Genomic DNA, 57,671 nt, shown 5'->3' with positions numbered 1-57,671 from the left:
CTCGGAGGATTTCAAAACGGGTCACCTTGGTGACGTGCACCGTGCCCAACCGGCCCTGACCGAAGCACTGAAATTGCAGGAACAGGCCGCCAAGGTCGGCTTTGACTGGTCCGAACCGGAGCCGATCCTCGACAAGATCGAGGAAGAGATCGCCGAATTCCGCGCCGCGCTTGCTTCGGGCGACAAGGCGAAGATCGCAGACGAGTTGGGTGACCTCATTTTTGCAGCGGTCAATATCGGCCGCCACGTCGGCGCCGACCCCGAAATGGCGCTACGCGGCACCAACACCAAGTTTCGCCGGCGTTTCGCCCATATCGAAAGAAAACTCGATGAAAACAGCGAAGCGCTGGAAGCAGCCAGCCTTGAACGCATGGAAGACCTTTGGCAGGACGCCAAGCAGCACGAACGCAAGTAGAACTCAGGAGATCGGAGCGCCCTGCACCCGGTTGCGCCCGTCGGCCTTGGCCTGATAGAGACTCCGATCTGCCGCCGAGATGAGTTCGACAAGGCTCTGTCCGTGAAGCGGGGCCGTCGCAACACCTATGCTGATTGATACAGGCAATACACCGCCTGCCCTAACGTTGTCGACGACGTTGCGTCGAACCCGCTCGGCAGTTTCCAGCGCTTCAGCATGGCTGGCGCGCGCAACGAGCATGATGAACTCTTCTCCGCCAAAACGGTAGATCCTGTCTCCCGCGCGGACGCTTCCCCTCAGGCTTTCGGCGATCATCTTCAAGACATTGTCGCCTTCGAGATGGCCGAAGCGGTCGTTGACATCCTTGAAATGATCGGCATCGATGACCAGCAAACTGAGGGCTTCGTTGTTGCGTGTCGCCGTCTTCAGCATCTCGATCCCGTCCTGCTCAAGCCGTGCGCGGTCCTGCAGTCCAGTCAGCGTGTCGAGCCCGGTTCGAGAAAGAAGTTCGTCATACTTCTCGCGGTAGGTCAGGTCGTTGTAGAGATCGCGGATCCCGATCCGGACGGGCATCTTCCACTGTTGCCGCGCCACGATAAGATAGATACCGGTCAGCACAGAATAGAATGCCGCCATACCAATCTTGCCGATCAATCCGCTCCAGAACACCGACGGTGGTGCGCCGGTATAGAAATGCAGCACACCGAAGAAGCCGAGCTGGTCGAATGTCAAGGTCAACGCTCCGGCAATGAACATCCTCGGCACCAAGCCCCGGCCGATCACCCGCCCAAGCCGTTCATATATAAGTATGATACCGATGGAATCGATGTAGAGCAGCGCGGTGCCCCAGACCATCAGCACGCCCATCTCACCCATGAAATCGTCGCCCGGCAGTGGCCTTCCGTCGACCCCCGTACCGAACTGCAGGTTCAAAGTGTAGGCAAGCAGCAGGCAGGCAAGGTTGCCGATCAGTAACCCGTAGATCAATTGCCGGACAGTCGCTGCGTCCTCTTTCGTATAAAGCAGCAGCGTCATCATCAACTTGCCGCTGAACATCATCACCGATCCCGGCGAAATCGAGCCGAATGGAACGGAGATGTAGAATTTCGCTGCAAGATAGGTCTCAAGGAAGTGCATCGTGCCGAGCACGGTGATGAAGACACCTACGCCGATCCTGGCGCGAAAATGGAGAAGAACGATGAGTACCAGAAAGTAAATTGCGGCTTCGACAGCCAGAATTGCCAGATTATAGAATTCCATTCAGAATTGCCCGTCGCTGCCCTGTCGACCGTCTAATCCTTCTTGCCCGCTCCCTGCCGCAGCGTCAATACAAGCGAGGTGGCGAATGCTGCACAATCACGATGGGTTTTAATAACCCGAACTGCCGCGATGCGCGCCACCGGCGCGCGCCCGTCATCGATCAGGCGTATGGATCGTCGTCTGCCTCAGGAGTACGAATACCCAGGCGCCGCTCCATCTCCTCGGCCGCGCTTTCTGACAGGCGCACATCGAGACTGACCGTGCCGTCCTCAAGGTCTTCGCGCGCGTCCACTATGGCGTTCTGGTAAAACCACGGCAGCATCGAGAGCTTGTCGATCGGCAGAATGACGGTAACCTCCGTCATCACGCCGGAAAGCCGCGCGCTGATCGTTGCGAGAAGCGTATCGACGCCCTCGCCCGAAATGGCTGACACCGCCATCGTATTCGGCATGGTCGACGCCTTCTGTATCAGAGCGTCGCGGGCCTCGGGCTCCAACAGGTCGATCTTGTTCCAGATCTCGATGATCCGCTTTTCGCGCTCACCCTCTTCGATACCCAGATCACCAAGGATGCGCAGAACGTCTGCGGCCTGAGCGGCATTATCGGGATCGGACATATCTCGAACATGCAGGATCAGATCGGCTTCGAGCACCTCCTCAAGAGTTGCCCGGAAAGCTGCGACCAAATGCGTCGGAAGATCGGAAATAAAACCCACCGTGTCCGACATGATGACCATGCGGCCTTGCGGCAGGCGAATGCGGCGAAGCGTCGGGTCGAGCGTGGCAAACAGCATGTTCTCAGCCAGAACGCCCGCACCAGTCAACCGATTGAACAAGGTCGATTTCCCGGCGTTGGTGTAGCCAGCCAGCGCCACGATCGGATGCGGCACTTTCTTGCGCTTTGCGCGATGCAGCTGTCGGGTGCGGCGAACCTGCTCAAGCTCGCGTTCCAGCTTGATGATCTTGTCCTGGAGCTGGCGCCTGTCGGCCTCGATCTGCGTTTCGCCGGGCCCGCCAAGAAAGCCTGCGCCGCCCCTCTGCCGCTCAAGGTGCGTCCAGCTGCGGACAAGGCGACCTTTCTGGTAGTTGAGGTGGGCGAGATCGACCTGAAGCGTGCCTTCCTTTGTGGAGGCCCGGCGTCCAAAGATTTCCAGGATCAAGCCAGTGCGATCGATGACCTTGGCGTTCCAGGCCTTTTCGAGATTACGTTGCTGCACCGGGGTCAGCGGATGATCAACGATGACCAATCCGGCATCGCCTTCGTCGAGCATGGCTTCGATTTCCGCAATCTTGCCTGTGCCGATCAGTGTCGCCGGTCGTGGCTGCACCACCTGGACGATGACACCTGTCGAGATTTCAAGGTCGATTGCACGGGCGAGCCCGATCGCTTCTTCCAGACGGCTCTCATTGGTGCGCACCTTTGCGCTCTCGCCGCCCTGTCCTGACTTGAGAACAGGCACGACGATGACCGCGCGCATGTCGTTACGAAGCTTATTGCCTTCCGGAATGATCGATTCCTGGCTTATGTCGCGCTCGTTAATGTGTGTATCTCCAGGCAGCCGCGCCCAAAATGACAAACCTGCATGCCGAGTCGCTCGCGAGCCGGCATACAGGCCTCAAAAAGCGCGATTTGCGATTTTAGCCGATATTTTCTTCGCCTTCAAACATCTGCACGGGCGAACCCGGCATGATGGTCGAAATGGCATGCTTGTAGACAAGCTGGGAGTGCCCATCGCGGCGAAGCAATACGCAGAAATTGTCGAATGACGTCACAACACCTGTGAGCTTGACGCCATTGATAAGAAAAATCGTCAGCGAAATTTTCTGCTTGCGAACCGTATTGAGAAAGAGGTCCTGCAGATTCTGGGAACGTTCAGCCATAGGCGCCCGCCGTTTCTTCCTTTTTGCCGGCGAATTTTGCCGGATTATTGTTGATGCCTCCCGGCAGGCGCTTCCTCAGGCAACCCACCCCTTATATAGACTGCTATCAAATCGGGGTCTTTTCCGCAACGTCGAAAAAGGCTTCGCGAATCTTTTGCGTAACGAAGCCCGGATGACCGTTGGCGATCGTACGGTCATCAATCCGTACCACGGGAAAGCAAATGCTCGTCGCCGCGGTAATGAAGACCTCTCGGGCACTCTTCATCTTTTCAGCCGAGAATTCCTCTTCACGGATGGCAATTCCAAGCTTTTTTGCCACATCCATGAGTGTTGTACGGGTTATTCCTCTCAGAATACCGTGTTCCGCAGGTCTTGTCAGCAAAGTCCCATCCTCGTCCACCATCCACACATTGGTCGCGGCACCTTCTTTCACCATGCCTTTTTCGTCCACAAAAATAGCTTCCTGCGCACCGCTTTCTTTTGCGGCCTGCCGGGCAAGCACATTCGGAAGAAGCCCTACCGTCTTGATATCGACCCGGTCCCAGCGATTCTCCGGCACGGTAATCGCATTGATTCCCTTCGCATTCTTTCCGGCTATGATGTCCGGATTGGTGCTTTTGGCGGTAATGACCAGCGAAGGCCGTGTGCCGGGAGCAGGAAAGACATGGTCGCGCTTAGCCACACCACGCGTCACCTGAAGATAGAACATGCCGTTACGCACATGGTTTCGCCTTGCGACCTGGCGGATCACCTGGGTCAGAGCAGCGCGGCTCATTGGCCAGTCAATCCTGAGTTCGGAGAGCGACCGCCCCAGACGGTCGAGGTGCCGTGTCAGATCGACGATCATGCCATGACGGATTTCGCAGACCTCGTAGACGCCGTCTGCAAACTGGTAGCCGCGATCCTCGACATGGACAAAAGCGTCGGAATGGGCAACGTATGCACCGTTGACGTAAGCAATTCGTGACATCGATATTTCCCGAAATATCAGCGTTATACGCCGAGTGTCTTAAGCTTCCTGTGAAGAGCCGACCGCTCCATGCCAACGAATTCCGCCGTCCGGGAAACGTTGCCGCCAAAGCGATTGATCTGCGCGATCAGATAGTCACGCTCGAACATTTCGCGCGCTTCCCTGAGGGGCAGCGTCATGATGTGCTGGTCGCCCGTCGAGGAAACCTTGGGCATCGTGTCGAGCACATCGGCGGGCAGCATTTCGGCCGTCACGGCTGTATCCGGGCCATCGGACTGGGCAAGTATCAGCAGTCGCTCGATGTTGTTGCGCAGCTGGCGGAGATTGCCCGGCCAGTCATGGGCCTGCAGGATCGCCAGCGCATCGTCGCCGATCTTGCGGGCGCGGATACCGGCATGCTCGCAGATCTGCCGCATGAAGATATCGACGAGAAACGGAATGTCTTCACGGCGGTCCGATAGTGCCGGAACGCGTACCGGAACGACCGACAGGCGATGATAAAGATCTTCCCGGAAGCGCCCCTCGCCGATCATGTATTCCAGATCGTAGGCGGTCGAGGAAATGATCCGCACATCGACCTTCACCCGCTTGGAACCGCCGACGCGTTCGAACTGCTGGTCGACCAGCACGCGCAGGATCTTGTTCTGGGTTTCCCTTGGCATTTCACCAATTTCATCCAGGTAGAGTATGCCGCGATGGGCTTCCTCCAGCGCGCCGGTCTTGCGCGGTTGACCAGGCCCGCCTTCCGTGCCGAAAAGGGCAATCTCCATCCGCTCCGGTGTGATCGTCGCCGCATTCAGTGCCACGAACGGCCCATCGGCACGCGACGATTTGCGATGGATGATGCGCGCCACCAGTTCCTTGCCGGAACCGGATGGCCCATGGATCATGATGCGGCTGTTGGTCGGCGCCACCTTGTCGATCGTCTGACGCAGTTGCGACACCGCGACTGAAGTACCGATAAGTTCAACGGAATCGCCGGAACGCTTCTTGAGATCGCGCACCTCGCGCTTCAACTTGGATGTCTCGAGCGCACGCTCGGCAATCAGGATAAGCCGGTCGGCCTTGAACGGCTTCTCGATGAAGTCATAAGCACCCCGGCGGATGGCATTGACCGCCATTTCGATATTGCCATGGCCTGAAATCATCACCACCGGCAGATCCGGATAACGGTTCTTGATCTCATCGAGCAGGCCCAGGCCATCGAGGCGGCTGCCCTGCATCCAGACATCCAGGAAAATCAGCCGCGGTACACGCTCTGAAATCGCCGCCAGCGCACTGTCGCTATCGTGCGCGGTGCGCGTCTCATGCCCTTCGTCGGACAAGATGCCGGAAACGATGTCCCGGATGTCCTGTTCGTCATCGACCACCAAAATATCAGACGCCATGACCTACTACCTTTTTATCTATGTCTTTCACGGCATTGCCGGCGCGCGGCAGGACCACGCGGAACATCGCGCCATTGCCATGATCGAATTCCGGCGGCGCATCGTGCAATTCGAGGTGGCCGCCATGCTCCTCGATAATCTTCTTGACAATCGGCAGACCGAGCCCCGTCCCCTTGTCACGCATGGTGATGTAGGGTTCGAGAATGAGATGCCGGTTTTCTTGTGGCAGACCTTTACCGTTGTCGATGATATCAACAACAATCCGCTCGCCAGAAGCGTCCAGCCCCGCCTTGATCAGCACCTTGAGCTCGTCGCGGGTCTGACCTTCCGGAATGGCCTCGACGGCCTCGACGGCATTCTTGACCAGATTGCTAAAAGCCTGGCCAAGCATGCGGGAATCGAATTCTCCCCTCAGCGGTTCGTCGCCCCAGTCACGAATGAAGTGGACATGACTATTGCCCATCTCCCGCAGAAACACCGTATCCTTGAGAATGTCGCGGAGATCGGCGGTTTCCTTGGTCGGTTTCGGCATTCGCGCAAACGAGGAGAATTCGTCGACCATGCGCCCGATGTCCTCGACCTGCCGGACGATCGTGTCGGTGCACTGGTCGAAGACGGCGCGGTCATCCTCGGCGATCTGGCGGCCGTAGCGGCGCTTCAATCTTTCCGCCGAAAGCTGGATCGGTGTCAGCGGGTTCTTGATCTCGTGGGCAATACGGCGTGCAACATCCGCCCACGCAGTCGAGCGCTGCGCAATCACCAGATCGGTGATTTCATCGAGCGTGATCACGTAGGACTCATTACCCGCATGCGATTCCTCACGCGTGACCTGCAGATTGAGCGTACGCTCCTTGCCTCCACGGATAATGTTGATCTGACGGCGGAATTCTCCCCGATAACGCGCCGACGCCTCGGAAAGCGCCACATCGATTTCCGGAGCGACATCGTAGAGCTTCTGCCCGACCAATGCCTCCGGTGCCTGCCCGAGCAGGATTTCAGTGGAAGGATTGGCAATGGTGATAGTCCGGTCGTCTTCCACACCGATGACGGCGGCGGTCACCCCCGACAGCACCGCCTCGATGAATCGCCGGCGGTCATCCACTTCATCCTTGGCGACAAGAATTTCGTTTCGCTGGGTTCGGATTTCCGAAATCATCTTGTTGAAGGTGCGCGACAGGCTGCCTACGTCGCCATCCACCGCCCTGACGGGAACGATGACGTTCAGGTTGCCGCCCGCCACATTGTCGGCCGCATTGATGAGAAGCCGGATCGGCCGGACGATGCGGTCCGCGACCGCGATGGCAGCCCAGATTGCTGCGAGCAGCACGATAAGGGCAAAACCGACATAGATGATACCGAAGGCCACCTGAGTCGATACCTTGCCTTCATCCATGGATTTGTATTCGGCGGCATTCTGCTCCATCAGGTGCAGTGCCGTCATCACCTTGGGATCGACGGCACGGATCGTGTAGAGGTAGGCATCGATCTGGTCGAGATTGATGATGGCTCCCACCAGATTGGTGGTGCCGGGCGGAATGAGCGTCGGCTTGCCGGTAACCGCCGCACTGAGGGCATCGGCCGGGATATCCGGCAACGGCTGATCCGTCTCCATTTCAGCCTTGAGGATCACCGAGCCTTTGCTGTTGATCAGAAACGCCCCAAGAAGACCTCGGCCCTTGGTCTGTCGCGTCAGCAGTTCTGCAAAGCCCGACCGGTCAAGCGCGAAAAGCTGCCGGTTACGATCGATGTCATTGGCCATCGAAATCGTCTGTCCCTGCAGATAGCTTGCGTTTTCCCGGACATAGGCCTGTGCAACATTGATGGAAGAATTGACGATTTCCTGGGTGCGGGCGCTGAACCACCTGTCCAGACCGGCATTCAACGTCAGCGAGGCGATGATTGCCACCAGGATCGCCGGCGCAATCGCCACGACCGAGAACAGCGTCACAATGCGGATATGCAACCGGGCCGCAGCGCGTCCACGCGCGCGGGCCTTGATCAGTCGGTAGAGTTCATAGCCGACCAGCGCCATGAGCGCTGCAACAAAAAGCGCATTGATGACCACGGAGGCAATAACGACATTTGCGACCGGTTCGATCGGGGTAAAGCCGAGCAACACAGCCAGCGTCGCCAGTGCTGCGACAAGCGCGCCACCCGCTACCGCGATCCCGGCGGAATTTGAGATCCGCCGTCTATCGAGATTGGTTATGATTTTTTCCTCACCCTCGTCGGGCATGCAACCTATTCCCCGAAACGCAGCCGATGATCCGGCCTGTAGCTTTTGATTGCCGCCTAGCTCACCGCATCCGACAAGAATTGATGGCTCGACTGAAAATAAACGTTCGGCACACTCGAATCGTATGCCCATACAAAGAATGCGTTGCTATAGAGCAACGCATTGTGGCGAAAATGCAACGGAATATGGCAGACGGTCAAGCCATTCGAGCACTCCGATAGACCGTAACGCCGAGCTCTCTGATCTTCTTGCGCAACGTATTACGGTTCAAACCCAGCAAATCGGCGGCCTTGATCTGGTTGCCGCGCGTCGCTGTCAATGCCGCAAGAATCAGTGGATATTCCATTTCGGCTAGAACCCGGTCATAAAGCCCGGGCGGCGGCAGGCTGTCGCCGAATTCGGCGAAGTAGCTGCGCATGTTTTCCTCGACCGCATGTGAAATGGAAACCGAACCCGAACGCTGGTCGGCCTTCTCGGCAGGGCTGCTGGCAATATCCGGCTTCAGTTCCGAGCTGGCGATTTCCCGCGTGATGACATCCTGCGGATAGAGTGCAGTCAGACGCCGGACGAAGTTTTCCAGTTCGCGCACATTACCCGGCCAGGGATAGGACTTCATGACGTCGAGCGCTTCATTGTCAAACCGCTTGGGCGCCATGCCCTCTTTCTCGGTCTGCTGTACGAAATGCCGGACCAGATCGGTAATGTCCTCAGAACGCTCGCGTAACGGCGGCAGCCTGAGCGGAACCACATTCAGCCGGTAATAGAGGTCTTCGCGGAAGAGGCCCTGGTTGATCGCCTGTTTCAAATCTTTGTTGGTCGCGGCAACAATGCGGACGTCGGTACGGATCGGCGTCCGCCCCCCCACCGTCGTGTATTCTCCCTGCTGAAGTACGCGCAGCAATCGGGTTTGCGCATCCATCGGCATGTCGCCGATTTCATCGAGGAACAACGTGCCCCCCTCTGCCTGCTCGAAACGCCCGGTCGAGCGCGCCTGAGCGCCGGTGAAGGCACCCTTCTCGTGCCCGAACAGCTCGGATTCAATAAGATCGCGGGGAATCGCGGCCATGTTGATTGCGACGAACGGGCCATTGCGGCGTTTGCCATAATCATGAAGCGCGCGTGCGACCAGCTCCTTGCCGGTGCCGGACTCGCCGGTAATCATCAGCGTCAGGTCCGTTTGCATCAGACGCGCGAGAACCCGGTAGATTTCCTGCATCGCCGCCGAGCGACCGACCAGGGGCATGCCGTCCTGGCCGTCGTCTTCCGGCCGCGAAGGCTTGCGTTTGGGCTCCGACAGCGCGCGACCGACAATGGCGATCAGTTCCGTCAGGTCAAAAGGCTTGGGCAGGTAGTCGTAGGCGCCCTTCTCGGACGCACGGATGGCCGTCATGAACGTATTCTGGGCGCTCATGACCAGAACGGGCAAATCGGGACGCAAGCGTTTGATGCGTGGCAAGAGGTCGAAGGCGTTCTCGTCGGGCATCACGACGTCGGTGATGACCATGTCGCCCTCGCCAGCCTGCACCCACCGCCAGAGCGTGGCCGCATTCGAGGTGATGCGGACTTCATAGCCAGCGCGGCTCAGCGCCTGGTTCAGAACTGTTCGGATCGCGGCATCGTCGTCCGCAACGAGAATTGTGGCAGCACTCATCTCAATATCCCTGATTGCCTTGTTCAAACGGCTCGTCAGCCTGTGCGTTGCGCGAAGCAGGCATCAGAACCCTGAAAATAGTCTTGTTGTGCTGACGGTCGCATTCGACGATGCCGCCATGTCCACCAATGATCTTGGCCACCAGCGCAAGCCCCAGCCCGGAACCGTTGGTCTTCGTGGTAATGAACGGGTCGAATAAATGCGGCACCAGATCATCGGGCACACCTGGCCCATTGTCGATCACGCAGAATTCGAGTGGCAGAGAGATCTTTTCACGCGAACCCGCCACAGAAATCCGAATTCCGGGACGATAGGCCGTGGTGAGGATGATCTCACCATCCGGACGATCGTTCACAGCCTCGGAAGCATTCTTGATCAGATTGAGAAAAACCTGAACGAGCTGGTCGCGATTGGCATGCACGGCAGGCAGGGACGGATCGTAGTTCTCGCTGATCCGAATGTTGCGCGCAAAGCCGGCCTTGGCAACAGCCTTTATGTGGTCGAGAATCGAGTGGATGTTGACGGGCGCACGATCCACCGGGCGTTCATCCGAAAAGACCTCCATCCGGTCGACAAGCGAGACGATGCGATCGGTCTCTTCGCAAATCAACCGCGTCAGCCCCCTGTCTTCGTCCGTGACCTGCGTTTCCAGCAGTTGCGCGGCGCCGCGTATCCCCGACAGCGGGTTCTTGATCTCATGGGCGAGCATGGAAGCCAGTCCCGTGACTGACCGCGCAGCTGCCCGGTGGGTCAGTTGCCGATCGATCTTGTCGGCCATCGACCGCTCCTGAAAGACCACGACCACCGAGCCCGGATTGGTCAGCACCGGCGCGACATAGAGATCGACGAGCTTTTCACTTCCCAATCGTGGTGAACTGAGATCCACCCTGTATTCGTTCACCGGCGCCTTTCGCTCGCGCACCTGTTCGATGAGCGTCAGCAGCGGGCTACCGAACGGGATATAGGCAAAGATCGTATGCTTGGCGAGATAGGCAGCGCTGGCGCCGAAGAAGGCTTCCGCCTCCCAATTGGCAAAAGCGATGTAGCCGTCGTCATCGACCATGATGACGGCATTCTGGATCGCATTGAGCACACCCATCGCCACTTCATCATTCGCCGGTTGCGGGTTTCGACCCGAGGGATCTCCGTTCATGCGGCCTCGCTGAGGCCAGCGCCGGGCGCTGGCGGGTTGAGCAAAATGGCGCGCATCGCGCCAATGACAGATTCCGGATCCTGCGATGTCAGGATGGATGTGCGCGCCTCACCTTGAAGATGACCACCGAAGCGATCGAGCGCCCAGCCGACGTGCTTGCGTGCGTGGCGAAGGCCCGGAAGTCCTCCATAGAACTCGAGAGTCATCCGGTAATGCCGTTCGAAAATGTCGGCAATCTCGGCACGATCTGGCGCAATGCGTGTTCCTGCGAGCACACCGGCATGCCAAGGGCGCCCTTGCGAGCCCCGCCCCACCATCACGCCATCGGCGCCAGACTGCTCCAGAATCAGCGCGACATCCTCGGGCGTCTCGACGTCCCCATTGGCAATCAGCGGAACCGAAATGCGCTCGCGCACTCGCGCGATCATTTCCCAATTGGCGCGACCCTCGTAGAACTGCATTCGGGTACGCCCATGTATCGTGATCATCTGTGCGCCAAGATCCTCCGCCGCATGCGCAAGTTCCGGCGCATTGATCGAAGCCTCATCCCAACCGAGCCGCATCTTGACAGTGACGGGCACCGAAACCGCTTTGACGACCGCATCGATCAGCGACAGCGCCAGCTCGGGTTCGCGCATCAGCGCCGAACCGGACAGCCCGCCGATCACCTTCTTCGCCGGGCAGCCCATATTGATGTCGATCATATCGGCGCCATTGGCCTCGGCGATACGCGCACCTTCCGCCATGTAATGCGGATCGCGCCCGGCAAGCTGGACGATATGCGGATCGATGCCGGAATTCTGCAATCTCGACCACGATTCCGAGGAATTGCCGACAAGCTCTCTGCTCGCCACCATCTCGGTGACGACGAAACCCGCGCCGAATTCGAATGCCAGCTGGCGGAAGGGCAGATCGGTCACGCCCGACATCGGCGCAAGCGCGATGCGATTGCGAAACTTTACGGAGCCGACCTGCAGCGGCGATTTCACGAAGTCGAGTTTCAAATGCTCATCTTTCAGGCAACGCGTCGTCATGCATCATTTTTAGACATTCAACAGCGTCTTGCCAAGCGTTTTCGAACATCGATCCAAAAAAGTATCGAGGTATCGCCATGCGGAGACTGGTCAATTCATGACCCGCTCTGTAAACCGGCCTTCACACCAGACTAACGAGTGATTGTTCAGGCGACATGAAACAGGACGGCACAGTTTCCTTCGGCATTCTCATCGTCGCCGCCGGCCGCGGCGAGCGCGCCGGCAGCAGCTCTGAAGGCCCGAAGCAATACCGGCTCATCGGCCGCAAACCCGTCATTGCACACACTCTTCAACGCTTCCTCGACTGGGCGCATTCCGGCCCGATTGTCGTCGTCATCCACCCGGACGATCAGGACCTGTTTGACCAAAGCGTTCCGGCAGAGGCCTCTGGCCTGAAAATACGGACAGTTTATGGCGGCCCGACAAGACAGGCTTCGGTCTTGAACGGTCTTGAAGCCCTCGTCTCGCACGGCGTCAGCCATGTGATGATTCAGGACGCTGTGCGCCCCTTCGTCTCGGAACGATTGCTCGAAAGAGTATTCGACGCCCACCAAAATGGATCGGACGCCGTATTGCCCGCGATCCCGGTCGCCGACACCCTCAAGCGCGGCTCCGCAGATGGACTGGTGCAGGAAACGGTCTCGCGCACCGGTCTCTATGCAGCACAGACCCCGCAATCCTTTGCCTTTGCGCCAATTCTGGCCGCTCACCGAGCAGCGGCGACCTCTGGCATAACGGACTTTACCGACGACGCGTCGATCGCCGAATGGGCAGGGCTTCCCGTAGAACTTGTCGAAGGCGACGCCGACAATATTAAACTCACCCTTGCCCGCGATATAGAACTGGCCCACGAGAAAATCATGTCAAACACACTTCCCGACGTCCGCACCGGCAACGGCTACGACGTCCACCAGCTCGAACCCGGTGACGGCGTCATCCTGTGCGGCATCCTGATCCCAAACAACCTTCGTCTGAAAGGCCATTCGGATGCCGATGTGGCGCTGCATGCCTTGACGGACGCGCTGCTGGCGACCTGTGGCGCTGGCGACATCGGCGATCATTTTCCGCCCTCCGATCCTCAATGGAAGGGTGCAGCCTCGAGGATATTCCTCGAGCATGCAGCCGCGCTCGTTCGCAGCAAGGGCGGCACGATCATGAATGCGGACATCTCGCTGATCGCCGAGGAGCCAAAGATAGGCCCGCACAGGCAAACCATGCGACAAGCGCTTTCCGAAATGCTTTCGATCGATCTTGAACGCTGTTCGGTCAAGGCAACGACAAACGAGAAGATAGGTTTCGTCGGTCGTGGCGAGGGGATCGCTGCGATAGCGACCGCCACGGTCGTCTACGGGGGAAAATAGACATGTTCGACAAGCAAATTCTGGCCCTTGCCCAGCAAGTCGTCACGCTGTGCACCGAGAAGAACGTGATGGTGGCTACCGCGGAATCCTGCACCGGCGGGCTGGTTGCAGGCGCGATCACCGAAATCCCGGGCTCCTCCCAAGTGCTGGAACGTGGCTTCGTCACCTATTCCGATCAGGCCAAGTCCGAAATGCTCGGCGTCATGTCGATCACGCTGAAGCAGTATGGCGCCGTCTCCAAGGATACCGCACTTGAAATGGCGCACGGTGCGCTCTCGCGTTCCGAAGCTGGCATATCGGTGTCAATCACCGGCATTGCGGGTCCTGGCGGCGGCTCGACCGGCAAGCCTGTCGGCCTAGTGCATTTCGGCGGGCGCCACTACAAGGGTGCCATGATCCATCGCCAAATGAACTTTGGCGACATCGGCCGCGACGAGATACGCCTCGCCTCGGTGGAAATCGCGCTCGAAATGATCATCGAGCTGGCGAAACTGGGCTGAATGACGTTGGCCGGTCAGGTCTTGTAGATCTGATCGGCGCGCTTCTCGAAAGCATCCGTGAACATCCGGAAGGCACGGTCGAACATCGACCCCATCACGACGCCGAGAATGCGGCTCTTGAATTCGTAGTCGATGAAGAAGTGCACCTCGGAACGCCCATCGCCGAGATCGACGAACCGCCAGATATTCGTAAGATATTTAAAGGGCCCGTCGATATACTTGACCTCGATGACCCTCTCGTCCGGCTTCAGCAGAACCTGGGTCGTGAATGTCTCGCGAATGGCTTTGTAGCCCACCGTCATCGCCGCAACCAACAACGTCTTGCTGTCGCGCTCTTTCCGGCTTTGCACGGCGAGCGCCTCACAAAGCGGCAGGAATTCAGGGTATTTCTCCACATCAGCAACAAGCGAGAACATCTGCTCGGCGGTGTGATTAGCGATGTGACTGGTTTCGAACTGGGGCATTTTGGTGCGCTATTGATCCATCTTCCATGCCATGCAGGCATCCATCTCGCACGTAATGCGGTCCGGGGAGAGAAACAAGTCAAAGTTTTGCATCTCTGCCCCGCAGCGCAAAGACGCCGGACCTTCAGACGGAGTTGTGGCCACGCGCCTGATCGTAAGCCGCGATTATCGCTTCAGTGGTGTGCTGTGCCTCCTCCATGCCTGTCTGGTAGTTGCAGACAGAGATTCGCATGACCTGCAACCCGCGCCATTTCGCACCGCCAGCAAATGCGTCTCCGCTCGCCTGCAAGGCGGCAATTGTGGCTTCGGTGATGCGATCTCCCTCTTCATCGGGCAGCCCGGCACCAAACCGGACGATCACCTGATTGAGGCAGACGTCGTTGAGGATCGCCACGCCCTGCTCCGCGGCCAGCTTGTCGGCGATTGCGCTCGCTGCCTCGCAACTCCGTGCCACCAATTCGGCAATCCCCTCGCGTCCGAGGTATTTGATCATCGTCCATGTCGCAAAGCCCCGGGCCCTGCGCGAAAGCTCCGGGACATAGTGCGACGGATCGCGCTCGTCTTCGCTTGCCGCCGGCAAGAAGCTCGCCGAGATCGTCATCGCGCGGCGATGTGCCGCTTCGTCCCGAACGATCGCGTATCCGCAGTCATAAGGGGTCTGCAGCCATTTGTGTCCGTCTGTCGCCCAGCTATCGGCCAGGTCCACATCCTTCGCCAAGTGGCGCTTGGACGGCAGCGTTTGCGCCCACAAACCGAAGGCTCCGTCAATGTGCACCCACGCTCCCTTCGCCTGCGCCATAGGGATGATCGCGGTGAAATCATCGAAGGCGCCGGTGTTGATCTGTCCGGCCTGCAGGATTGCAATGGCTGGTCCCTGGACATTCTGAATGGCGGCCTCGAACTCCGCCACGATCATCCTGCCCTGCTCGTCAGTTGGAATGCGCACGACACGATCATGGCCTAGACCGAGAAACTGCAGGGCGGAAAAAACAGTCGTATGAGCGTCATCGCCGATCAGCACCGTTATCGGCGGCGCGCCGAACAAGCCCTGGCGGTCCACATCCCAACCCACCTTTTCGAGCACCGCGCTTCTGGCTGCGGCAAGACAGGTAAAATTCGCCATGGTTGCGCCGGTCACGAACCCGACGGAGGCATGTTCAGGCAATCCGAGCAGTTCGAGCAGCCAGCGACCGGCCACGAGCTCCATTGCCGCCGCGGAAGGCGATGCCATGTGGTTGCCGGCATTCTGCCCCCAGGCTGAGGTCAGCATGTCGGCGGCGACACCGACGGGATGGGAGCCGCCGATCACCCAGCCGTGAAAACGTGGCCCCGTCATTGCCGCAAGGCCCGGTTCGGCACGCCAGACCATCTCGTCGATGACCTTTTGCTGCGACATGGCATGAATCGGCAAGTCTTCTGATAGTGCCGCAACCGAAGCTGCATAATCGCGCCCGGGACGATGCGATCTGTCACCTTCACGGAAACGCGCAGCATGCTCTGCCGCTTTCAGGAACAATGCATGAATGTCCATAACTCGCCTCCTGACCGTGCCTCGTGGCGCCTCGCGTCAAAGATCTTTCTGGATCGAATGCAATATGTATGAAAAGTCCGCGCATTGGAAATACGCGGACGAAAAATTTCAACCCCCTGCTTGTATTACAACCCGAAGGGATACCAGGGTTAGACAGCAGCCTTCGCCAGCAATTTCTCGCGGTTTGCCTTGAGGCGAGCGAAGTCATCTCCGGCGTGGTGAGACGAGCGCGTCAGCGGGCTCGCCGACACCATCAGGAAGCCCTTGGTATAGGCAACCGTCTCATAGGACTTGAATTCTTCGGGCGTGACGAAACTCACCACCCGGTGATGCTTGCGGGTTGGCTGCAGATACTGGCCGATGGTCAGGAAATCGACGTCCGCAACGCGCAGGTCGTCCATCAACTGCAGCACTTCGTTGCGCTCTTCGCCGAGACCGACCATGATGCCCGACTTGGTAAACATCGTCGGGTCGAGTTCCTTGACGTGCTGCAAAATCCGCATCGAATGGAAGTAGCGTGCGCCCGGACGTACCGTCAGGTAGTTCGAAGGAACGGTTTCGAGATTGTGGTTGAAGACATCGGGCTTCGCCTTGACGACCCGCTCCAGCGCGCCGGGTTTGCGCAGGAAGTCAGGCGTCAGGATCTCGATCGTCGTGTCGGGAGAGGCTTCGCGGATTGCGAAAATCACCTGCTCGAAGTGTTCGGCGCCGCCATCGTCGAGATCGTCACGATCCACCGACGTGATGACGACGTGGCTCAGGCCCATCTTCTTGACGGCCTTGGCGACATTGGCCGGCTCCTCCCGGTCCAGCGCCAGCGGACGGCCGGTCGCGACATTGCAGAACGCACAGGCTCGCGTACAGATTTCGCCCATGATCATGAAGGTCGCGTGCTTCTTGTCCCAGCACTCGCCGATGTTGGGGCAGCCCGCTTCCTCGCACACGGTGACCAGATTGTGTTCCTTCACCAGCGCCCGCGTCTCCTGGTAGCCCTTGGAGACCGGCGCCTTGACGCGGATCCACTCCGGCTTGCGCAGCACCTCGGTATCGGGACGATGTGCCTTCTCCGGGTGCCGGACGCGCTTATCGGGGCTCAGTGTATCGAGGATGGTGACCATGGATTACCGCCAATGCAAAAAAATCAGGCCGCCACGCGAAGCGGCAGCCTGATTGGAAATAGTGCTGATGTGATTGGAAATCAACCGCGCCGAAGCATTCGCCCCACCGCGATCAGGATGCAGGCTCCCACGAAGCCGACGATCAGATAGACCACCCACCCGCTGCCCGTGTAAACGCCCAGCGCCGCAAGTACGAAATTCAGCACTGCCGCGCCGATAATACCAAGAATGATGTTCATCAAGACGCCTGTGTTGCTCTTCATGAACATCTCTGCCAGCCAGCCGGCCAGACCTCCGATGATGATTGCCGCCAGAAACCCAACACCGTTTAAATCCATGGGAGTTTTCCTTGCCAGTCGTGTTCAACGAGCAAGTAACGTATCTGAAGGGCAAATGTTCCATGGCGAGATTCATTATGCGTTGAGCGCCCTGTCATAAGCGTCGAGCACGCTCTCCTTCAAAGTTTCCGATATAGTCGGATGCGGGAAGATCGTGTGCATCAACTCTTCTTCGGTTGTCTCGAGATTCATGGCAACCACGAATCCCTGGATGAGTTCGGTCACTTCGGCACCGACCATATGGGCGCCGAGCAACTCGCCTGTCTTCTTGTCGAAGATCGTCTTGACCATGCCCTGATCCTCGCCCAGCGCAATGGCCTTGCCGTTGGCGACGAAGGGGAAGCGACCGACGCGGATATCGCGACCCAGTTCCTTGGCCTTGGCTTCCGTGAGGCCGACAGAGGCGACCTGCGGGTGGCAATAAGTGCAGCCCGGGATCTTGTTCTTGTCCATCGGGTGGACATTCGGCAGGCCGGCAATCTTCTCGATGCAGATCACCGCCTCATGCTCGGCCTTGTGGGCGAGCATCGGCGGGCCGGCAACATCGCCGATCGCGTAGATACCAGGCACGTTGGTCTTACCATAGCCATCGATGGCGATGAAGCCGCGGTCGGTCTTGATACCAAGCGTCTCGAGGCCGATATTCTCCACATTGGCCTGGACGCCGACAGCTGAGATCATCCGGTCTGCGGTGATCTGTTGTGTCTTTCCATCCTTAGTCTCGATTGTCGCGGTGACTGAATTCGCACCCTTCTCGACCTTGGCGACCTTGGCGTCGAGCAGGATCTTCATGCCCTGCTTATCGAATTGCTTCTTGGCGAGAGCCGAGATTTCGGTGTCCTCCACCGGCATGACCTGGCTCATGATCTCCACCACGGTCACATCGACGCCCATGGTGCGATAGAACGAGGCAAACTCGATCCCGATGGCACCAGACCCCATCACCAGCAGCGACTTCGGCATTTCCTCCGGCTTCATCGCCTCGAAATAGGTCCAGATCAGCTTGCCGTCAGGCTCAATCCCCGGCAGCGCGCGCGGGCGTGCGCCGGTGGCAATGACGATGTGCTTGGCGGTGTAGGTGCCCTCGCCCAGCGTGTTCTTCGGCATCGGCGCCTGCGGCTCGACCGGCTTCTTAGAGGACTTGCCGACAACGATCTCGCCTGGCTTGGTCAGCTTCGCCTCGCCCCAGATCACGTCGACCTTGTTCTTCTTCATCAGGAAGCCGACGCCACCGTTCATGCGTTGGGCAATGCCGCGCGAGCGAGCGACGATCGCCTTGAGATCTGGCGATACGGTGCCCTCGATCTTCAGGCCATAATCGCCGGGGTGCTTGGCATAGTGATAGATCTCGGCGGAACGCAGCAACGCCTTGGTGGGGATGCAGCCCCAGTTCGAGCAGATGCCGGCAAGATGCTCGCGCTCGACGATTGCGGTTTTGAGCCCAAGCTGGGCGGCGCGGATCGCGGCTATGTAGCCGCCTGGGCCGGAACCGATGATGATGACGTCATATGCGTTCGACATGGGTGCTTCCACTTCCTGGCAATACGTTCAGCGATCGACCTTTGCCGATACGCGCATGTGTCTGCCCCTCATCCGGCTGCCGCCACCTTCTCCCTGTCCATACGGGGAGAAGGGGTTGTGGCACTGTCGGCGCTCCCATCGTCCCCTTGCCCCGTTTACGGGGAGAGGGCTAGGGTGAGGGGCAATGGAGACGACACAAGCCGGCTCCGCTTTATCCATTCAAACGCCGAGCAACATGCGGACCACGGGCTCGAGCCCCTTGCCGATTGCCCGCGTATTTTCCGCGTCCATATGCACGCCATCGACCGGTGTTGTCCGCGCTACCGAGCCCGCATCGAAGAATGCGCATTCGAGTTCATCGGCGAGATCCCGATAGACCGAGGCCAGCATGTGGCTTTCCTCGATCCGGCCCGCAAACATCGGCCCGAGCAATGCGTGATCTGTCTCGCAAAGCGGTGGCGGCGAAACGATCAGGATTTCCGGACCATCCGTTTCGACCGGCCAGGCGTGATGGCGAATGAGTTCCACCAGCCGCTGGATGCCATGCCCGACGATGACGGCATTGTTTGCATAAACCGGCTTCAGGTCGTTGGTCCCGAGCAGGATGATCACCAGATCGAGGGGCGCATGGCTGTGCAACAGGGTCGGCAGGATACGCGCACCGTTGCGGTCGCAGTCCGCCGTATAGTCGCTGTAGACCGTCGTGCGACCGTTTAGGCCCTCGGGTATGACACGCACGCCATGCCCGAGCCCCTTCTGCAGCACTGAAGTCCAGCGATCCTCGTAGGCATGGCGGCACTCGCGTTCCGCATCCACGCCCCAGGTGAGGCTATCGCCGTAGCAGAGAACGGTTTTCATGCGCGTTCCCGCCTATCACACCAGCATGCCCATCGGATTTTCGATGTAACGCTTGAAGGCGCCGAGCAGTTCGGCCCCAAGAGCACCATCGACGCAGCGGTGATCGGTAGACAGTGTCACCGTCATCACCTGCGCGATGACCATCTGCTTGTTCTTGACCACCACGCGCTCCTGACCCGCACCGACCGCGAGGATCGTCGCATGCGGCGGGTTGATGACGGCGGCGAAATTCGAAACGCCCATCATGCCCATGTTGGAGACGGAGGTCGTCCCGCCCTGATATTCCTCGGGTTTCAGCTTGCGTTCCTTAGCGCGCTTGCCGAGATCCTTCATCTCGTTAGAGATGGCCGACAGGCTCTTGAGTTCGGCATGACGGATGATCGGCGTGATCAGGCCACCCGGGATAGACACTGCAACGCCGACATCGGCATGCTTGTGCTTGACCATGTTCTGGTCGGTCCAGGAGACGTTGGCATCCGGCACGTCGCGCAGCGCCAGCGCCATGGCCTTGATCACCATATCGTTGACCGAGAGCTTGTAGACCGGCTTGTCGTCCTTCTTCGGCGCGGCATCGTTGAGCTGGGCTCGAAGGGCCAGCAACGCATCGAGTTCGCAATCAACAGACACATAGAAATGCGGAATCGTCTGCTTGGACTCGGTGAGGCGCTTGGCAATCGTCTTGCGCATGCCGTCATGGGCAACGAGTTCGTAGGAGCCCGGCTCGAACAGCTTGAGCACTGCGTCTTCCGACATGCCCTTGGCGAGAGGCGTGGCAGCCGGTGCCGCAGCGGCAGGAAATGCGGCAGGTGCCGCCTTGCCGGTGCCGGTGGCGACGGCCTTCTCGACATCGGACTTCACCACGCGGCCATGTGGGCCGGAGCCGGCGATCGCTGCGATATCAAGGCCGGATTCCTTCGCCAGTCGGCGTGCGAGCGGCGACGAGAACGTCCGGGCGCCGCCAGAGACAGTTGCAGCGGCGGGCGCCGCAGCAACAACTGCCGCCGGAGCGGCCGCAGGTGCCGGCGAAGCGGCTGGGACCGGAGCTGCCTCGGCCTTCGGCGCGGGGGCTGCAGCGCTACCGCTGGCAGCAGCCGCTTTTGCGTCTTCGCCTTCAGCCGCAAGAACAGCAATCACGGCATTGACCTTCACGCCTTCCGTGCCCGCAGGCACGACGAGCTTGGCGACGACGCCCTCATCTACGGCCTCGACTTCCATCGTCGCCTTGTCGGTTTCGATCTCGGCGATCACGTCGCCTGACTTGACGGTATCGCCTTCCTTGACGAGCCACTTGGAGAGGTTGCCCTCTTCCATGGTCGGCGAAAGGGCGGGCATGGTGATGTTGATCGGCATGACCTCGCCTCCCTTACTTGTACGTTACGGCTTTGACGGCATCGACGACTTCGCCGACATTCGGCAGAGCCAGCTTTTCGAGATTGGCCGCATACGGCATTGGCACGTCCTTGCCGGCGATGGTGATGACAGGTGCATCGAGATAATCGAAGGCTTCGCGGCTCACGCGGTTGGCGATGAAGTCACCGACCGATGACTGCGGGTAACCTTCCTCGACAACAACCAGTCTTCCGGTCTTCTTGACCGATTCAATCACGGTCGGCAGGTCCATCGGGCGGATCGTGCGCAGATCGATCAGTTCGACGTCGATGCCGAGCTTTTCGAGTTCCGCAATCGCCTTCAACGCATAGGTCATGCCGATGCCGAACGACACCATGGTGACGTCCTTGCCGGCGCGGTGGATACGCGCCTTGCCGATCGGCAGCACGAAATCATCCATCTTCGGCACATCGAACGTCTGGCCGTAGAGGATTTCGTTTTCGAGAAAGATGATCGGGTTCGGATCGCGGATCGCAGCCTTCAGCAAGCCCTTGGCGTCGGCTGCCGTGTAGGGCATCACCACCTTGAGGCCCGGAATGTGGCTGTACCAGGCAGCATAACATTGCGAATGCTGTGCGGCGACGCGGGCAGCGGCACCGTTGGGTCCGCGGAACACCATCGGAGCACCCATCTGGCCACCCGACATGTAAAGCGTCTTGGCAGCGGAATTGATGAGATGGTCGATTGCCTGCATGGCGAAGTTGAAGGTCATGAACTCGACGATCGGGCGAAGGCCGGTCATCGCCGCCCCCACTGCCAGGCCGGCAAAGCCATGTTCGGTAATCGGCGTATCGACAACGCGCTTGGCGCCGAATTCCTGCAGCAGGCCCTGAGTGACCTTGTAGGCACCCTGATATTCGGCGACTTCCTCGCCCATGACGAAGACGTCGGGATTGGCGCGCATTTCCTCGGCCATGGCGTCGCGCAACGCTTCGCGAACCGTGGTCGGGACCATCTCAGTGCCGGCGGGAATTGCCGGATCTGCAAGGGCGGCAGCCGCAGAGATCGGCGCAGCCGGAACGGGTGCGGCAGCAGCGGCAGGAGCCGGCGCTTCGGCGGCAACCATACTCGGCGCTGGCTCAGCCTTGGCGGCGGGTGCCTTGACGTCGGAAGCGCTCTCGCCGTCCTGCAGCAGAACCGCGATCGGCGTGTTGACCTTGACGCCCTCGGTGCCGGCGGCGATCAGCAGCTTGCCGATCACGCCTTCATCGACAGCTTCGACTTCCATCGTCGCCTTGTCGGTTTCGATTTCGGCGATCACGTCGCCGGACTTCACCGAATCGCCTTCGTTCTTCACCCACTTGGAGAGGGTTCCCTCTTCCATCGTCGGCGACAGCGCGGGCATGAGAATCTCTATCGGCATATGTCCTCACCTGTAGATCTTTGCGGCGGCGAAGGCCGCTGAAATTGGTCCGAATAATCCAGCCGGGTCATGGCTGGATCGTCTCATGCCTCGAGCAGGATATCGGTGTAGAGTTCGGAAGCATCCGGCTCCCGGTCGGCCTGGGCAAAATCGGCGGCGTCGGCGACGATATCGCGGACATCCTTGTCGATCGCCTTGAGATCGTCCTCGGTTGCCCACTTCTTTTCCAGCAGGCGCGCACGCACCTGTTCGATCGGATCGTGCTCGGAACGCATCTTCTGCACTTCGTCCTTGGAACGGTATTTCGCCGGGTCGGACATGGAGTGACCGCGATAGCGATAGGTCAGCATTTCCATGATGATCGGGCCCTTGCCGGAGCGGGCGTGCTCGGCCGCCTCGTCGGTCGCGGCCTTGACGGCGCGCACATCCATGCCATCGACCTGGATGCCCGGAATATTGAACGAAGCGCCGCGCTGGGAGAAATCGGTCTGGGCCGAGGCACGATTGACCGAGGTGCCCATGGCGTAGCGGTTGTTCTCGACCACGTAGACCACCGGCAGCTTCCAGAGCGCTGCCATGTTGAAACTTTCGTAGACCTGGCCCTGGTTTGCAGCGCCGTCGCCGAAGAAGGCGCAGGACACGTTGCCATTGCCGCGATAGGCATTGGCAAAGCCAAGTCCCGTACCGAGCGACACCTGGCCGCCGACGATACCGTGGCCGCCGTAGAAATGCTTCTCCTTGGAGAACATGTGCATCGAGCCGCCCTTGCCCTTGGACAGGCCGCCGCGACGCCCGGTCAACTCGGCCATGACACCGCGTGCACTCATGCCCATGGCCAGCATGTGGCCGTGGTCACGATAGCCGGTGATCATCTGATCGCCTTCGATCAGCGACATCTGCATGCCGACCACGACAGCTTCCTGGCCGATATAGAGGTGACAGAAACCGCCGATGAAACCCATGCCGTAGAGCTGGCCGGCCTTTTCCTCGAAACGCCGGATCAACAGCATCTCGCGATAGGCCTTCAGCTCGGCACCACGATCAAATTCGGCGATGGCGCCGCCCTTGGATTCCGTCTTTTGAGATTTGGTGCTCGCTGCTTTGCGAGCCGGAAGTGCCGCGGTCTTGCGCGTTGCCATCCAGTCCTCCCTTTCGGCTTTTCAATTGCAGGGAGGATACGCAATTATGATCGCCGCAGCAATGCCATAATTGCATGGCTAGCATTCCTGCTAACAATTTGATTTTTAATGATATATCTCGAATCAACCTAATTCAGGTTAATTGGCACTTCGCGCCGCAATGTGCCATATTTCGCAACGCAACATACGCCATCGAAATCACTTGAAGATGACAATTTCGTCGCTGCGCGAAACATTGAGATAGTAACGCGCCTTCTCGTCCAGCATGTCTTTTTCCAGCGAACCTGCGCTCATCAGCGACACCTGACGCTCCAGCTCCTTGCGCACCTTAACCAGATCGCCAAGCTCCGCCTCGCGCGCAACACGACGCTGCTCGAACACCTCGGTCGCACGCAGGCCGAGATCGCCGTTGAGCGAATGATAGCCGAAATAGCTGAAGAATGCTGTAGCCATGATGGGGGTTACGAGCCGCCCGTAGTGACGCTTTTTATGCTGCTTGGTCCACATTTTGAGGCCTGGTTACGCGATACAATGAAAACACAATGAATCAAAATGCTTAACCGACCGTTGACCATGAATGCGAAGCGGTAAATTCTCTCTGCCGGCGCCCGTTGCAGCGAACCGGAATCAAAATGGCCGGCACAAGGCCGGCCATTTCATTCTCTGACCGTGTGTCGGCAATCAGCCCTTGAGGATCGAACGGCCGGCATAATAGGCCGCAGCACCGAGCTCCTGCTCGATACGGATCAGCTGGTTGTATTTCGCGGTCCGGTCCGAACGGGCAAGCGAGCCGGTCTTGATCTGGCCGCAGTTGGTGGCGACTGCGAGATCGGCAATCGTCGAGTCTTCCGTTTCGCCCGAGCGATGCGACATGACGGCGGTGTAAGCGGCCTTGTGGGCGGTTTCGACGGCGTCGAGCGTCTCGGAAAGCGAACCGATCTGGTTGACCTTGACGAGGATCGAGTTGGCGACGCCCTTCTGGATGCCTTCGCGCAGGCGTACGGAATTGGTCACGAACAGGTCGTCGCCGACCAGCTGGACCTTCTTGCCGCAGAGATCGGTGAGGATCTTCCAGCCTTCCCAATCGTCTTCGGCCATGCCGTCCTCAATCGAGGCGATCGGATATTTGGCGGCGAGATCGGCAAGATACTGGGCCATTTCGCCCGGCTCGCGAACCTTGCCTTCGCCTTCCATGTTGTACTTGCCGTCCTTGAAGAATTCCGTCGAGGCACAATCGAGACCGAGATAGATGTCTTCACCTGGGCGGTAGCCGGCCTTTTCGATCGACTTCATAATGAAATCGAGGGCTGCAGGCGCGCTGGCGAGATTCGGCGCAAAACCGCCTTCGTCGCCGACATTGGTATTGTGGCCCTGCGACGACAGTTCCTTCTTAAGTGTATGGAACACTTCCGAGCCCATGCGCACCGCATCGCGCAGAGACGCTGCGCCAACCGGCATGATCATGAATTCCTGGAAATCAATCGGGTTGTCGGCATGGGCGCCGCCATTGATGATGTTCATCATCGGAACCGGCAGCGTACGGGAGCTGACGCCGCCGACGTAACGGTAGAGCGGCAAGCCGGCAGCGATCGCAGCGGCCTTGGCAACGGCCAGCGACACGCCGAGGATGGCGTTGGCGCCGATACGGCTCTTGTTGGCTGTGCCGTCAAGTTCGATCATCGCCTGGTCGATATCGAGCTGATCTTCGGCGTCCATGCCGGTGATCGCATCGAAGATTTCGGTGTTGACCGCTTCGACAGCCTTTTCGACGCCCTTGCCGAGGTAGCGCTTGCCGCCATCGCGGAGCTCGACCGCTTCATGCGCGCCGGTCGATGCGCCCGACGGCACTGCGGCGCGGCCGAGGCTGCCGTCCTCGAGCAGAACGTCGACTTCCACGGTCGGGTTGCCACGGCTGTCGAGAATTTCCCTGCCCAAGATATCGACGATTGCAGTCATGTTCCTGTCCCTTGCTGTTTGGGGTTATGGATGTTGAAAACTCCATTAGCCCCTTCTTGTAAAATTTCAATGGCAGCGGCTGGACCGCCTCACGCCTTGGCGATGGTATCGATTGCCAGCAACTTCTCGAGCAGCGCTGGCATGTCCTTGAGGTAGACCATGTTCGGGCCGTCGCAGGGCGCATTGTCCGGATCCTGATGCGTTTCCATGAAGACGCCGGCCACGCCGACCGCGATTGCCGCACGCGCCAGAACCGGCACCATGGTGCGGTCGCCGCCTGTCGAACCGCCCTGCCCGCCCGGCTGCTGCACCGAATGGGTGGCGTCGAAAATTACCGGAGCTCCCATGGCGGCCATGATCGGCAGCGAACGCATGTCCGAGACCAGCGTATTATAGCCGAACGAGGCGCCGCGCTCGCAAAGCATGACATTGGGATTGCCGGTATCGTTCAGCTTGGTCAGAACGTTCTTCATGTCCCACGGCGCTAGGAACTGGCCCTTCTTGACATTGATGACACGGCCGGTCTTGGCGGCGGCCACCAGCAGGTCCGTCTGGCGCGACAGAAATGCCGGGATCTGCAGCACGTCCACGGTCGGTGACACCAGCGCGCATTGCTCCTCGGTGTGGATGTCGGTCAACACGGGAAAACCGTATTCCTTCTTGAGGTCGGCGAACACTTCCATGGCCTTTTCAAGCCCGATACCACGCTCGGCGGAAAGCGAGGTGCGGTTAGCCTTGTCGAAAGAGGACTTGTAGACCAGCCCGATGCCGAGCTTGTCGCACATTTCCACCAGTTTTCCGGCCATCATGAAAGCATGATCGCGGCTTTCCATCTGGCAGGGACCGGCGATCAGCGAAAAACGGCTGGCATTGGAAAAGACAACCTTCTTGGCGCCTTCGCCGGCGGTGATTGTTGAATTGTTTGCTGACATTTGACTACTCCGAAAACGCAAATGGTATGCCCTGGCCCGGCTCATGCGCGACCAAGATCATGCCGTCATGTTTGATGAATGGGATGGCGTTGACGCCGAACAGCGTTTCTGTTTCGGCAATATCGGCGACGCTGAAGAGCACCGCGCGGCCGCGCAGGCCGCGGTCGGCCGGAACATCCAGCCCGAAGTGCTCACGTGCGCCGGCTTCGTTGAGCACGAGTATATCGGCATTGCTGGAGCGGATCGTCAGACCTTCGTAGCTTTCCGACAATTCGTGGTTATCGACGACCTGCCGGAAAAAACCGAGGAAGTCCGACGGATGCGGCTCCGTCAGAATGACCGCCTTGATGCCCGTGACACTGTTGGCATGGACCTCCAGCGCCGAACGGTCGACCGACGGCACATTGATGCGCTGGCAGGTGATGCCGAAAACATCCGGCGAACGTTCATCGGCAGCAAAGGCCAGTCGGAAGGTCGGGGTGATTTCTGAACCATCAGGCAATTTCATCACCCGTGAGAATTCCAGCAAATCGCCGCCGGAGCACCCCTCCTTAAGGAATCTCTGATGATCGGCTTCGGCATCGTCCGAATGCATGACGATGGCCGAAAGGCCCTCGACGCGGCGACGGGTGCGAAACGCCTTGTTGCGGGCGGTGAACTGGTTGCCGGCCTTCGCGGTCGCAGTGGCCTTTCTCGCATCCGCAATACCAAGCGGCTCGAGATAGCTGTTGTCGCTGAAATAGACACAGGCGTTTTCGGTGCCGAAAGGATGTACCGCATCGGCCGCAACCGTAAACCCGAGTTCGGTCAAACGCGTGCGCGCGGTCCTGATGTCGGTGACAGGCATGACAAGGTGGTCAAGCGGGCGGGCGGACATGGTCGATCCTTTTCGACAAGCGTATCCGCCCTTTCGCATGTTTAGGGCCCACGGATCAAGTGGAGCGTGCATTTAGCGCCGATGTATCGGGAGCAAATCGGCTGGACGGCCAACAGCGACACGGGTCAGACAATCTCGACGGTAAGAATAGGTCAGATTCCCGCTCCGAAACTCAGTCGCCCAGATTGCTAAGCCGGCGAATTTGTTTCTACCGACAGCAGCCGGCAGCTTAGGAAATTGCCAGTCAAAACCGCAAACCGCCCTCTAGTGGGAGAGCGCAATTGGTCCTGTACAGACCAAATCGATATTAACGCATGCACTCAAATTATCTGGTGCCCGAAACAGGCACGCCGGAGAACGATTTCAACGTGTCGAGGACGATGGCCGTCTTCACGTGCTGGATAGCTTCGTGTGGCAGCAGGACGTCGTTCACCAGACGCGTGAGATCGTTCAATCCCCGGACGGCCACCTTCACATGGTAATCCATTTCGCCAGTCATCTGATAGGCTTCGAGGACTTCGGGCAATCCCCTCAAAAGATTTGAGAATTTTTGGGCGCTGTCTCGATTGTGTGTGGCCAGAGTGACCGAGATTACTACCAACATATCGAAGCCGAGCTTCTGGCGGTCAAGGTCAGCGTGATAACCGCGAATGTATCCCTCAGCTTCAAGCCTGGATCGCCTGCGGGAGCATTGGGACGGCGAAAGTGCTATCGCATCAGCCAGTTCATTGTTGGTGAGCCGACCATCCCTTTGGAGCTCCTGAAGAAGGCGTAGGTCGAAACTGTCGAGGTCCTGGTCCATGAATGTGCTCTCAGGTCTTGGGGGGGCAGCATGCATTTCGGTTCCTTCCCTCGCGGAGATCAGGGATTTCATGCACGCATCTCGCATCAAATTGTCAGAACATGCTATAATCGTGCACAATTTCAATTTTGCAAGGCGAATTCGCACAGTTCACGCATCCGATACCTGCTAGCTTTGCGCAAGCGCGACCACAAAGCGTATTTCCAGGGCGAGGAGCAGATGCAAAGCATGAACGAGATATATGTCTACCAGTCGATTGCCCGGGCGGTGCTCGATCACAAGACCGAAACGATGTTCGGCCTCATGGGCGATGCGAACCTGTTCATGGTCGACCATTATGTCCGGGCCTGCGGCGGTCGGTTCGTGCCTGCTGCCCACGAAGGAAGCTCGGTCCTGATGGCGCTTGCCTATGCGCACGTTTCGGGAAACATCGGCGTCGCCACCGTGACACATGGCCCTGCCCTGACCAATTGCGTCACTGCCCTGACGGAAGGCGCACGCGGGTCAGTCCCGATGGTGCTTCTGGCAGGAGACACTCCGGTCGCCAATCCGCGACATCTGCAGAGCATCGACCAGCGCGAGGTTGTCAAGGCAACGGGTGCTGGCTTCGAACAAATGCGCTCGCCGGAGACGTCGATCCAGGATGTTGCACGGGCATTCTACCGTGCGCGCGTCGAGCGACGCCCGATCGTGCTGAACATGCCAGCCGACTTCATGTGGCATAAAATGGCTTACGAGAAGATCGTCCACGAGCCGTTCGGTGCTCCGGCATTCATTCCCGCGGGAAGCGATCTCGATAAAGCGATTGGCATCATCGCTTCTGCCAAACGTCCGCTTATCCTTGCGGGTGCTGGTGCCTGCGGCGCGCGTGAGGAAATCATCCGTCTGGCCGACCGCCTGGAAGCCCCGCTCGCAACGACGTTGAAGGCAAAGGGACTCTTCAGGGGGCACCCCTATGATATCGACATCTTTGGCACGTTGAGCACGCCCGCCGCCTATGACCTCATTGCCAAGACCGACACTATCGTCTGCTTCGGCGCCGGATTGCATGACTTCACCACCGACAGGGGAGCATTGATGCAGGGTAAGCGCGTCGTCCAGATTGACGTCGACCCGCGCAACATCGGCAGAAGCGTGCATCCCGACGCAGCCTTGGTGGCAGATGCAGGCCTCACGGCGGAAAACATCATCGAGTGGCTGGACGCTGCGGAGATTCCAGCGAGCGGTTTCACGCCCGAACTGGACGCAGCCAAGCTCCGAGCCCATCCCGTCGAGCAACGTGACAAAACCAAACCCGGTTTCATCAATTATGTCTGGGCACTCGAGGAGTTTGAAAAGGCGCTGCCGGAGAACCGGATACTCGTAACCGATGGTGGGCGCTTCATGACCGAAGTCTGGTGCCGCATCTCCGTTTCCGACCCGAAGAGCTTCGTCGCGACGGTCGATTTCGGTTCTATCGGACTGGGCTTGCCAGAAGCCATCGGCGCGGCGCTGGCCGCACCAGCTCGGCCAGTGGTCCTGTTCACAGGCGATGGCGGCTTCATGATGGGCGGCATCAACGAGTTCAACACGGCAGTACGTCTAGGCCAGGACCTGATTGTCATTGTCTGCAATGACTCTGCATACGGCGCTGAGCACATTCAATTCCTCGATCGCAAGATGGATCCAGGACTTTCGCAGTTTGATTGGCCTTCATTCGCAGCAATCGCGAACGCGCTTGGCGGAACTGGCATACAGGTCAACTCGATGGACGAATTTGAAGCCGCCCTCGCCGCCATCCGCGGCCGCGATCGCCCGCTGCTCATCGAGCTGCGTCTCGACCCGCATGACGTACCACGCATGCGCGTTTGACAAGATTTTCCTCTCCGCTCAGCTGGGCGGACGCCAAATACTAGAGGAATCTTGGCACTTTTGCTTGGAGCAGACGAATTAAGTCGGGATCCATAAACTCATAGTCATCCGGAATATTGAGGCAGATTACTCGCGTACCGTTGAGGCTTGACCGGAACTTGGTGCGGACCTTGTTTAGATGGCTCTTCTCCATCACAAAAATGATGTCCGCCCAGGAAACCGTTTCAGCATCCAGCGGCGTCACCGCATCATTGTTTGTTCCCGCGGACAAAACCTCGAGCCCCGGATACTCGGAAAAAACCTGTTCCGCAGTAGGGCTTCGCAATTTATTCTGACTGCAGACAAAGAGGATGTTTTGCATCTAGGACGTCAAATGGGCTCAGTTCGTGATAGCGGTGAGGTCAATCAGTTGCTTCGATGACCGTCAGTATACGCCAGCAAACGAAATCCAGAGATCATTCGATCTGCTACGCGAAAATTTCGGCCACGCAACCAAAATTTTCGCGCGTTTCGCTTATCTCTTACCAACTTCGGCCATGGGCCCACGCGAGACAACGTCGCCTGGGCGCAATTGGCTGGGGTGGCTCTTACCTAAAAGCAAAATCTGGCAATCCACTCCAGCCGTTAGGATGGTTCACCGTGCGGTATACTTGGCCATCTGCACGGATCTCATACTCTGGCAGACCAGTCCAACCGGACGGATGAGACACCGTTCGGTATAGCTTGCCATTCCTAAGCGTGTAGTCCGGCAGTCCTGACCATCCAAGCGGGTGTGAAACCGTTCGGTATACACTGGCATTCTGAATCTCGTACGCTGGCAAACCGCTCCAACCATTCGGGTGAGAGACGGTATTATAAAGCTGCTTTAACATCGTGTTTCCTTTTACAAGTTGGAAACTCCGAGGCTACCTCGACTCCAAAAACTGAGGTGGTATAATTCCCTTGCACAAAGGAAGACTCAGTCTTCTTAGCCCCGCGTGGGCCTCGGGCATTTTCGCGGAATGCCGTAGTCAAGTTTGCACCTTGGCTACGGTATCGCGAAATGGCTATTTTTCCTTGCGTACGCCTTTAAAGGGCGTCCCGTCCTTTTTACCATCCATGAATTTGCCATCAGGACCACGCTTGGTCCAAGTATCCGTCTTGGGATTATGCACCTGTGAGCGGTCTTTTACAGCGCCGATTCTATGGCCATCGCCTTTTGGTGGATTGGTTGCCATCTTTGTATCACCTCTCTTTCCAATTCGAGCTTCAACATGCCCAGGCTAGAGAGTATGACGGCTTTTGTCAAGTATAAATCATAATATATTGTTGTATTCAAACGATATACATCAATAAAAATCACGTGTCAATTTGTATTTCCATTTATTGTGTGGATTCATTACTTATTTGCAACTACTTAGAATTAGTAAAGCCAAAAAACTAACTCAGACAATACTCAATGCCCGAGTCAGTTTACATCAACAATAAGGATAAGCTCCTGTTATTCTAGAAAAGCCTCCTATTTCCCTCTCCTCAGCTGCACCCGCTGGTCGCGCCGCACGTGTCGCACTTCTCGCACGTGCCATTCCGCACCATGGTGAAGTTCTGGCACTCGGAGCACATGTTGCCGGTGTAGCCCTGCATGATCGAGCGCGCGCGGCGTTCGGATGCGAGCTGCTTGGCCGAGGCTGCGTCTGCTGCCGCCTTGTCCGAGAAGATGTCGGTGACCGACTCGCCGACTTCCTCAGTGACTTCCTCGGCCTGGCGTTCTTCGTAATCGCGCTTGAAGGCGACGATTTCGGAGGTGGACACCAGTGTCGTCGTTTCAAGCTTGCGCACGGCGCTGCCGGCAAAGGCCGTCACGCTGCCACCCGATGAAGCCTTGGCCGGCGCGCCAGAAGCCGAGCCCTTAGGTTCGCTGGACGGGCCATGGCCCGAAACCAGTGTCGGCTTGTAGCCGCGCGTCCAGCCGGTCGAGATCAGGTTGGTCTTGCCTTCGGAAATGCCCTTGCCAAGCGCCGTGTTGGAGAAATCCGAGGTATCGACATGTGCAAGATCATTGCGGTTGAGGTAGGACACGGCCAGTTCGCGGAACACGTAGTCGAGGATCGACGTGGCGTTCTTGATCGCGTCGTTGCCCATGACGATGCCGGCCGGTTCGAACTTGGTGAAGGTGAAGGCCTCCACATATTCTTCCAGCGGCACGCCGTATTGCAGGCCGAGCGAGATGGCGATGGCAAAGTTGTTCATCATCGCACGGAAGGCAGCCCCTTCCTTGTGCATGTCGATGAAGATCTCGCCGAGACGGCCGTCGCCGAATTCGCCGGTGCGGAGATAGACCTTGTGGCCGCCAATGACGGCCTTCTGGGTGTAGCCCTGGCGACGGTTCGGCAGTTTTTCGCGTTCACGCACCACGCGCTCGATGACGCGTTCGACGATCTTTTCGGTGACAGCCACGGCCTGGGCCGCAGCGGGCGCGGCCAGCAGTTCCTCCAGCGCCTCGTCGTCTTCCTCATCTTCGATCAGCGAGGCATTGAGCGGCTGGGAAAGCTTGGAGCCGTCGCGATAGAGCGCGTTGGCCTTGAGGCCGAGCTTCCAGCTGAGCATGTAGGCGTTCTTGCAATCCTCGACGGTCGCATCGTTGGCCATGTTGATGGTCTTGGAGATCGCGCCCGAGATGAACGGCTGGGCAGCCGCCATCATGCGGATGTGGCTCTCGACCGAGAGGTAGCGCTTGCCGATCTTGCCGCATGGGTTGGCGCAATCGAAAACCGGCAGGTCTTCCTTTTTGAGGAACGGCGCGCCTTCCAGCGTCATCGCACCGCAGACATGGATGTTGGCGGCCTCGATTTCCTTGCGGGAGTAGCCGAGATGATCCAACAGGTTGAAATCGATGGCGTTCATCTGTTCGTCGGAGACACCGAGCGTCCGCAGGAAGTCTGCACCAAGCGTCCATTGATTGAACACGAACTTGATGTCGAAGGCCTGCTTCAGCGCCGCGTTGACGGCTTCGATCTTGTCGTCCGGGAAGCCCTTGGCGCGCAGCGAGCCGGGATTGACCGACGGCGCCTGGTTGAAGTTGCCGTGGCCGACAGCGTAAGCCTCGATCTCGGCAATCTGGGCTTCTGTGTAGCCGAGCGAACGCAACGCTTCCGGCACGGCGCGGTTGATGATCTTGAAGTAGCCGCCGCCGGCCAGCTTCTTGAACTTCACCAGTGCGAAATCGGGCTCGATGCCGGTCGTGTCGCAATCCATGACGAGACCGATCGTGCCTGTTGGAGCGATGACCGAGACCTGCGCGTTGCGGTAGCCGTGCTTCTCGCCGAGTTCCAGCGCCAGATCCCAGGCAGCCGTGGCATGTTTGACCAGATCCTGGTCCGGGCTGTCGGCATGGATAAGCGCCACCGGCTCGATCGACAGCTTCTCATAGCCGTCGCGTGTGCCATGGGCGGCGCGGCGATGGTTGCGAATGACGCGCAGCATGTGCTCGCGGTTCGGCTCGTACTGCGGGAATGTCCCGAGTTCGCCCGCCATTTCGGCCGATGTCGCATAGCAGACGCCGGTCATGATCGCGGTCAGCGCACCGGCGATGGCGCGGCCTTCCTTGGAGTCGTAGGGAATGCCCGACGACATCAAGAGGCCACCGATATTGGCGTAGCCGAGGCCGAGCGTACGGTATTCGTAGGACAGTTCGGCAATCCGCTTGGACGGGAACTGCGCCATCATCACGGAGACTTCGAGCACGACGGTCCACAAGCGGACGGCATGTTCGTAGGCGGCGATGTCGATGTTGCCGGTCTTGGCATCCTTGAACTGCATCAGGTTGAGCGATGCGAGGTTGCAGGCCGTGTCGTCGAGGAACATGTATTCCGAGCACGGATTGGACGCGCGGATCGGACCGGCTGCCGGGCTGGTGTGCCAGTCGTTCATCGTCGTGTTGAAGTGCAGGCCCGGGTCAGCTGACGCCCATGCTGCGTAGGAGATGGATTCCCAGAGGTCGCGGGCCTTCAGCGTCTTCAGCACCTTGCCGTCCTTGCGGGCAGTCAGGTTCCAGACATCGTCGCGCTCCACAGCGCGCAAAAAGTCGTCCTTGATCGAGACGGAATTGTTGGAGTTCTGGCCGGCAACGGTCAGATAGGCTTCCGAATCCCAATCCGTGTCATAGGTCTTGAATTCCATATCCGTGTAGCCCTGGCGGGCGAACTGGATGACGCGGCCAATGTAGTTTTCCGGTACCAGCGAGGCCTTGGCGGCCTTGATCTCGCGCTTCAGCGCCGGGTTCTGCTTGGGGTCAAAGCAGGCGTCGTTGTCGGCCTCGCAATTGACGCAGGCCTTCATGATCGCCTTGAGGTGCTTGGCGACGATCTTCGAGCCGGTCACCAGCGCGGCGACCTTCTGCTCTTCCTTGACCTTCCAGTTGATGTATTCCTCGATATCGGGGTGATCGATATCGACCACCACCATCTTGGCCGCACGGCGGGTGGTACCGCCCGACTTGATGGCGCCGGCAGCACGGTCACCGATCTTGAGGAAACTCATCAGGCCGGACGAACGGCCGCCGCCGGAAAGCTTTTCACCTTCGCCGCGCAGATAGGAGAAATTGGAACCGGTGCCCGAGCCGTACTTGAACAGGCGTGCTTCGCGGACCCAGAGATCCATGATGCCGCCCTCGTTGACGAGATCGTCGCCAACAGACTGGATAAAGCAGGCATGCGGCTGCGGATGCTCATAGGCCGACTTGGACTTGGTCAGCTTGCCGGTGAAGGGGTCGACATAGAAATGGCCCTGCCCCGGGCCGTCGATGCCGTAGGCCCAGTGCAGACCGGTGTTGAACCATTGCGGCGAATTCGGTGCGACGCGCTGGGTGGCGAGCATATAGGCAAGCTCGTCGCGAAAGGCGGCCGCATCTTCTTCCGAAGTGAAGTAGCCACCCTTCCAGCCCCAATAGGTCCAGGTGCCGGCAAGACGATCGAAAACCTGACGCGCATCGATTTCGGAACCGTACTGCTCGTCCTTGGGAAGCGAGGCAAGCGCATCCTTGTCGGCTTCCGAACGCCACAGCCAGGACGGAACATCGTTTTCCTCGACCTTCTTCAGGTGTTTGGGCACGCCGGCCTTGCGGAAATACTTCTGCGCAAGAATGTCAGCCGCAACCTGGCTGAACTGTTCGGGCACCTGGATGTCCGCAAGCCGGAAAACCACGGAACCATCCGGGTTTCGGATTTCACTCGTTGCGGTACGGAACGCCACGCTATCGTAGGCCGATTTTCCTGCTTCGGTGAACTTGCGGTCTATGCGCATCTCTGCAATCCCTTTGCCTGTCCAATGCGCCCGGTAAAAGGCGCGAATTTCTCTGTCCGGCAGCCTGAGCATCGCGCTCGTGCAGCCAGTTTCCTCGTTCGAATTTTTCGGGAAACCCGATCCTGGTCATCCTGTATATGGTGGCCAGAATGGCTGCAAACACTAAATATAGTATCAACAGCAAATTTTAGCCAGCCTTTATTCCGTATCGCGGGAGAAAAAGACACATGCCTCGGGCGCTCGAAATGCACGCTTTCGCGCCCACATTCAATGCCAAAACTCATATCGATTTACAGATAAGAACCGGGCCTCGTTACTATCCAGTTCTGTCGCCGCCGCAACATGTCCCATTAGGCGACAACGGGGTGATTCGGTCAAGTGCTTGACCGTGCAGGAAACGTTAACACTATATGTTGTGTATTATGGGTGTGGAAACTGTGGAAAGCGTCCAAGTGCCTATAAATCAACGAGTATGTTGCGGAGGAAATCTGCGCCAAGCCGTCGATCGCGCCTCCCCCTCGCAAAACAATTTATTTTTTTTGTCGGCGACCTACCGCACTTCCAATTGAGACAAGAATGTGACGCGAACGATTCGATCCACATGTTTGCGAAAGCTCCTGCATGGCCGGAGCCCGAGATTTTCAGCCACTTGCCACCAGTCCAAAGCCTGTCGCTGGCATCTCCGGCAACTGGCGACACGCAAAGGTTGTCGACCACCTTGCGGGCAAGCTAGCTTCCCTATACGGACAAAAGCACAGACCAAATCATAACGACCCAATCTATTTTCTCCTTGCATTGCCGAGCGCACCGGCCCGCTTACCAGATGTTGCTTCGACCATTAAACGCGGGCTTTGCATCGTAGTTCAATATTTCCAACTGCCGCCCGGCTCAGCGATCGAGCGGCTAACGGACTGATTTTAAGGAATAAAAATGGCCACCGCAGTAAGCTCTACACCGACAGAAAACGATTATATCGACGGTGTGCTCTATGGCACTCAATGGCGCGGCCCCATCACCTACAGCTTTGCCGACGATCCCTCCGACTTTGCTGGCGATTATCCATTTGCCTTCACCGGGTTCACGGAAATCAGCGACGAACAGAAAAACGCCATCCAGTCTATCCTGGAAGGCCGCTACAACGGCCCGGGACCTGCATTATTCACATACGGCTCCTTCAGCCAGGTGTCGGGGCTGCGGATCTCGCTTGCTGCCGATCCCGGCGGCCCTTCCGACATCATGATCGCGCAAGCCGATATGTTCGATGGCGCAAATCTCGACACCGCAAGGGTTGCCGATTTCCCCCGGCTCGATGGCGACTCTTCAGCGGGCGATGTTTGGTTCGGAGACGATGCCGACTTCCGCAATCCGACACCGGGCACCTATGCCTGGATGGCTCATATCCACGAACTTGGCCATGCGGTTGGACTGAGCCACGCCCACGATGCCGGAACGGATATCCCTGGGTTCGAGCTGGCGATACCGCGTCACCGCGACAGCATGGAATTTTCGGTCATGACTTACCGAAGCTATGTCGGCGACGTGGTGGGCTTTACCAACGGACAGTATGACTTTCCCCAGACGCTGATGATGCTGGACATCGCCGCACTCCAGCATCTCTATGGCGCCAACTATTCGACCTATGCCACCGACACAGTCTACACTTGGTCGTCCACCACCGGTGAAATGTCCATAAACGGCATTGGACAGGGTGCGCCCGGCGGCGGCATCGGCGGTGATGCCAATAGCGTTTTCCTGACTGTCTGGGATGGTGGCGGCGTCGACACCTATGATTTCTCCAACTACACCGAGAACGCCCTGATCGACCTGGCGCCTGGCGGCTGGTCGTGGACCTCATATGAACAGCTCGCCTGGCTAGGCCATGGTGCCTTTGCGGCTGGCAATGTCTTTAATGCCCTGCTTTTCAAAGACGATCTGCGATCCATCATCGAAAATGCCTCAGGCGGCTCCGGCAATGACGAGATCCACGGCAATCAGGTCGCCAACACGCTCTGGGGCAATGACGGCCATGATATCCTCGTGGGCAAGAAGGGCAACGACAAGCTCTACGGTGGGGATGGCAACGACATTCTCTATGGCGGTTTTCGCCAATCGGAAGCCACCTATTCCGGCAGTGGCCTCTATACCAATGCCGCGGGTGCCAACAATATTTCGATCGAAACCGCCATCGAGCTCCGCCCTCATTTCGGCATCCGGTCAGACGCCAATATCGAGCTGTCGGACACCAACCCCACGGTCAGCGTCAGCGGGATTGGTGATGGCGGTCACGACTTTTACGCAATCGACGTTTTTGCCCCTGGCCAGTTCATCGTCGAAACCGACGGAACATTCGATAGCTACCTGAGCATCGTCCATGCGGACGGATATGTGTACTCTTACAACGAGGATTCCACTGCCGACACCGGCGACGACGGAACGTCCTACCAGAGCCGTATCGCCTACACCATCACAACGCCCGGCCGATACTACGTCAAGGTTTCCGGGGTCGACAAGGACGTCGTCCCGGTCGGCACAGCCTACACGCTTAACATCACGCTGCCCAATCCGGTTGATTCCAATCCCGCACGCGATGGCAATGATATCCTCGACGGTGGTGCCGGCCTCGACACGCTGGTCGGCGGCCTTGGCAATGATACCTATGTCCTTTCCGACGGCAATGACATTGTCATCGATATCGGCGGCATCGACACCATCACCTCGATCATCAGCCGCTCGCTGGCCGACTATAGCGGCATTGAAAATCTCGTTTTGCTCGGCGAAGCCAGCATAGCCGGGACCGGCAATGCCGACAGGAACGTCATCACCGGCAGCGCCGTCAACAACAAACTCTACGGCCTGGACGGCGACGACACGCTGAAGGGTGGCAACGGCAACGACGTCCTCGTTGGCGGTCAGGGAAACGATATCCTCTACGGAGGCAACGGCAAGGACACCCTCAAGGGCGAGGCCGGCGTCGATATCTTTGTTTTCGACACAAAGCCGTGGGCGGCCGGAAATGTCGACGAGATCGTCGGGTTCAATGTTGCCGATGATACGATCTGGCTGGAGAACAGCATCTTCACAGCGCTTGGCAAGGCCGGCAAACTGATGGCCTCGGCGTTTCACGCCTCCGCAGCAGGCAAGGCCCATGACGTCAACGACCGGGTGATCTACGAGACCGATACTGGTAATCTGTTCTACGACCATAACGGCCACAAGCGTGGCGGTAGCGTCCTCGTCGCCCATCTCGACGACCATCTTTCGCTCAGCGCGAAAGACTTCTGGATCGTCTGAGCAATTTCACGACGTAACGCAAAAGGCCGGATGAACCATCCGGCTTTGCAAACACGATCTGGAAAGATGCAGACCTTAGCCGCGGTGATCCTTGGCGATCGGTTCCTGGTAGGTGAAGCCCATGTCCCAGGGAAAATAGATCCAAGTATCCTGCGACACCTCAGTGACAAACGTGTCGATTGTCGGTACGCCCTTGGGCTTGGCGTAGACTGCGGCGAAATGCGCCTTTGGCAGCATGGCGCGCACTTCCGTCGCCGTCTTGCCGGTATCGGTCAGGTCGTCGACGACCAAAACCCCCTCGCCGCCATTTTCCAGCAGCGAAGGCGTAATCCCCTTCAGCACGTTCATCTCACCCTGGCTGACATAGTCATGATAGGACGCGATGCACACGGTCTCGATCAGTCGGATATTGAGTTCGCGCGAAATTATCGCCGCCGGCACCAACCCGCCGCGGGTGATACAGACGATGCCGCGAAATTCTTGCTTGAGCCCGGAAAGCCGCCACGCAAGCGCGCGCGCGTCTCGATGAAACTGATCCCAGGAAACGGGAAAGGCTTTGTCGGGAAGGGACATGGGAAATCCTGCAGTAAGCTCGTGGAACAATGGTGCGGTTCCCGAACGTCAATAGGATAATCCCAGGCCTATCGTCCAGTTGAAAAACGATTGCCCCGCCAAGATACGGAGCAATCGACCCGGCGAAACCACAGGATTCAGCGCGACATCAGCACCGGTACAGTCATCGATTGCAGGAGGATATGGGTGACACCCCCAAACAGCCGCTCGCGAATGCGTGCATGGCTGTAGGCGCCCATGACCAGCAGATCGGCTGCGAAATCGCTGCAACGGTTTTCGATCACAGCCGAGACCGCCAGCCTCTCGGGGTCTTGCGTGTTGGTCACGACAGACAATCCGTGCCGCGCCAACGCTTCGGCGATCCCCGCACTCGTCAGTTGCGCATTCGGAGAGCTGACATCATGCGGATCCACCGAGAATATCTCCACTTCATCGGCATTTTTCAGCAAAGGCAGAGCGTCGAAGATTGCCCGCGTCGATTCCCGCGAACCGTCCCAGGCCACAAGCACCCGCTTGAAAGGTTTTGCCTGCCTGGTGATCCACGGAACAAACAGCACTGGCCGGCCGCTTTCGAACAACACGTCATCGAGTTCACCGACCCGACCTGCGCCCGGCTGCGGTGCCACCACGAGATCCACAGTTCGGCAGGCATCGACCAACCCTTGGGACGCAGTGCCGCTTGTGCCGCGCACAGCCTGCCAGGTGGAGTTTGCCCCACTGAGACGGACCGCCTCGTTGAACATCGCCTCCAGTTCTTTTCTGCGCGTGGAGGCGGCCTCATATATGGCCGCGATGACGGAAGAATCCGGAAGGTCGAATGGCGACATGACGGGAGGAGGATCGATCACTTCGGCATGCAGACCCATGACGTGCGCGTCATGGTCAGCAGCAAGCCCCAGTGCAACATCCAGAACGATTCTGGCTGTTTCCTTATCATTGAGCACGACGGCGATCGTTTTGATGGTCATGAGAGTCTCCAAGGGTCAATCACTGATATGATCTTAACTTCTCTGAACAAAACGCACTTGACCTCGATCAAGTTCAGGCACGAGGAAATTCTCCTATTTCTTTCCTGCCGCTACCCTGGCGACCATTTCGCGAACGGCTGTTTCCACCCGATCGAGCACATCAACCTCCCTCGCCCGTATGACGATGTCTGTCGAATAGGACTGGCCATTGAATTTGGGGTATGAGCCGATAATCGTATCAGGATTGGCCCTCTGGATGGCCGCCAGAGGCTCGCCGATATCGCCTTCGCCAAACGGACAAGGAACCGAGCGGGACTGCATGCGTGTGCCGCTTCTGAGCTGGGGAAGCACGCCGTCCAGCATGGCCTGAAAAATGTTGGGCACTCCGGCCATCACATACACGTTGCCGATGACGAAGCCGGGTGCCGTCGACACGGGATTGTCGATATGACGGCTGCCCTCCGGCATCCGGGCCATGCGCTGGCGCGCCTCGTTGAATTCGATACCACGTCGCGCATACATGTCGCCAAGCAGACGCATCGCTTTTTCGTCATGAATCACGGGCAAGCCAAACGCCTTGCCAATGGCATCGGCAGTGATGTCATCGTGAGTCGGACCAATGCCACCCGATGTGAAGACGTAATCATAGCGGTCGCGCAGCGCATTAAGTGCAGCAGCGATGTCCGCCTCGTCATCGGCGACGATTCTGACTTCCCGGAGGTCGATTCCGGCCAGCGTCAGCATATCGGCGAGATGGCCGATATTCTTGTCCTTGGTGCGTCCCGAGAGCAGTTCGTCGCCAATCGCCAGCATCGCCGCCGTAACGGTAGTGTCTTCACTCATAGCGCTCATCTCCACTCTTCTCGACCCATAGCGTGCTGTGCGGCACTGGCGCTGTCAAGGCCGTCCGGGTCCGGATTTGTCGCCACTTCATTAATATTAGCAACTCCATTGTTCACTAATAGCGAACGATCAAGCCACAATTTGCTATCCTGTATTCCCGTTCCTGCTGACCTATATCGCTGTTGTCCTATTCAATAACGCCTCCCAAATGCGAAGGAATAACACGATGGCAAAAGTTCTCGTCCTCTACCACTCGGCCTACGGCCATATCGAAACAATGGCATACGCCGTAGCCGAAGGTGCGAAGTCCGCAGGTGCCGATGTTGTCGTGAAACGCGTACCGGAACTGGTTCCGGAAGAAGTCGCAAAGGCCTCCTACTTCAAGCTCGACCAGAAGGCGCCGATCGCTGACCCCAGCGAGCTCGACCAGTACGATGCGATCATCTTCGGTGCCGGAACGCGTTACGGCACGTTCGCTTCCCAGATGCGTAATTTCGTCGACCAGACCGGTGGCCTGTGGGCCAAGGGCGCGCTCGTCGGCAAAGTCGGCTCGGCCTTCACCTCGTCAGCGACCCAGCACGGCGGCCAGGAATCCACCCTGCTCGGCTTCGTTCCGACCCTGATGCACCACGGCATGGTCGTCGTCGGCCTGCCCTACGCTTTCCAGGGCCAGATGGGCCTTGAGGAAATCAAGGGTGGCTCGCCCTACGGCGCCTCCACGATCACTGGTGGCGACGGTTCGCGCCAGCCTTCCGAAGTCGAACTGGACGCCGCCCGCTTCCAGGGTGCGCATGTTGCCAAGATCGCCGCCAAGCTCGCCGGCTGATCCACGCGAGATCTGAAACGAAAAAACGGCGGCACGCCCCGGTGTGCCGCCATTTTCTATCGTCACCGGGGCAAACTCGGGAAACGGCCGGAAAATCACATTCCGGTTCACGCAGCAGGACGGTCTGCAAGGTTGTGTGCCGGGCTGGGCATCCAGCCATCGTGTCAAAGGAAAATCCGACTCGGCTAGGAACTGGCGTTGATACTTGGACCTTCGCCACGTATGGTCGCCCCCATGGCGATCAAATTTGCACCAAAAGAATCAGAACCTTCAAAATCGGATCCGAAGGTCAATCCTACCCCATCAAAGCCGGAGCCCGATTTCGAGCTCCAGCCTGCCGAAGAGCGCAAACCGCCAAAGGCACGCAAGCCGAAAGCGAAGGCGTCGTAAGGGCTGGTTGTGACCGCGGCTATCGGCAGCCACGACCTTAGGCTCTGGATGATCTGGTGGAATTGGCTAGAACACCCGTCAACATCGCGACAAAGCCCTCTGGCGAAGCCTGGAAGGGCGAGGTCCAATGCGGTCTGCGGTCGCCGCCGCACCGGTGATCGAACCGTGCGGGTGGGACCTCATTACACCGGCTACGTTAAGAACCAAGCAAAGATGACAAGGCATTTATAGCCATGGAAAGGGGTGTTCAGGAACAGCCGCAGTACGAAATCTGCAAAACGCCAGGTACATTCCTGCAAAACATCGGTTGACGGAATCGCCCAAGTGACTGATATCAAAGGCGCGCGGACGTGGCGGAATTGGTAGACGCAAGGGACTTAAAATCCCTCGGCCTTGGCTATACGGGTTCGATTCCCGTCGTCCGCACCATATTGCGCCGTCAATGCTGACCCGGAGCAATCTTTTCGTACATGACGGTGTGAATGCAGTCGCGACCGTCGAAGGGGTTCTTTGCTGGAGCGGATTTGTAGGTCAACTTTTGCCCATCCGTTTCTATAAACCGGACCTGCAGGGTGCCCTCCCATGTCTTGTTCCAACTCATGTCGAGGTGATGAACTACGCGATCATCTTCCACGACGTATGTTCCCGCATAGGCAAACATCGAATCGTAGAGCCGGATTTTTTCTTCGGCAGTGGGAACAAGGGTTGCAGGCGTGACACGATCCGCACGCAGGACGAGGACCATGACCCTACCGTCATCTGAATAGCTGATGATACCATGAGGATTCTCTCCCAAAGCGTCTTTCACTTCGCCGGTTTCAAGGGTCTCATACGTCCAGGTAATCATTCTCCATGACCCGAGCAGCAAGGTTTCCAATTGTGACATGACAATCACCTTTGCGAATGATGGAACTGGCAGAATAACAGCAAGCCTGGTCACTTTACCGCAAACCGCCTTTCGAATGCAGTCTCCCAAGCAGTTTTGTTGAATGTCGATCGATCGACGTCGTGACATAGGTTCCAGACAGCATGTCAAACTCCCATCGGGATCGCGAAGATGACAGCGTTCAATCAGGATCCTGGATTGCCCGAACCACTCCAGCTTCCGGGGTGAGATGGCACAGCCGGCCCCGGCGTTGATCATACCATGCGTGTTGGTGGCCTTGTCTCCACCTCATCGGTGATAAAGGCGCTTGTCATTCCGCCCGCCATGCTCGGATAACCGCGTCAGAATCGAGCGTGCCTGCAGGTGGGCGCCTGTTGTCGAAGAGATGACTGTTTCGCGCGTCATTCCCGCACGTAGAATGCAGCTGGAAAACCTGGGAACTGGCCGCCGTGTCATGCTCGTGAAGCTAGAAGGCGACCGCGTCACGCATACGGTTTCGTGTTTTTGGCCAATTGCCACTCACCTGTCGCATCCGGCTCGACGCGTTTATTGCCGCGGTAGAAGATGGGCTTGCCAGTCTTCTTGTCCATCGAAAAGCGGCTGGGCGCGTATTTTTCGTCCTCGCGGCCTTGAACGGCGAGGCCAAGCGCCTCCTTGAATTTACCGGCCTTGCATAAGCTGATGAAGAGAGCTTGATCCATTATTTGTTCCAGCGTCCTTTTGCCGCCCATGATATTCCGACCGAGTCGGATGACTGGGCCACATGCATGTGGTTTCCTATTAATTACAAATCGAGGCCCAATTAGGCGACAATTCATTTCAGTTCCGTGAATTCAATAGTCTGCCATATGCTTTCGGGGCATGGTGTGCGAGCACTTTTCGCCATTTCGGAAAGCAAGGGATCGAGCGGCCGCATTGTCTACCGAGACAGCGCCTGTTGGTCCAGGACATCCCCGAGACGCGCCAGGGGCTCCCGCATTCTTTCTGCCGACACTCCGGTAAAGCCAAGAAGCAATCCCCCTCTTGCAAGCGAACCGCCCCCATAATCGGACAGCGGATAAGATCTAACCCCTGCGCTTTCCGCCGTCGCATGTATCCGTCTGTCATCGACGCCCGGCTTCAGCCAGGCAAGTACGTTCATGCCGCTTGTCGGGGCGCTCATCTCGACATGCTCGCCGAGCTCCTGCCGGGCGATATGGAGAAACGCCGCGCTGCGCTCGGCGTAGAGCTCCCGCGTTCGGCGCAAATGCGTCACGAAGTGTCCACCATCGATGAACCGCGCCAGCGCCGCCTGCATTTCAACCGGAACGCTTCGGGAAACCAGGCTCGAAAGATCGCGAAACACACCGACCAGTTGTGGTGGCAGAACCAGATAGCCGATGCGAATTGCCGGGTAGAGGGCCTTGCTGAACGTGCCGACATAGATGACGCGGCCGGCAGTATCGATGCTGCGAATGGAGGCGAGTGGTCTGCCCACATATCTGAACTCGCTGTCATAGTCGTCTTCGATGATCCATGCGGCACGACTTTGCGCCCAGGAGAGCAAGGCCAGACGTCTTGGCAGGGACATCGTGGTGCCGAGCGGATGCTGCCGCGATGGCATCGCGAAAACCAGTCTCGCGTCGGGAGCCTTACCGATGGCGTCGGCCACCATCATCCCCTCGTTGTCGGAGCCTATGTCGACGACATCCAGTCCCAGGACCTTGAAAAGATTGCGCACCGCGACTGGACCCGGGTTTTCAAGCCAGACCTTGTCGCCAGGATCGGCCAGCAACATTGCGGCAAACGAAAATGCCGCATGAGCCCCGGATGTGATGATGATCTGATCGGGGTCGCAGGCGTCGCCACGCTGCAGGCCCAGATATTGCGCGATGCAGCGTCTGAGCGGCAGGAAGCCTGCAGGATCGCTGTAGCCCATGTCGCTTGCGGTATTTGCACCGGGGCTGGTCCAGCACTTGCGCCAATTAGCCCAGGGAAAGGCGTCGAACGCAGGAAAGTTCGGCAGGAAAGGCGCATAAGTGGCAGCCCCGAGCCCGGCCGGCACCGATTGTATCGACGTCCCGATCCGCGAAAGGCCCGCAAGCTGAATGTTGTCGACAGACGCCTGGGTGGAATGCAGGTCGAATGTCGGGAGCGCCTTGGGAATATCATGGGCAACAAATGTGCCCGCGCCTTGCCTGGCCTCAAGATAGCCCTCGAACTGCAACGCTTCGAGAACCTGCACCACAGTCGGCCGCGCCAGCCCGAGTTCCGCGGCAAGAATACGGCTGGATGGAAGCCTGACGCCCCTCTGCAGGTCGCCTTTCAGGATCGCCGAGCGGATTTGTTCCTCGAGTTGTCGATAGACCGGCGTTGCCGATGCCCGATCGATCGAAAATGAGGATAGCAGTGCGCCCTGTCGCCGCCGAACCATGTCGCCTCCAAAGTGGTATAGTCCATTCTATCAGAGTGGACATTTTATAGATAGCCAGTTTGGAGAAGAGTACTGATATCCAAGGAGCTTGCGATGCTTGATGGCAATAAAACCCTAGTCGCGTTGGACCGCCTCCAGCTTACGCGTCTGATCGCGCGGATCGACGCGATTCCGCTCTTCGCGCACAGTTATTCGCATCACCTGAACATGCGATTTGGCGACACGAGTCCCGCCGATATGCTTTCCTTCGCTCATAGTCACGGGCTTTCCGGCCTATGCATCCACGTCGATGATGGAGAGGGCCGAAGCCTTTCGGCCATGAGCCCGCAAGAACGTTCGAAGTTCGGTTCTGACGCCATTGAGCTGAATCTCACTATTCATGTGGAAACGAGTTCGACTTCGCGTGCCGACCTTGCGGATGCGATTGCCGTGGCAAACGATATCGGCGCACGCTCGATCCGCTGCTATCCCCGATACGAGGGATCCGTCTCGTCTGTCATGACCCGAACGATCGAGGATTTCGGCCATCTGGATCAGCTCGATCCCCAGCAGCGTCTGCGGTTTACGCTGGAACAACATGAAGACCTCAAATCATACGAACTGGCCGCGATCGCCAGACAGTCAGGCAACCCGCGCCTCTCTCTGCTCTTCGATTTCGGCAACATGATCAACGCCTATGAGACGCCGGATGCCGCCTTGGAGGCAATGGCGCCGCTGGTGACCGAGGTTCACATCAAGGATGTGAAAGCCGGCGAGGATCGGGGCGGCTGGTCGCAGATCGCCTGCAGATCGGGGGAAGGTATGATCGACTTCCCCGAAATGCTCTGCAAGCTGCTGCTGCTGGGGTCAGATCAGGCCCAGATCGGTGCGTTTGCGCTCCAGGAGGAAAACGGCATGCTGTCGCCGGCCTTCCGCTTCCCTGACGAGGGCGCTGATCCTTTCATACCCTGGCGCGCACCCAGCACCACCGAACCACCCGCAGACGAACCGTTGATGGTGCGGCTGGAGCAGGAACGCCAGGATGCAGCGAGACAAGTAGATTATGTGCGAGGCGTGCTCGCGGATCTGCGCGAAGCGGCGGTCATTCGTCTCGCCTGTTGACCCAATCAGTCCAAGAAGGATACCGGCCATGTCCGACAAAGCAGCTCCCCCTACCGAGAATTCCACCTATTGGCCGATCAATTCATCGTCGACGCCACGCTTTGCAGGGCTGGTCAGCTTCTTCCGGCTCCCTACAATGACAGACCCTTCGGCGGTCGATATTGCGCTCGTCGGCCTGCCCTGGGATGGCGGCACGACAAATCGGGCCGGTACGCGGCACGGCCCCCGCGAGGTGAGAACGCAGTCTACCTTGCTGCGGCCCTATCATCACGTGACCCGCACCTCGCCCTATGAGCATTGTCGTGTCGCCGATCTCGGCGATGCGCCAGTCAACCCGCTCGACATCACAGATACGTTGCGACAACTGGAAGCACACTATGCCACGCTCCATGGCGCGGGCGCGGTGCCGATCACGGCTGGCGGCGATCATCTCATTACCTTGCCGATTCTGCGCGCCCTCGCCAAAGACGGCCCCGTCGGGTTGATCCAGTTCGATGCGCATGCCGATGTCAACGACAGCTATTTCGGCGGCCAGCGCTACAGCCATGGCACACATGTGCGTCGCGCCATCGAAGAGGGCCTCGTCGATCCGAAGCGTACGGTCCAGATCGGCATTCGTGGCACGCGCTACAGTCCAGATGGCGAAGACTTTTCCGCCGAGCACGGTATTCGGACGATCAACATCGAAGAAGTTTTCAGCCTGGGAACGAAGGGGGTCATTGAGGAAATCCGCCGCGTCGTCGGCTCCGCCCCCACCTATCTGACCTTCGATGTCGATGGCATCGATCCGGCATTTACCCCGGGAACTGGAACGCCCGAGGTGGGCGGATACTCGGTCTTCGAAGCCCAGCAAATGGTGCGTGGTCTAGCGGGCCTCGATATCATCGGCGGTGACGTGGTCGAGGTCTCTCCTCCCTTCGATCCGTCAGGGGTTACGGCGCTCGTCGGCGCCACCATGATGTTTGAAATCCTGTGCGTCACTGCACAGGCGACTGTAGCCCGCAAGGAAAAATTGCGGCGCTGAAGACGCCCGGCAGGAGCAATGTCTCCAGGTTGCCGGGCAGAAAAGTGCGTGGTCACAAGGGTGTTACATATAGGGGATAGGCACTCGCGCGACCGACAACACAAGAGACGTTGAAACCTGAGAGGATTTGGAAATGACCCGTTCAACACTGAAGAAGACTGGTGCGGCACTTTTGTCCGCCATGCTTGCGACCACCGCATTTTCTGGCGTTTCACATGCTGCGGGCCTCGATGAGCTTGCCGCAGCCGCCAAGAAAGAAGGGCAACTGACAGTTATCGCCCTTCCCCATGACTGGTGCAATTACGGCGAAGTCATAAGCAGCTTCAAGGCGAAATATCCGGAAATCACCATCAACGAACTCAACCCGGACGGCAGTTCGGGCGATGAACTTGAGGCGATCCGCGCCAACAAGGGCAACACAGGACCGCAAGCACCTGACGTTATCGACGTTGGCCTGGCCTTTGGCCCTCAAGCCAAGGCTGAAGGACTGGTCCAGCCCTACAAGGTGGCAACCTGGGACGAAATCCCGGCCGATATCAAGGATGCCGACGGCTACTGGTTTGCCGACTATTACGGTGTCATGGCCTTCGGCGTGAACAAGGATCTGGTGAAGACGACCCCGACGGACTGGAAGGATCTTCTCAAGCCGGAATATGCAAACTCGGTTGGACTGACGGGTGATCCGCGCGCTTCGGCCCAGGCAATCCTGGCAATCATGTCGGCCGGCATCGCGCATGGCGGCAAGCCTGGAGATTCGGGCGCAGCAAAGGGTCTGGAATTTTTCGCCGAACTGAACAAGGCGGGCAACTTTGTTCCGGTCGCCGGCAAGACCGCCACGATCGCCCAGGGTCAGACGCCAATCGTCGCGGCCTGGGATTACAATCTTCTCTCCTGGCGTGACAATCTCAACGGCAATCCCCCGATGGACGTTATCGTTCCGGCATCCTCTTCGCTCGCCGGCGTCTATGTCCAGGCGATTTCGGCTTACGCGCCCCATCCGAATGCGGCAAAGCTCTGGCTGGAACACCTCTACTCGGATGAAGGCCAGATCGCCTGGCTGAAGGGCTATTGCCACCCCGCGCGTTTCACATCGATGGCAGCAGCCGGCAAGATCCCCAAGGACCTGCTCGACAAGCTTCCGCCGGCCGAGGCCTATGAAAAGGCAATCTTCCCGACAATCGAGCAGTTGGAAATGAACAAGAAGACCGTGACGGAAGGCTGGGACAAGGTCGTCGGCGTGTCGGTCAACTAAGCCAATTTCGGTTGGTCTGACGTCTTGTCTTTATAGGCGGAAAAGACCTTCGAAGGTCACAGGTACTGACAAGGCAGACCCCGGATAGAATCGGGGCCTGCCTCTCTTGTTTCAAGCGTCCAGCCCGTTTGCTTGCGTGCAAGGCGACGATCTACCAGGCCGCCGCGACAAATGCAGCTCCTTACGCTTAAGCCTGCCGCTCCAGCAGCATCGCCAGCACGGCCTCCGATGATGGTATCCTCCGCATCAACGACGCCGACCGGACCTGAAGCCGACAAGATTTACTCGGCGACATCGATCACTTTTGCGCCAGCCGGAACGCATCTGCTGATGCCGGCAACCTCCCCGTCCCGCACCGCCAGCGATCCGATGGTGATCACGCTCGATCGCCTGACATTCTTGGTGAAATTGGCGATATAGGCGTCTTTTTCCCTTGAACGACTGGAACAGGTAACGTCCGCATGGACCGGACAGCGATCACTCGATGGTCCTTGCCGCATCGAGCATTTCGATGACTTCGGCATCGGAAAGCTGGGCGAAGTTGTGGTAGTGGAGGTTGATTGCTCCCATACGGCCCAAAGCCTCCAGGCACACGAATTCATCGACATCCAGTTTCAAATCCTCGACCACGGATTTCGGAGCGACGGGCACGGCGACGACGATCCTGGAAGGCTTTGCGGTCTTGAGTCGCGCCAGAGCGGCTCGGAGCGTGGCACCTGTCGCGATACCGTCGTCAACGACCACAGCGACTTTGCCCTGCACAGGAAGCGACGAGCGTTCGCCGCAGTAGAAGCGGCGCCGGCGCTCGATCTCGGCGAGTTCTCTGACGACGACGCGTTCGAATGTTTCTTTCGATATGCGCAACAGTCGCAGGACGTCCTCATTGCGAACGATAGTGGGGGTGTCGCCGTCGATGACAGCGCCCATGGCGAGTTCCGGCTGGCCGGGGACGCCGAGTTTCCGTACCACCAGCAAGTCCAGCGGTGCGGAAAGCTTGAGCGCTATCGGAAGGGCAACCTCCACGCCGCCCCGCGGCAGAGCGAGGATGATGACATCGTCGTGGCGATATTTCGCCAGTTTTTCGGCCAACCGGTTTCCGGCGTCACTGCGATCCAGGAACGACATGGCTCGCCTCCGTAATTAGATCCGATGCGCGCTTCAACTCGCTTCCGCAAGTCCATGCAGGCAGTGAATCATAAATCTGCGCAGGCAGCCATAAGTTTTGCAGCAGTCGGCCAGCTCATTCGCTGGCGATAACGCGGTTCATGGCGAGAGAGAACAGCTCCGCCTGCGAGGAAATGTTCAGCTTACGGTAGATATGGCGTCGATGCACTTTGACGGTGTCGACGCTGATCCCCAGAAGCAGGGCTATCGACGGCGAAGAATGGCCGCGCAAGATGAGGTTGGCGATTGCGGTTTCCCGCTGGGTCAGGGCGTCGTCGTCGCCAAACTGCAGTTCCATACCTGCCTTGCCCGGATTGGGCATGACACCTGGCTCAGCGCCGGCAGCCTGACCAATCGCAACATGCCGGCGCACCAGACTGGTGACCAGCGGCGCATAGCTGCGAAGTTCGCGGACGCTGGACGCAGACAGTGTTGGCGCACCAGTTCGGCGGGCGAGCGAGATGATCACCAGATCATCCGGTTTTATCCAGCAGAACACCCCCGCCTCGTCAACAAGCCCGGTCTGTACATAGTAGGTCCGGTGGTACTCGCTGGAGAAGAAACGGTCGGCGGCGAGATCCCGAAGCGTATGCACGCCGCCGGGCTTCCGCTCGAGATAGGCCAGGTAGAAGGGATCCAGCAGATAGGCACGCGTCCGGTACTGGCGAAAATCGCTGCGCGAAAGTTGATCGCGGTAATCGCTGAAGACGAAGGCCGGCTCCCGGCGAGCCTGATAGCGGAAAACCACAGCTCCGTGGTTTTCCAACAGAGCACCGATACCCAGCGTCAACCTGTCCCAAAAAAGCGGCGTGCCGAGCGCCAGGATCGCATCCGCAAGCCCCGCGACCCATGGCTGGGGTTCTGATTGAGCATCTGTCCGGGAACTATTCATGCGGAATGGGCACAGCGAACACAAAGCCGACGCACCCTCCTTGGGCGCGTCGGCAGATTATCAGATGCGCATGCCGGCGCAAGGCAGACGCCTCAACTCAGGCGAACACCTTCGCGCGTCAGATCATCGGCAACAACGCTGATCGACGTGGCCAGCGCATCGACCAGCACGTCGATCTCCTGTCGCGTCAGCGTCAATGGCGGAGAGAGCACGTTGAGATGGCCGATGGGACGCACGAGCACGCCGCGCTTCTGGCACTCGGATGCAATACGCTTGCCGATCGCGATCTCGGGCGCCAGCAACGCTTTCGTGCCCTTGTCGGCTACATTCTCCACACAAAGCATGAAGTGGCTGCCGCGAACATCGCCGACCAGGGGCAAAGCCTGAAGCTCCTTCAGACGTGTTTCGAAATAGGGGCCCACCTCCCTGACATGGCCGCACAGATCCTCGCGCTCCATGATCTCGATATTCTTCAATCCAGCCGCACAGCAGACCGGATGGCCGGAATAGGTAAATCCGTGGGTGAACATTGCCCCTTCGGCTTGTGGCACGCTGAGGACATCGTAGAGCTCGTCCGAGATGATGGTCGCCGACAGCGGCGCATAGGCCGACGAAAGGCCCTTGGCCGAGGTGATGATATCCGGCACCATGTCGAACACGGATTCCGATGCGAAGAAATGCCCGAGGCGTCCGAAGGCAGTGACCACTTCGTCGGCGACATAGAGAACGCCAAACTCCCGGCAGACATCGGCCATCCGGCGATGGTAGCCCTTGGGCGGCACCACGACGCCCCCCGCCCCCTGGATTGGCTCGGCGAAGAAGGCGGCGACATTTTCAGCGCCCAGTTCCTCGATCTTGGCCCGGAACTCGCCGATAAGATGTTCGAGAAACTCTGCTTCCGACATGCCCTCCGGCCGCCGGTAGGTGTTGGGCGACGAGACCCGGTGGATCAGGCCATCGCCGACCAGGTCGAAACCAATATGATCAAAGGCCACGCCGGTCATCGACATGGTCAGGTAGGTGCTGCCGTGATAGCCGTCATGACGGGTGATGATCTTCTTCTTCGATCGCTGGCCCAGGCGATTGAAATAGAAATGGATCATTCGCACCGCAGTGTCATTGGCGACCGATCCTCCGGAACCGTAGAAAACGTGGTTCAGCGAACCCGGCGCAAGTTCGGCGATCTTGGCAGCCAGTTGCGCGGCCGGTACCGAGGTATGATGCCCGAAGGACGAGTAGTAGACCATCTGTCGAGCCTGCTGCGCCATCGCCTCGGCCATCTCCTCGCGGCCGTATCCGATATTGACGCACCACAACCCGCCGATGCCGTCCAGATAGCGCCGCCCTTCGCCATCGACGACATAAGCGCCCTCCGCGCCGGTGAATATCATGGATCCGGTGTCCTTGAAGCTGGCGAAATCCGTGAACGGATGAAAGTGATGCTTCAGGTCCTGTTGTCTTATGGTCGTCAGATCGTAGTTGGGGCGAGCGGTCATCGAGTTCTCCTCAGATTGCGATCGCACCATTCTGCGTGAAGATTTAGCGCGTTGAATAACCCCAAGGAGTAGTACGATAGAGATGGCGCCGGCCCGCTATCGCCACAGCGATGCCCTCGCTAGGTTGCCAGTTGCGCTGTCGAGCACTCATAGAGCATGGCGCCGGTGGAATCGTCCATGCCGGCAAGGCTGACGTCGTAACCCCAGAGTCGGTGGACATGCAGCAAGGTAGCGTCGCGGCCCTCCTGTTCCAACAGAATTCCGTTCTTGACGCTATGCTTCAATCGCAGCTGCCTGTCTCCGAGCAGATCGACATCCACCACCTGGATATCCGGTTGGTTGGCCCCTACGTCGTAGCTGCGGGCAAGAGCTGCGCGCACCGCAGCATAGCCGCGCTCGTTATGGATCGCAGCCACTTCGCAATACTTGTCCATGGCCAGGTCCGAAAGCTGAAACAACCGGAATTTGCGGATCACCGTCGGGCTCAGATATTGCAGCATGAATGACTCGTCGCGGTGATTGGCCCATGCATCAAGCAGCGTGCCGCGAACATCACCGTTGCCAGCAAAGGATGGAAACCAATCGCGGTCTTCCGCGGTCGGATTCGTGCATATCCGCTCGATGTCCTGCATCATTGCAAAGCCGAGCGCATAGGGATTGATCCCCGAAAAACGCGGATCGTCGAAGTCCGGCTGGAAGACGACGTTGGCGTGGCTTGCCAGCAATTCCAGCATGGCACCCTCGCTGATCTTGCCCTGATCGAAGAGCCTGTTGATGATGGTATAGTGAACGAAAGTCGCGCATCCCTCGTTCATCACCTTGGTCTGGCGTTGCGGGTAAAAATACTGGGCGATAACGCGTACAATTCGCAGGATCTCCCTTTGCCAGGGCTCAAGAATAAGGCTGTGCTTCTCCAAGAAATAGAGCAGGTTCTCCTCGGGCAAGTTGAGGACCTTCTTGCGCTCGGAAACCTGTCGCTCAACTTCTTCCAAATCGGGACTTTCGGCCGCCAGCGGCAGCGTCCGCCATAAATCGCTATAGGTCTGCTCTTCATAGTCCAGCCGCTCCCGGGCTCGCTCCCTGACTTTCTCCGACGACATGCGCGGTGGCCGGCGATAATGGAATACACCGTGGTCCATCAGCGCATGTGCCGAGTCGAGAATTTCCTCCACCGCCTCGATGCCATGCCGCTCCTCGCATCGGGAAATGTATTTTTTGGCAAAATCCAGATAGCCGAGGATGGCGCTTGCATCCGTCCACTGTCGAAACAGATAGTTGTTCTTGAAGAAATGATTGTGTCCGAATGCAGCATGGGCCGTGACAAGCGCCTGCATTGCCATGGTATTTTCTTCCATGAGGTAGACGATGCAGGGATTGGAGTTGATGACCAGTTCATAGGCAAGGCCGCGGCGTCCCTTCCGGTACAGGTGATCCTCGTAGACGAAGCGCTTTCCGAACGACCAGTGCTGATACATCAACGGCATGCCAACCGAGGAATAGGCATCGAGCATCTGTTCGGAGGAAATGATTTCGAGCTGGTTCGGGTAAACGTCCAGCCCCATTTCTTCGAGTGCGATCTTCTCTATGGCGTCATAAGCGCGTGACAGCGTCGCGAAATTCCAGTCTGAGCCGTGAAACAGCAGCCCTGAGGTTGCTCGTTTTGCCATCGCGCTCATCCCTCACTTGTATAGATGCATGGCTGGCTGCCGCGTAAAGAGCTTGCGGAAAACCGGATAGATATCGGAGGGCCTCGCAATTCGAGCCATCTGAAAGTTCTGTATTCGTCCATCCACCGTGCGGTAGGAACGCCAGAGCGAAGTGCCGTTGTCGGTCGCTCCGAATATCTCGCTCTCGCGCTCGTCGATAATCTCGACATAGGCGTAATACTGGCAGAGCTGCATCAGCGGTCCAGCAAGAAGTTCGGCGCAGCGCTCGGAATCGCCGTTGGCGTTGTCCCCATCGGATGCCTGGGCGGCATAGATGTTCCAGATGTGGGGGGGATAGCGCTCAGCGATAACACGTTGCATCTCCTCCAATGCCGTCGAAACGACGGTGCCGCCACTCTGCTTGCTATAGAAGAACGTCTCCTCGTCGACCTCGTGTGCTTCGTCGGTATGCCTGATGAACACAATGTCGATCCGCTCGTAGCGTCGTTTGAGGAAAAGGTGCAGCAAGACGAAAAAGCGCTTGGCGAGATCCTTCTCGCGCTCCCCCATCGAAGCCGACACATCCATCAGGCAGAACATCACTGCGCTGGCATTGGGCAGAGGCTGGCGCTCGAACCTGTTGAAGCGCACGTCAACGGGATCGACATAGGCAATGCGGCGGTGTCGACGTTCGAGCTTTTCGAGTTCTTCGTACAAGCTAGACAGTTGCCGGCGCTGCTGGGCAGATAGCTTTTCTTCCTTCTCCAGCAGAGCGATCTCGTCTGCGATTGCCTTGATTTCCTTGTCGCGCGGGCGATGCAAGGCAACGCGTCGTCCGAAGCTGTTGCGCATGGTTCGGCCGACATTGATATTGGTCGGTGTGCCTGCAGTGGTAAAGCCGACGCGGCGCGGCTTGAAGATCACCGTTTCCCGCAGGTTCAGCTTGACCATATCGGGAAGTTCCAGATCCTCGAAGAAAAGATCGAGTACTTCCTCGCGCGACAGCAGGAATTGAAAATCATCCTCGCTCTCGCCTTGTCCGGCTCCGCCACGACCACCGCCTCCGCCAGCGCCGTCAGGCTTCAGCAGTCGATCGCCTGGTGAAAACTCCTTGTTGCCGGGCAACACATATTGCCGCTCACCGCTATTGGCCGCCGGTTGGAAGGTCGGTTCCCCCGCCCCCCGCTTCGGCATGGGTACGCCATGGGCCGCGTCCACGTCGATGATCCTGTCGGACTTGACCTGATCCCTTATTGCCCGCTTGATTTCATCGCGGGCTCGCTTGAGAAAACGCTGTCTGTTGCCAAGGCTCTTATCCTTGGGATTCAGCCGGCGGTCGATGAAATTCGGCATCTGCCATTCCCCGCTTCGGCATCGTTAACCGGCTTTGTTGACCCGCATATACCAATCGACGAGCCGTCGGACCTGACGTACCGTGTAGCCGCGCTCCGTCATGCGTTGGACGAATTCGGCATGTTGTTTTTCAGTGGAACTGTCCTTCTTTGAACCGAAGCTGATAACCGGCAGCAAATCTTCGACCTGGCCGAACATACGCTTCTCGATCACTTCCCGTAGCTTTTCATAGCTCGTCCATGAGGGATTCTTGCCATTGTTCCTGGCGCGAGCACGCAAGGTGAACTTCACCACTTCGTTGCGGAAGTCCTTGGGATTGGCGATGCCCGCAGGCTTTTCGATCTGCGACAGCTCGCTGTCGAGAATCTCCCGGTTGAGGATTTGACCCGTATCGGGATCCTTGAAGTCCTGATCCTCAAGCCATGCATCGGCATAGGCAATATAGCGGTCGAACAGGTTCTGACCGTATTCGCTGTAGGACTCCAGATATGCTTTCTGGATTTCGTGGCCGATGAATTCGGCATAGCGGGCAGCGAGCTCGGACTTGATGAAGTCAAGATAGCTCGCCTCAGTCTCCTTGGGGAACTGTTCGCGCCGGATTGCCTGCTCCATGATATACATAAGATGGACGGGATCGGCGGCAACCTCCTTGGTGTCGTAGTTGAAGGTTTCCGACAAAACCTTGAAGGCAAACCGTGTGCTCACCCCCGTCATGCCCTCGTCGACCCCCGCCACATCGCGATATTCCTGCAGCGACTTCGATTTCGGGTCGGTATCCTTCAGGTTCTCGCCGTCGTAGACCCGCATCTTGGTATAGGTCGGTGAGTTCTCATGGCGTGCCAACCTAGTCGACACAGTGAAGCGGCTGAGATTCTCCAGCACTTCCGGCGCGCAAGGGCTACTGGACAACTCGCTCTCACGAAGCAGTTTCTCATAAATCATCCGTTCTTCGGTGACGCGCAGGCAATAAGGAACCTTGACCACGAGAATACGGTCGAGGAAGGCTTCATTGTTCTTGTTGTGCTTGAATTGCAGCCATTCGGACTCGTTAGAGTGCGCAAGCACAATACCCTGGTAGGGGAAGCCGCCGAAATTCTCCGTGCCGTTGTAGCTGCCTTCCTGGGTGGCTGTCAGCAGAGGATGCAACACCTTGATAGGCGCCTTGAACATTTCCACGAACTCCAGGAGCCCCTGGGTGGTCCGGTTGAGGCCACCGCTATAGGAATAGGCATCCGGATCTGCCTGGCTGAAGTTTTCCAACTGCCGGATATCCACCTTGCCGACCAGCGCCGAGACGTCCTGGTTGTTTTCATCGCCCGGTTCGGTCTTGGCGATAGCCACCTGACGCAACCGTGACGGTATCAGCTTCACGACGCTAAATTTGGAAATATCGCCACCGATTTCGTCAAGGCGCTTGGTCGCCCAAGGTGAGATCAAGCCGGTAAGCCTTCGCCGGGCTATGCCGTATTTATCCTCGAGAAGATCGGCCATACGCTCGGGATGAAAAAGGCCCAGGGGGGATTCGAATATCGGGCTGATCTTGCCATCGATGGCCAGGGTGTAGATTGGAAGATATTCCATCAATTTCTTGAGCCGCTCGGCAAGTGAGGACTTACCGCCACCGACGGGCCCAAGCAGGTAAAGAATCTGCTTGCGTTCTTCGAGCCCCTGCGCGGCATATCTGAAATAGCCGACGATCCGTTCGATCGTGTCTTCCATTCCATAGAAATCGGAAAAAGTGGGATAGACCTTGATGGTCCGGTTCGCAAAAATTCGCCCCATGCGCTCGTCAGTACTCGTATCGACCAGCTTGGGATCCCCGATGGCCGCAACCATCCGCTCCTGCGCTGTCGCGTACATGCTCTTGTCGTCGCGGCAGGCCAGCAGATACTCTTGTAAACTTAGCTCTTCTTGTGCTGCACTCGTATAAATCTCCGAAAAGAGATCGAAAACGTCACATTCGCTCGTTTGCATGATGCTCTCCCGCGGCCGCTCGGTCGAGATGCGATCGCTGCATGACGGCCGCTAAGCTACAAACGATGCGCAAAACGAAAGGTTCCCAAAAATCGGCCGTGATTGTGGAAATTTTCCGGACGGCCAATTCGGATCAATCGGCCCTGACCAGTTGCAGGCAGAACAGTATACGGGTAGCCACAATTCTGTGGACAATTTCGCAACTGAAAAAATTTGCCTCATTTAAACCACAAAATCCGCTATAAAGCCGCCATCGACTTTTGCTTGTGACTTATCCAGAGATTAACCCCTCCGCCGATTTCCTCTCAATTT

Annotated in this window: 48 protein-coding genes and 1 tRNA gene (1 of these 49 only partly in view); 11 read left to right on the top strand and 38 right to left on the bottom strand. The window is 58.3% G+C overall.

Features of this window, described 5'->3' with window-relative positions:
• Positions 1–415, top strand: the 3' portion of a protein-coding gene (mazG, locus tag JJB09_RS17995; RefSeq protein ID WP_201661284.1) for a nucleoside triphosphate pyrophosphohydrolase. Its footprint begins 413 nt before the window's first position; only the last 415 of its 828 coding nucleotides appear in the window; the start codon falls outside the window, past its left edge; it ends in the stop codon at positions 413–415.
• Positions 416–418: 3 nt separating this feature from the next.
• Here the strand turns inward: mazG and JJB09_RS17990 are convergent, their stop codons facing one another.
• From JJB09_RS17990 to dusB, 9 genes are all read right to left on the bottom strand, one after another.
• Positions 419–1,675, bottom strand: coding sequence for a GGDEF domain-containing protein (locus tag JJB09_RS17990; RefSeq protein WP_201661281.1), 1,257 nt, complete (start codon positions 1,673–1,675; stop codon positions 419–421).
• A gap of 160 nt (positions 1,676–1,835) precedes the next feature.
• A complete protein-coding gene (gene hflX / locus JJB09_RS17985; RefSeq protein WP_201661619.1) occupies positions 1,836–3,152 on the bottom strand; it encodes a GTPase HflX in 1,317 nt (438 codons plus the stop codon).
• Positions 3,153–3,312: 160 nt separating this feature from the next.
• Entirely contained in the window at positions 3,313–3,555 is a 243-nt protein-coding gene (gene hfq / locus JJB09_RS17980) for an RNA chaperone Hfq (RefSeq protein WP_201661278.1), read from the bottom strand.
• A 106-nt stretch (positions 3,556–3,661) separates the two neighbouring features.
• Positions 3,662–4,525, bottom strand: coding sequence for a D-amino-acid transaminase (locus JJB09_RS17975; RefSeq protein WP_201661264.1), 864 nt, complete (start codon positions 4,523–4,525; stop codon positions 3,662–3,664).
• 23 nt (positions 4,526–4,548) lie between these two features.
• Positions 4,549–5,913: a nitrogen assimilation response regulator NtrX gene (gene ntrX / locus JJB09_RS17970; protein WP_201661261.1), complete on the bottom strand. Its 1,365-nt coding sequence runs from the start codon at positions 5,911–5,913 to the stop codon at positions 4,549–4,551.
• Positions 5,903–8,149, bottom strand: a complete 2,247-nt coding sequence (locus JJB09_RS17965; protein WP_201661258.1) for a sensor histidine kinase NtrY-like — start codon at positions 8,147–8,149, stop codon at positions 5,903–5,905. The genes ntrX and JJB09_RS17965 overlap by 11 nt, the downstream gene beginning before the upstream one ends.
• Before the next feature lie 196 nt (positions 8,150–8,345).
• On the bottom strand, positions 8,346–9,800 hold the full coding sequence (gene ntrC / locus JJB09_RS17960) for a nitrogen regulation protein NR(I) (RefSeq protein ID WP_201661256.1): 1,455 nt from the start codon (positions 9,798–9,800) through the stop codon (positions 8,346–8,348).
• Between the two features lies 1 nt (position 9,801).
• Complete coding sequence (locus JJB09_RS17955; protein WP_201661254.1) at positions 9,802–10,953, bottom strand: two-component system sensor histidine kinase NtrB; 1,152 nt, start codon at positions 10,951–10,953, stop codon at positions 9,802–9,804.
• Positions 10,950–11,987 carry a tRNA dihydrouridine synthase DusB gene (gene dusB, locus JJB09_RS17950; protein ID WP_201661252.1) on the bottom strand — a complete coding sequence of 346 codons (1,038 nt, stop codon included), beginning with the start codon at positions 11,985–11,987 and terminating at the stop codon, positions 10,950–10,952. Before dusB ends, JJB09_RS17955 begins: the two co-directional genes overlap by 4 nt.
• Before the next feature lie 155 nt (positions 11,988–12,142).
• Between dusB and JJB09_RS17945 the strand changes: the two genes are divergently transcribed.
• Both JJB09_RS17945 and JJB09_RS17940 read left to right on the top strand, forming a co-directional pair.
• The gene (locus JJB09_RS17945; protein WP_201661250.1) at positions 12,143–13,348 is read left to right on the top strand and encodes a bifunctional 2-C-methyl-D-erythritol 4-phosphate cytidylyltransferase/2-C-methyl-D-erythritol 2,4-cyclodiphosphate synthase; all 1,206 of its coding nucleotides are present in this window, start codon (positions 12,143–12,145) and stop codon (positions 13,346–13,348) included.
• On the top strand, positions 13,345–13,848 hold the full coding sequence (locus JJB09_RS17940) for a CinA family protein (protein WP_425523741.1): 504 nt from the start codon (positions 13,345–13,347) through the stop codon (positions 13,846–13,848). Before JJB09_RS17945 ends, JJB09_RS17940 begins: the two co-directional genes overlap by 4 nt.
• Positions 13,849–13,862: 14 nt before the next feature.
• Here JJB09_RS17940 and JJB09_RS17935 read toward each other — a convergent pair whose 3' ends face one another.
• From JJB09_RS17935 to JJB09_RS17870, 14 genes are all read right to left on the bottom strand, one after another.
• The gene (locus tag JJB09_RS17935) at positions 13,863–14,312 is read right to left on the bottom strand and encodes a type II toxin-antitoxin system RatA family toxin (RefSeq protein ID WP_201661246.1); all 450 of its coding nucleotides are present in this window, start codon (positions 14,310–14,312) and stop codon (positions 13,863–13,865) included.
• Positions 14,313–14,436: 124 nt separating this feature from the next.
• Positions 14,437–15,843, bottom strand: coding sequence for a pyridoxal phosphate-dependent decarboxylase family protein (locus JJB09_RS17930; protein ID WP_201661243.1), 1,407 nt, complete (start codon positions 15,841–15,843; stop codon positions 14,437–14,439).
• Positions 15,844–15,992: 149 nt separating this feature from the next.
• A complete protein-coding gene (lipA, locus tag JJB09_RS17925) occupies positions 15,993–16,961 on the bottom strand; it encodes a lipoyl synthase (protein WP_201661240.1) in 969 nt (322 codons plus the stop codon).
• Between the two features lie 80 nt (positions 16,962–17,041).
• The gene (locus tag JJB09_RS17920) at positions 17,042–17,299 is read right to left on the bottom strand and encodes a GlsB/YeaQ/YmgE family stress response membrane protein (protein WP_201661237.1); all 258 of its coding nucleotides are present in this window, start codon (positions 17,297–17,299) and stop codon (positions 17,042–17,044) included.
• 75 nt (positions 17,300–17,374) lie between these two features.
• Entirely contained in the window at positions 17,375–18,820 is a 1,446-nt protein-coding gene (lpdA, locus tag JJB09_RS17915) for a dihydrolipoyl dehydrogenase (RefSeq protein ID WP_201661234.1), read from the bottom strand.
• Between the two features lie 219 nt (positions 18,821–19,039).
• Positions 19,040–19,678: an SGNH/GDSL hydrolase family protein gene (locus JJB09_RS17910; protein ID WP_201661231.1), complete on the bottom strand. Its 639-nt coding sequence runs from the start codon at positions 19,676–19,678 to the stop codon at positions 19,040–19,042.
• A 15-nt stretch (positions 19,679–19,693) separates the two neighbouring features.
• Positions 19,694–21,028, bottom strand: coding sequence for a pyruvate dehydrogenase complex dihydrolipoamide acetyltransferase (locus tag JJB09_RS17905; RefSeq protein ID WP_201661228.1), 1,335 nt, complete (start codon positions 21,026–21,028; stop codon positions 19,694–19,696).
• A gap of 13 nt (positions 21,029–21,041) precedes the next feature.
• Complete coding sequence (locus tag JJB09_RS17900) at positions 21,042–22,430, bottom strand: pyruvate dehydrogenase complex E1 component subunit beta (protein WP_201661225.1); 1,389 nt, start codon at positions 22,428–22,430, stop codon at positions 21,042–21,044.
• 83 nt (positions 22,431–22,513) lie between these two features.
• Positions 22,514–23,569: a pyruvate dehydrogenase (acetyl-transferring) E1 component subunit alpha gene (pdhA, locus tag JJB09_RS17895; RefSeq protein ID WP_201661222.1), complete on the bottom strand. Its 1,056-nt coding sequence runs from the start codon at positions 23,567–23,569 to the stop codon at positions 22,514–22,516.
• A gap of 198 nt (positions 23,570–23,767) precedes the next feature.
• A complete protein-coding gene (locus tag JJB09_RS17890; RefSeq protein WP_201661219.1) occupies positions 23,768–24,076 on the bottom strand; it encodes an FtsB family cell division protein in 309 nt (102 codons plus the stop codon).
• Positions 24,077–24,250: 174 nt separating this feature from the next.
• Entirely contained in the window at positions 24,251–25,525 is a 1,275-nt protein-coding gene (gene eno, locus JJB09_RS17885) for a phosphopyruvate hydratase (protein ID WP_201661216.1), read from the bottom strand.
• A gap of 89 nt (positions 25,526–25,614) precedes the next feature.
• On the bottom strand, positions 25,615–26,457 hold the full coding sequence (kdsA, locus tag JJB09_RS17880; RefSeq protein WP_201661212.1) for a 3-deoxy-8-phosphooctulonate synthase: 843 nt from the start codon (positions 26,455–26,457) through the stop codon (positions 25,615–25,617).
• Positions 26,458–26,461: 4 nt separating this feature from the next.
• Complete coding sequence (locus JJB09_RS17875; protein WP_201661211.1) at positions 26,462–27,334, bottom strand: VOC family protein; 873 nt, start codon at positions 27,332–27,334, stop codon at positions 26,462–26,464.
• Between the two features lie 325 nt (positions 27,335–27,659).
• Complete coding sequence (locus JJB09_RS17870) at positions 27,660–28,136, bottom strand: Lrp/AsnC family transcriptional regulator (protein WP_201661209.1); 477 nt, start codon at positions 28,134–28,136, stop codon at positions 27,660–27,662.
• A 228-nt stretch (positions 28,137–28,364) separates the two neighbouring features.
• On the opposite strand from JJB09_RS17870, the gene JJB09_RS17865 reads away from it, so the two are divergent.
• Positions 28,365–29,987, top strand: a complete 1,623-nt coding sequence (locus tag JJB09_RS17865; RefSeq protein WP_201661207.1) for a thiamine pyrophosphate-binding protein — start codon at positions 28,365–28,367, stop codon at positions 29,985–29,987.
• A 40-nt stretch (positions 29,988–30,027) separates the two neighbouring features.
• On the opposite strand, the gene JJB09_RS17860 is transcribed toward JJB09_RS17865, so the two are convergent.
• From JJB09_RS17860 to JJB09_RS17850, 3 genes are all read right to left on the bottom strand, one after another.
• Positions 30,028–30,348, bottom strand: a complete 321-nt coding sequence (locus JJB09_RS17860; protein WP_201661204.1) for a low molecular weight protein tyrosine phosphatase family protein — start codon at positions 30,346–30,348, stop codon at positions 30,028–30,030.
• A 685-nt stretch (positions 30,349–31,033) separates the two neighbouring features.
• On the bottom strand, positions 31,034–31,204 hold the full coding sequence (locus JJB09_RS17855) for a hypothetical protein (protein ID WP_201661202.1): 171 nt from the start codon (positions 31,202–31,204) through the stop codon (positions 31,034–31,036).
• A gap of 295 nt (positions 31,205–31,499) precedes the next feature.
• Complete coding sequence (locus JJB09_RS17850; RefSeq protein ID WP_201661200.1) at positions 31,500–35,267, bottom strand: vitamin B12-dependent ribonucleotide reductase; 3,768 nt, start codon at positions 35,265–35,267, stop codon at positions 31,500–31,502.
• 930 nt (positions 35,268–36,197) lie between these two features.
• On the opposite strand from JJB09_RS17850, the gene JJB09_RS17845 reads away from it, so the two are divergent.
• Positions 36,198–38,558: a M10 family metallopeptidase gene (locus tag JJB09_RS17845; protein ID WP_201661198.1), complete on the top strand. Its 2,361-nt coding sequence runs from the start codon at positions 36,198–36,200 to the stop codon at positions 38,556–38,558.
• A 75-nt stretch (positions 38,559–38,633) separates the two neighbouring features.
• Here the strand turns inward: JJB09_RS17845 and gpt are convergent, their stop codons facing one another.
• The 3 genes from gpt to JJB09_RS17830 all read right to left on the bottom strand — a co-directional run bounded on the left by gpt (position 38,634) and on the right by JJB09_RS17830 (position 40,942).
• The gene (gpt, locus tag JJB09_RS17840) at positions 38,634–39,131 is read right to left on the bottom strand and encodes a xanthine phosphoribosyltransferase (RefSeq protein WP_201661195.1); all 498 of its coding nucleotides are present in this window, start codon (positions 39,129–39,131) and stop codon (positions 38,634–38,636) included.
• A gap of 137 nt (positions 39,132–39,268) precedes the next feature.
• On the bottom strand, positions 39,269–40,099 hold the full coding sequence (locus JJB09_RS17835; protein ID WP_201661192.1) for a universal stress protein: 831 nt from the start codon (positions 40,097–40,099) through the stop codon (positions 39,269–39,271).
• 93 nt (positions 40,100–40,192) lie between these two features.
• Positions 40,193–40,942 (bottom strand): competence/damage-inducible protein A, encoded by a 750-nt coding sequence (locus tag JJB09_RS17830; protein ID WP_201661189.1) that lies wholly within the window; start codon positions 40,940–40,942, stop codon positions 40,193–40,195.
• Positions 40,943–41,168: 226 nt separating this feature from the next.
• On the opposite strand from JJB09_RS17830, the gene wrbA reads away from it, so the two are divergent.
• Together wrbA and JJB09_RS17820 are read left to right on the top strand one after the other, a co-directional pair.
• On the top strand, positions 41,169–41,768 hold the full coding sequence (gene wrbA, locus JJB09_RS17825) for an NAD(P)H:quinone oxidoreductase type IV (RefSeq protein WP_201661186.1): 600 nt from the start codon (positions 41,169–41,171) through the stop codon (positions 41,766–41,768).
• 734 nt (positions 41,769–42,502) lie between these two features.
• A tRNA-Leu gene (locus tag JJB09_RS17820) sits at positions 42,503–42,587 on the top strand.
• Positions 42,588–42,597: 10 nt separating this feature from the next.
• Here JJB09_RS17820 and JJB09_RS17815 read toward each other — a convergent pair.
• The 3 genes from JJB09_RS17815 to pdxR all read right to left on the bottom strand — a co-directional run bounded on the left by JJB09_RS17815 (position 42,598) and on the right by pdxR (position 45,457).
• The gene (locus tag JJB09_RS17815; protein ID WP_201661183.1) at positions 42,598–43,044 is read right to left on the bottom strand and encodes a lipocalin-like domain-containing protein; all 447 of its coding nucleotides are present in this window, start codon (positions 43,042–43,044) and stop codon (positions 42,598–42,600) included.
• A gap of 482 nt (positions 43,045–43,526) precedes the next feature.
• Complete coding sequence (locus tag JJB09_RS17810; RefSeq protein ID WP_201661180.1) at positions 43,527–43,745, bottom strand: hypothetical protein; 219 nt, start codon at positions 43,743–43,745, stop codon at positions 43,527–43,529.
• A gap of 218 nt (positions 43,746–43,963) precedes the next feature.
• Positions 43,964–45,457, bottom strand: coding sequence for a MocR-like pyridoxine biosynthesis transcription factor PdxR (gene pdxR, locus JJB09_RS17805; RefSeq protein ID WP_201661177.1), 1,494 nt, complete (start codon positions 45,455–45,457; stop codon positions 43,964–43,966).
• A gap of 93 nt (positions 45,458–45,550) precedes the next feature.
• Here pdxR and JJB09_RS17800 point away from each other — a divergent pair, with 93 nt between their 5' ends.
• The 4 genes from JJB09_RS17800 to JJB09_RS17785 all read left to right on the top strand — a co-directional run bounded on the left by JJB09_RS17800 (position 45,551) and on the right by JJB09_RS17785 (position 49,254).
• The gene (locus JJB09_RS17800) at positions 45,551–46,558 is read left to right on the top strand and encodes a sugar phosphate isomerase/epimerase family protein (protein ID WP_201661175.1); all 1,008 of its coding nucleotides are present in this window, start codon (positions 45,551–45,553) and stop codon (positions 46,556–46,558) included.
• A 28-nt stretch (positions 46,559–46,586) separates the two neighbouring features.
• Positions 46,587–47,582, top strand: a complete 996-nt coding sequence (gene speB, locus JJB09_RS17795) for an agmatinase (protein ID WP_201661171.1) — start codon at positions 46,587–46,589, stop codon at positions 47,580–47,582.
• Positions 47,583–47,715: 133 nt separating this feature from the next.
• Positions 47,716–48,834 (top strand): ABC transporter substrate-binding protein, encoded by a 1,119-nt coding sequence (locus JJB09_RS17790; RefSeq protein ID WP_201661168.1) that lies wholly within the window; start codon positions 47,716–47,718, stop codon positions 48,832–48,834.
• Between the two features lie 228 nt (positions 48,835–49,062).
• Complete coding sequence (locus JJB09_RS17785) at positions 49,063–49,254, top strand: hypothetical protein (protein ID WP_201661165.1); 192 nt, start codon at positions 49,063–49,065, stop codon at positions 49,252–49,254.
• Positions 49,255–49,311: 57 nt separating this feature from the next.
• Here the strand turns inward: JJB09_RS17785 and JJB09_RS17780 are convergent, their stop codons facing one another.
• The 6 genes from JJB09_RS17780 to JJB09_RS17755 form a co-directional block, all read right to left on the bottom strand.
• Positions 49,312–49,959, bottom strand: coding sequence for a phosphoribosyltransferase (locus JJB09_RS17780; protein ID WP_201661163.1), 648 nt, complete (start codon positions 49,957–49,959; stop codon positions 49,312–49,314).
• A gap of 115 nt (positions 49,960–50,074) precedes the next feature.
• Positions 50,075–50,890: a helix-turn-helix transcriptional regulator gene (locus JJB09_RS17775; RefSeq protein WP_201661161.1), complete on the bottom strand. Its 816-nt coding sequence runs from the start codon at positions 50,888–50,890 to the stop codon at positions 50,075–50,077.
• A gap of 92 nt (positions 50,891–50,982) precedes the next feature.
• A complete protein-coding gene (locus JJB09_RS17770; protein WP_201661159.1) occupies positions 50,983–52,386 on the bottom strand; it encodes an aminotransferase in 1,404 nt (467 codons plus the stop codon).
• A 119-nt stretch (positions 52,387–52,505) separates the two neighbouring features.
• Positions 52,506–54,053: a SpoVR family protein gene (locus JJB09_RS17765; protein WP_201661157.1), complete on the bottom strand. Its 1,548-nt coding sequence runs from the start codon at positions 54,051–54,053 to the stop codon at positions 52,506–52,508.
• Positions 54,054–54,065: 12 nt separating this feature from the next.
• On the bottom strand, positions 54,066–55,385 hold the full coding sequence (locus JJB09_RS17760; RefSeq protein ID WP_201661155.1) for a YeaH/YhbH family protein: 1,320 nt from the start codon (positions 55,383–55,385) through the stop codon (positions 54,066–54,068).
• Positions 55,386–55,409: 24 nt separating this feature from the next.
• Positions 55,410–57,359, bottom strand: a complete 1,950-nt coding sequence (locus JJB09_RS17755) for a PrkA family serine protein kinase (RefSeq protein ID WP_201661153.1) — start codon at positions 57,357–57,359, stop codon at positions 55,410–55,412.
• Positions 57,360–57,671: the final 312 nt, after the last annotated feature.

It is taken from the genome of Phytoamicus setariae, from assembly GCF_016722925.1.
In the GTDB taxonomy this organism is placed as follows: domain Bacteria; phylum Pseudomonadota; class Alphaproteobacteria; order Rhizobiales; family Rhizobiaceae; genus Rhizobium_E; species Rhizobium_E setariae.
The sequence above is the reverse complement of the archived record's forward strand: the minus strand, read 5'-3'. Positions and strand labels throughout refer to the sequence as shown.

Excerpts from the sequence above, each read along its gene's own strand:
- JJB09_RS17990 (WP_201661281.1), bottom strand. The coding sequence starts at position 1,675 with ATGGAATTCTATAATCTGGCAATTCTGGCTGTCGAAGCCGCAATTTAC.
- hflX (WP_201661619.1), bottom strand. The coding sequence starts at position 3,152 with ATGCGCGCGGTCATCGTCGTGCCTGTTCTCAAGTCAGGACAGGGCGGC.
- hfq (WP_201661278.1), bottom strand. The coding sequence starts at position 3,555 with ATGGCTGAACGTTCCCAGAATCTGCAGGACCTCTTTCTCAATACGGTT.
- JJB09_RS17975 (WP_201661264.1), bottom strand. The coding sequence starts at position 4,525 with ATGTCACGAATTGCTTACGTCAACGGTGCATACGTTGCCCATTCCGAC.
- ntrX (WP_201661261.1), bottom strand. The coding sequence starts at position 5,913 with ATGGCGTCTGATATTTTGGTGGTCGATGACGAACAGGACATCCGGGAC.
- JJB09_RS17965 (WP_201661258.1), bottom strand. The coding sequence starts at position 8,149 with ATGCCCGACGAGGGTGAGGAAAAAATCATAACCAATCTCGATAGACGG.
- ntrC (WP_201661256.1), bottom strand. The coding sequence starts at position 9,800 with ATGAGTGCTGCCACAATTCTCGTTGCGGACGACGATGCCGCGATCCGA.
- JJB09_RS17955 (WP_201661254.1), bottom strand. The coding sequence starts at position 10,953 with ATGAACGGAGATCCCTCGGGTCGAAACCCGCAACCGGCGAATGATGAA.
- dusB (WP_201661252.1), bottom strand. The coding sequence starts at position 11,987 with ATGACGACGCGTTGCCTGAAAGATGAGCATTTGAAACTCGACTTCGTG.
- JJB09_RS17945 (WP_201661250.1), top strand. The coding sequence starts at position 12,143 with ATGAAACAGGACGGCACAGTTTCCTTCGGCATTCTCATCGTCGCCGCC.
- JJB09_RS17935 (WP_201661246.1), bottom strand. The coding sequence starts at position 14,312 with ATGCCCCAGTTCGAAACCAGTCACATCGCTAATCACACCGCCGAGCAG.
- JJB09_RS17930 (WP_201661243.1), bottom strand. The coding sequence starts at position 15,843 with ATGGACATTCATGCATTGTTCCTGAAAGCGGCAGAGCATGCTGCGCGT.
- lipA (WP_201661240.1), bottom strand. The coding sequence starts at position 16,961 with ATGGTCACCATCCTCGATACACTGAGCCCCGATAAGCGCGTCCGGCAC.
- JJB09_RS17920 (WP_201661237.1), bottom strand. The coding sequence starts at position 17,299 with ATGGATTTAAACGGTGTTGGGTTTCTGGCGGCAATCATCATCGGAGGT.
- lpdA (WP_201661234.1), bottom strand. The coding sequence starts at position 18,820 with ATGTCGAACGCATATGACGTCATCATCATCGGTTCCGGCCCAGGCGGC.
- JJB09_RS17910 (WP_201661231.1), bottom strand. The coding sequence starts at position 19,678 with ATGAAAACCGTTCTCTGCTACGGCGATAGCCTCACCTGGGGCGTGGAT.
- JJB09_RS17905 (WP_201661228.1), bottom strand. The coding sequence starts at position 21,028 with ATGCCGATCAACATCACCATGCCCGCCCTTTCGCCGACCATGGAAGAG.
- JJB09_RS17900 (WP_201661225.1), bottom strand. The coding sequence starts at position 22,430 with ATGCCGATAGAGATTCTCATGCCCGCGCTGTCGCCGACGATGGAAGAG.
- pdhA (WP_201661222.1), bottom strand. The coding sequence starts at position 23,569 with ATGGCAACGCGCAAGACCGCGGCACTTCCGGCTCGCAAAGCAGCGAGC.
- JJB09_RS17890 (WP_201661219.1), bottom strand. The coding sequence starts at position 24,076 with ATGTGGACCAAGCAGCATAAAAAGCGTCACTACGGGCGGCTCGTAACC.
- eno (WP_201661216.1), bottom strand. The coding sequence starts at position 25,525 with ATGACTGCAATCGTCGATATCTTGGGCAGGGAAATTCTCGACAGCCGT.
- kdsA (WP_201661212.1), bottom strand. The coding sequence starts at position 26,457 with ATGTCAGCAAACAATTCAACAATCACCGCCGGCGAAGGCGCCAAGAAG.
- JJB09_RS17875 (WP_201661211.1), bottom strand. The coding sequence starts at position 27,334 with ATGTCCGCCCGCCCGCTTGACCACCTTGTCATGCCTGTCACCGACATC.
- JJB09_RS17870 (WP_201661209.1), bottom strand. The coding sequence starts at position 28,136 with ATGGACCAGGACCTCGACAGTTTCGACCTACGCCTTCTTCAGGAGCTC.
- JJB09_RS17865 (WP_201661207.1), top strand. The coding sequence starts at position 28,365 with ATGAACGAGATATATGTCTACCAGTCGATTGCCCGGGCGGTGCTCGAT.
- JJB09_RS17860 (WP_201661204.1), bottom strand. The coding sequence starts at position 30,348 with ATGCAAAACATCCTCTTTGTCTGCAGTCAGAATAAATTGCGAAGCCCT.
- JJB09_RS17855 (WP_201661202.1), bottom strand. The coding sequence starts at position 31,204 with ATGGCAACCAATCCACCAAAAGGCGATGGCCATAGAATCGGCGCTGTA.
- JJB09_RS17850 (WP_201661200.1), bottom strand. The coding sequence starts at position 35,267 with ATGCGCATAGACCGCAAGTTCACCGAAGCAGGAAAATCGGCCTACGAT.
- JJB09_RS17845 (WP_201661198.1), top strand. The coding sequence starts at position 36,198 with ATGGCCACCGCAGTAAGCTCTACACCGACAGAAAACGATTATATCGAC.
- gpt (WP_201661195.1), bottom strand. The coding sequence starts at position 39,131 with ATGTCCCTTCCCGACAAAGCCTTTCCCGTTTCCTGGGATCAGTTTCAT.
- JJB09_RS17835 (WP_201661192.1), bottom strand. The coding sequence starts at position 40,099 with ATGACCATCAAAACGATCGCCGTCGTGCTCAATGATAAGGAAACAGCC.
- JJB09_RS17830 (WP_201661189.1), bottom strand. The coding sequence starts at position 40,942 with ATGAGTGAAGACACTACCGTTACGGCGGCGATGCTGGCGATTGGCGAC.
- wrbA (WP_201661186.1), top strand. The coding sequence starts at position 41,169 with ATGGCAAAAGTTCTCGTCCTCTACCACTCGGCCTACGGCCATATCGAA.
- JJB09_RS17815 (WP_201661183.1), bottom strand. The coding sequence starts at position 43,044 with ATGTCACAATTGGAAACCTTGCTGCTCGGGTCATGGAGAATGATTACC.
- JJB09_RS17810 (WP_201661180.1), bottom strand. The coding sequence starts at position 43,745 with ATGGATCAAGCTCTCTTCATCAGCTTATGCAAGGCCGGTAAATTCAAG.
- pdxR (WP_201661177.1), bottom strand. The coding sequence starts at position 45,457 with ATGGTTCGGCGGCGACAGGGCGCACTGCTATCCTCATTTTCGATCGAT.
- JJB09_RS17800 (WP_201661175.1), top strand. The coding sequence starts at position 45,551 with ATGCTTGATGGCAATAAAACCCTAGTCGCGTTGGACCGCCTCCAGCTT.
- speB (WP_201661171.1), top strand. The coding sequence starts at position 46,587 with ATGTCCGACAAAGCAGCTCCCCCTACCGAGAATTCCACCTATTGGCCG.
- JJB09_RS17790 (WP_201661168.1), top strand. The coding sequence starts at position 47,716 with ATGACCCGTTCAACACTGAAGAAGACTGGTGCGGCACTTTTGTCCGCC.
- JJB09_RS17785 (WP_201661165.1), top strand. The coding sequence starts at position 49,063 with ATGATGGTATCCTCCGCATCAACGACGCCGACCGGACCTGAAGCCGAC.
- JJB09_RS17780 (WP_201661163.1), bottom strand. The coding sequence starts at position 49,959 with ATGTCGTTCCTGGATCGCAGTGACGCCGGAAACCGGTTGGCCGAAAAA.
- JJB09_RS17775 (WP_201661161.1), bottom strand. The coding sequence starts at position 50,890 with ATGAATAGTTCCCGGACAGATGCTCAATCAGAACCCCAGCCATGGGTC.
- JJB09_RS17770 (WP_201661159.1), bottom strand. The coding sequence starts at position 52,386 with ATGACCGCTCGCCCCAACTACGATCTGACGACCATAAGACAACAGGAC.
- JJB09_RS17765 (WP_201661157.1), bottom strand. The coding sequence starts at position 54,053 with ATGGCAAAACGAGCAACCTCAGGGCTGCTGTTTCACGGCTCAGACTGG.
- JJB09_RS17760 (WP_201661155.1), bottom strand. The coding sequence starts at position 55,385 with ATGCCGAATTTCATCGACCGCCGGCTGAATCCCAAGGATAAGAGCCTT.
- JJB09_RS17755 (WP_201661153.1), bottom strand. The coding sequence starts at position 57,359 with ATGCAAACGAGCGAATGTGACGTTTTCGATCTCTTTTCGGAGATTTAT.